This is a genomic window from Streptomyces sp. NPDC059009, assembly GCF_042740175.1.
Classification (GTDB): domain Bacteria; phylum Actinomycetota; class Actinomycetes; order Streptomycetales; family Streptomycetaceae; genus Streptomyces.
In genome coordinates this window covers 1-54,861 of the sequence record NZ_JBHYJB010000040.1, presented here as the reverse complement: position 1 = coordinate 54,861, position 54,861 = coordinate 1, and the positions used below count along the sequence as shown (strand labels likewise).

Annotated in this window: 55 protein-coding genes (1 of these 55 only partly in view); 29 read left to right on the top strand and 26 right to left on the bottom strand. The window is 70.7% G+C overall.

The features are described from left to right. Nucleotides 1–589 carry the beginning of an FG-GAP-like repeat-containing protein gene (locus tag ACFWYM_RS33255; RefSeq protein ID WP_384845823.1) on the bottom strand. Its footprint begins 839 nt before the window's first position, so the window shows 589 of its 1,428 coding nt (coding positions 1–589); the start codon lies at nt 587–589; its stop codon lies off the left edge, out of view. Nucleotides 590–763: 174 nt separating this feature from the next. On the opposite strand from ACFWYM_RS33255, the gene ACFWYM_RS33250 reads away from it, so the two are divergent. The 3 genes from ACFWYM_RS33250 to ACFWYM_RS33240 all read left to right on the top strand — a co-directional run bounded on the left by ACFWYM_RS33250 (nt 764) and on the right by ACFWYM_RS33240 (nt 3,760). Beyond that, nucleotides 764–1,573 (top strand): hypothetical protein, encoded by an 810-nt coding sequence (locus tag ACFWYM_RS33250; protein ID WP_384845821.1) that lies wholly within the window; start codon nt 764–766, stop codon nt 1,571–1,573. A 346-nt stretch (nt 1,574–1,919) separates the two neighbouring features. Beyond that, complete coding sequence (locus ACFWYM_RS33245; RefSeq protein ID WP_384845819.1) at nt 1,920–2,591, top strand: RNA polymerase sigma factor; 672 nt, start codon at nt 1,920–1,922, stop codon at nt 2,589–2,591. Next, a complete protein-coding gene (locus ACFWYM_RS33240; RefSeq protein ID WP_384845817.1) occupies nt 2,591–3,760 on the top strand; it encodes a hypothetical protein in 1,170 nt (389 codons plus the stop codon). Before ACFWYM_RS33245 ends, ACFWYM_RS33240 begins: the two co-directional genes overlap by 1 nt. Before the next feature lie 185 nt (nt 3,761–3,945). Here ACFWYM_RS33240 and ACFWYM_RS33235 read toward each other — a convergent pair whose 3' ends face one another. After that, nucleotides 3,946–4,770: a L,D-transpeptidase family protein gene (locus ACFWYM_RS33235; RefSeq protein ID WP_384845815.1), complete on the bottom strand. Its 825-nt coding sequence runs from the start codon at nt 4,768–4,770 to the stop codon at nt 3,946–3,948. Nucleotides 4,771–4,894: 124 nt separating this feature from the next. Here ACFWYM_RS33235 and ACFWYM_RS33230 point away from each other — a divergent pair, with 124 nt between their 5' ends. Continuing rightward, nucleotides 4,895–6,478, top strand: a complete 1,584-nt coding sequence (locus tag ACFWYM_RS33230) for a methylmalonyl-CoA mutase (protein WP_384845813.1) — start codon at nt 4,895–4,897, stop codon at nt 6,476–6,478. 97 nt (nt 6,479–6,575) lie between these two features. On the opposite strand, the gene ACFWYM_RS33225 is transcribed toward ACFWYM_RS33230, so the two are convergent. Together ACFWYM_RS33225 and ACFWYM_RS33220 are read right to left on the bottom strand one after the other, a co-directional pair. Next, nucleotides 6,576–7,046 (bottom strand): MarR family transcriptional regulator, encoded by a 471-nt coding sequence (locus ACFWYM_RS33225; RefSeq protein ID WP_384845811.1) that lies wholly within the window; start codon nt 7,044–7,046, stop codon nt 6,576–6,578. 33 nt (nt 7,047–7,079) lie between these two features. Further along, nucleotides 7,080–8,555, bottom strand: coding sequence for an FAD-dependent oxidoreductase (locus tag ACFWYM_RS33220; RefSeq protein ID WP_384845809.1), 1,476 nt, complete (start codon nt 8,553–8,555; stop codon nt 7,080–7,082). Nucleotides 8,556–8,592: 37 nt separating this feature from the next. Between ACFWYM_RS33220 and ACFWYM_RS33215 the strand changes: the two genes are divergently transcribed. Together ACFWYM_RS33215 and ACFWYM_RS33210 are read left to right on the top strand one after the other, a co-directional pair. Beyond that, nucleotides 8,593–9,270, top strand: coding sequence for a TetR/AcrR family transcriptional regulator C-terminal domain-containing protein (locus tag ACFWYM_RS33215; RefSeq protein WP_384845807.1), 678 nt, complete (start codon nt 8,593–8,595; stop codon nt 9,268–9,270). Continuing rightward, nucleotides 9,267–9,449, top strand: a complete 183-nt coding sequence (locus ACFWYM_RS33210; RefSeq protein WP_384845805.1) for a hypothetical protein — start codon at nt 9,267–9,269, stop codon at nt 9,447–9,449. Before ACFWYM_RS33215 ends, ACFWYM_RS33210 begins: the two co-directional genes overlap by 4 nt. Before the next feature lie 39 nt (nt 9,450–9,488). Here ACFWYM_RS33210 and ACFWYM_RS33205 read toward each other — a convergent pair whose 3' ends face one another. Genes ACFWYM_RS33205 through ACFWYM_RS33195 form a run of 3 tightly spaced genes read right to left on the bottom strand, consistent with a single transcriptional unit; the run spans nt 9,489 to nt 12,999 of the window. After that, nucleotides 9,489–10,616: an acyltransferase family protein gene (locus ACFWYM_RS33205; protein WP_384845803.1), complete on the bottom strand. Its 1,128-nt coding sequence runs from the start codon at nt 10,614–10,616 to the stop codon at nt 9,489–9,491. Further along, on the bottom strand, nt 10,613–12,010 hold the full coding sequence (locus tag ACFWYM_RS33200; RefSeq protein WP_384845801.1) for an alpha-2,8-polysialyltransferase family protein: 1,398 nt from the start codon (nt 12,008–12,010) through the stop codon (nt 10,613–10,615). The genes ACFWYM_RS33205 and ACFWYM_RS33200 overlap by 4 nt, the downstream gene beginning before the upstream one ends. Continuing rightward, complete coding sequence (locus ACFWYM_RS33195) at nt 12,010–12,999, bottom strand: glycosyltransferase family 2 protein (protein WP_384845799.1); 990 nt, start codon at nt 12,997–12,999, stop codon at nt 12,010–12,012. The genes ACFWYM_RS33200 and ACFWYM_RS33195 overlap by 1 nt, the downstream gene beginning before the upstream one ends. 198 nt (nt 13,000–13,197) lie before the next feature. On the opposite strand from ACFWYM_RS33195, the gene ACFWYM_RS33190 reads away from it, so the two are divergent. The 4 genes from ACFWYM_RS33190 (at nt 13,198) to ACFWYM_RS33175 (ending at nt 18,024) form a co-directional block, all read left to right on the top strand. Next, the gene (locus ACFWYM_RS33190; RefSeq protein WP_384845797.1) at nt 13,198–14,529 is read left to right on the top strand and encodes a DUF6716 putative glycosyltransferase; all 1,332 of its coding nucleotides are present in this window, start codon (nt 13,198–13,200) and stop codon (nt 14,527–14,529) included. Nucleotides 14,530–14,615: 86 nt separating this feature from the next. Next, nucleotides 14,616–15,926 (top strand): cytidylyltransferase domain-containing protein, encoded by a 1,311-nt coding sequence (locus ACFWYM_RS33185; RefSeq protein WP_384845795.1) that lies wholly within the window; start codon nt 14,616–14,618, stop codon nt 15,924–15,926. A 14-nt stretch (nt 15,927–15,940) separates the two neighbouring features. After that, on the top strand, nt 15,941–16,903 hold the full coding sequence (locus ACFWYM_RS33180; RefSeq protein ID WP_384845793.1) for an N-acetylneuraminate synthase family protein: 963 nt from the start codon (nt 15,941–15,943) through the stop codon (nt 16,901–16,903). A gap of 59 nt (nt 16,904–16,962) precedes the next feature. Then, nucleotides 16,963–18,024, top strand: coding sequence for a hypothetical protein (locus ACFWYM_RS33175; protein WP_384845791.1), 1,062 nt, complete (start codon nt 16,963–16,965; stop codon nt 18,022–18,024). Between the two features lie 30 nt (nt 18,025–18,054). Here the strand turns inward: ACFWYM_RS33175 and ACFWYM_RS33170 are convergent, their stop codons facing one another. Then, nucleotides 18,055–18,636, bottom strand: coding sequence for a GNAT family N-acetyltransferase (locus ACFWYM_RS33170; RefSeq protein ID WP_384845789.1), 582 nt, complete (start codon nt 18,634–18,636; stop codon nt 18,055–18,057). Between the two features lie 692 nt (nt 18,637–19,328). Here ACFWYM_RS33170 and ACFWYM_RS33165 point away from each other — a divergent pair. After that, on the top strand, nt 19,329–20,579 hold the full coding sequence (locus tag ACFWYM_RS33165) for a helix-turn-helix domain-containing protein (protein WP_384845787.1): 1,251 nt from the start codon (nt 19,329–19,331) through the stop codon (nt 20,577–20,579). A gap of 103 nt (nt 20,580–20,682) precedes the next feature. Next, complete coding sequence (locus ACFWYM_RS33160; RefSeq protein WP_384845785.1) at nt 20,683–21,117, top strand: hypothetical protein; 435 nt, start codon at nt 20,683–20,685, stop codon at nt 21,115–21,117. On the opposite strand, the gene ACFWYM_RS33155 is transcribed toward ACFWYM_RS33160, so the two are convergent. Both ACFWYM_RS33155 and ACFWYM_RS33150 read right to left on the bottom strand, forming a co-directional pair. Then, a complete protein-coding gene (locus ACFWYM_RS33155) occupies nt 21,074–21,706 on the bottom strand; it encodes an NADPH-dependent F420 reductase (protein WP_384845783.1) in 633 nt (210 codons plus the stop codon). The two genes, ACFWYM_RS33160 and ACFWYM_RS33155, sit on opposite strands and share 44 nt — an antisense overlap. 71 nt (nt 21,707–21,777) lie before the next feature. Next, a complete protein-coding gene (locus tag ACFWYM_RS33150) occupies nt 21,778–22,710 on the bottom strand; it encodes a sigma-70 family RNA polymerase sigma factor (protein ID WP_384845781.1) in 933 nt (310 codons plus the stop codon). A 73-nt stretch (nt 22,711–22,783) separates the two neighbouring features. On the opposite strand from ACFWYM_RS33150, the gene ACFWYM_RS33145 reads away from it, so the two are divergent. The 9 genes from ACFWYM_RS33145 to ACFWYM_RS33105 all read left to right on the top strand — a co-directional run bounded on the left by ACFWYM_RS33145 (nt 22,784) and on the right by ACFWYM_RS33105 (nt 33,514). Then, nucleotides 22,784–23,506: an FMN-dependent NADH-azoreductase gene (locus ACFWYM_RS33145; protein WP_384845779.1), complete on the top strand. Its 723-nt coding sequence runs from the start codon at nt 22,784–22,786 to the stop codon at nt 23,504–23,506. A gap of 129 nt (nt 23,507–23,635) precedes the next feature. Continuing rightward, nucleotides 23,636–24,910, top strand: a complete 1,275-nt coding sequence (locus tag ACFWYM_RS33140; protein WP_384845937.1) for a M20 family metallopeptidase — start codon at nt 23,636–23,638, stop codon at nt 24,908–24,910. A 162-nt stretch (nt 24,911–25,072) separates the two neighbouring features. After that, entirely contained in the window at nt 25,073–26,158 is a 1,086-nt protein-coding gene (locus tag ACFWYM_RS33135) for a BMP family protein (protein ID WP_384845777.1), read from the top strand. 241 nt (nt 26,159–26,399) lie between these two features. Beyond that, nucleotides 26,400–27,458: a BMP family protein gene (locus ACFWYM_RS33130; RefSeq protein ID WP_384845775.1), complete on the top strand. Its 1,059-nt coding sequence runs from the start codon at nt 26,400–26,402 to the stop codon at nt 27,456–27,458. Nucleotides 27,459–27,664: 206 nt separating this feature from the next. After that, nucleotides 27,665–29,287: an ABC transporter ATP-binding protein gene (locus ACFWYM_RS33125; RefSeq protein WP_384845935.1), complete on the top strand. Its 1,623-nt coding sequence runs from the start codon at nt 27,665–27,667 to the stop codon at nt 29,285–29,287. After that, nucleotides 29,284–30,435, top strand: coding sequence for an ABC transporter permease (locus tag ACFWYM_RS33120; RefSeq protein WP_384845773.1), 1,152 nt, complete (start codon nt 29,284–29,286; stop codon nt 30,433–30,435). Before ACFWYM_RS33125 ends, ACFWYM_RS33120 begins: the two co-directional genes overlap by 4 nt. Then, on the top strand, nt 30,432–31,700 hold the full coding sequence (locus ACFWYM_RS33115) for an ABC transporter permease (RefSeq protein ID WP_384845771.1): 1,269 nt from the start codon (nt 30,432–30,434) through the stop codon (nt 31,698–31,700). Before ACFWYM_RS33120 ends, ACFWYM_RS33115 begins: the two co-directional genes overlap by 4 nt. Next, nucleotides 31,697–32,125: a cytidine deaminase gene (locus ACFWYM_RS33110; protein WP_384845769.1), complete on the top strand. Its 429-nt coding sequence runs from the start codon at nt 31,697–31,699 to the stop codon at nt 32,123–32,125. The genes ACFWYM_RS33115 and ACFWYM_RS33110 overlap by 4 nt, the downstream gene beginning before the upstream one ends. A 108-nt stretch (nt 32,126–32,233) precedes the next feature. Then, nucleotides 32,234–33,514 (top strand): thymidine phosphorylase, encoded by a 1,281-nt coding sequence (locus ACFWYM_RS33105; RefSeq protein WP_384845767.1) that lies wholly within the window; start codon nt 32,234–32,236, stop codon nt 33,512–33,514. 13 nt (nt 33,515–33,527) lie between these two features. Here the strand turns inward: ACFWYM_RS33105 and ACFWYM_RS33100 are convergent, their stop codons facing one another. From ACFWYM_RS33100 to ACFWYM_RS33085, 4 genes are all read right to left on the bottom strand, one after another. Further along, nucleotides 33,528–34,316, bottom strand: coding sequence for a helix-turn-helix domain-containing protein (locus ACFWYM_RS33100; RefSeq protein WP_384845765.1), 789 nt, complete (start codon nt 34,314–34,316; stop codon nt 33,528–33,530). Between the two features lie 281 nt (nt 34,317–34,597). Then, nucleotides 34,598–35,449 carry a helix-turn-helix domain-containing protein gene (locus tag ACFWYM_RS33095; protein ID WP_384845763.1) on the bottom strand — a complete coding sequence of 284 codons (852 nt, stop codon included), beginning with the start codon at nt 35,447–35,449 and terminating at the stop codon, nt 34,598–34,600. 14 nt (nt 35,450–35,463) lie between these two features. After that, on the bottom strand, nt 35,464–35,979 hold the full coding sequence (locus tag ACFWYM_RS33090) for a DUF6879 family protein (RefSeq protein ID WP_384845761.1): 516 nt from the start codon (nt 35,977–35,979) through the stop codon (nt 35,464–35,466). After that, on the bottom strand, nt 35,951–36,205 hold the full coding sequence (locus ACFWYM_RS33085) for a hypothetical protein (RefSeq protein WP_384845759.1): 255 nt from the start codon (nt 36,203–36,205) through the stop codon (nt 35,951–35,953). Before ACFWYM_RS33085 ends, ACFWYM_RS33090 begins: the two co-directional genes overlap by 29 nt. Before the next feature lie 450 nt (nt 36,206–36,655). Between ACFWYM_RS33085 and ACFWYM_RS33080 the strand changes: the two genes are divergently transcribed. From ACFWYM_RS33080 to ACFWYM_RS33070, 3 genes are all read left to right on the top strand, one after another. Continuing rightward, nucleotides 36,656–37,144, top strand: a complete 489-nt coding sequence (locus ACFWYM_RS33080) for a glycine-rich domain-containing protein (RefSeq protein WP_384845757.1) — start codon at nt 36,656–36,658, stop codon at nt 37,142–37,144. A 357-nt stretch (nt 37,145–37,501) separates the two neighbouring features. Further along, nucleotides 37,502–38,086, top strand: a complete 585-nt coding sequence (locus tag ACFWYM_RS33075) for a Uma2 family endonuclease (protein WP_384845755.1) — start codon at nt 37,502–37,504, stop codon at nt 38,084–38,086. 95 nt (nt 38,087–38,181) lie between these two features. Next, complete coding sequence (locus ACFWYM_RS33070) at nt 38,182–38,571, top strand: STAS domain-containing protein (RefSeq protein ID WP_384845753.1); 390 nt, start codon at nt 38,182–38,184, stop codon at nt 38,569–38,571. On the opposite strand, the gene ACFWYM_RS33065 is transcribed toward ACFWYM_RS33070, so the two are convergent. Together ACFWYM_RS33065 and ACFWYM_RS33060 are read right to left on the bottom strand one after the other, a co-directional pair. Beyond that, on the bottom strand, nt 38,482–39,462 hold the full coding sequence (locus ACFWYM_RS33065) for a sigma-70 family RNA polymerase sigma factor (protein ID WP_384845751.1): 981 nt from the start codon (nt 39,460–39,462) through the stop codon (nt 38,482–38,484). The two genes, ACFWYM_RS33070 and ACFWYM_RS33065, sit on opposite strands and share 90 nt — an antisense overlap. 171 nt (nt 39,463–39,633) lie before the next feature. Then, nucleotides 39,634–40,989 (bottom strand): MFS transporter, encoded by a 1,356-nt coding sequence (locus ACFWYM_RS33060; protein ID WP_384845749.1) that lies wholly within the window; start codon nt 40,987–40,989, stop codon nt 39,634–39,636. 62 nt (nt 40,990–41,051) lie between these two features. On the opposite strand from ACFWYM_RS33060, the gene ACFWYM_RS33055 reads away from it, so the two are divergent. Then, nucleotides 41,052–42,068, top strand: a complete 1,017-nt coding sequence (locus ACFWYM_RS33055) for a LysR family transcriptional regulator (RefSeq protein WP_384845747.1) — start codon at nt 41,052–41,054, stop codon at nt 42,066–42,068. A gap of 103 nt (nt 42,069–42,171) precedes the next feature. Here the strand turns inward: ACFWYM_RS33055 and ACFWYM_RS33050 are convergent, their stop codons facing one another. Beyond that, entirely contained in the window at nt 42,172–42,933 is a 762-nt protein-coding gene (locus tag ACFWYM_RS33050) for an alpha/beta hydrolase (RefSeq protein ID WP_384845745.1), read from the bottom strand. A gap of 172 nt (nt 42,934–43,105) precedes the next feature. Here ACFWYM_RS33050 and ACFWYM_RS33045 point away from each other — a divergent pair, with 172 nt between their 5' ends. After that, entirely contained in the window at nt 43,106–44,281 is a 1,176-nt protein-coding gene (locus ACFWYM_RS33045; RefSeq protein ID WP_384845743.1) for an adenosine deaminase, read from the top strand. 136 nt (nt 44,282–44,417) lie between these two features. Beyond that, nucleotides 44,418–44,825: an ATP-binding protein gene (locus ACFWYM_RS33040; protein WP_384845741.1), complete on the top strand. Its 408-nt coding sequence runs from the start codon at nt 44,418–44,420 to the stop codon at nt 44,823–44,825. Between the two features lie 82 nt (nt 44,826–44,907). Here ACFWYM_RS33040 and ACFWYM_RS33035 read toward each other — a convergent pair whose 3' ends face one another. From ACFWYM_RS33035 to afsQ1, 5 genes are all read right to left on the bottom strand, one after another. Next, nucleotides 44,908–45,114: a PspC domain-containing protein gene (locus tag ACFWYM_RS33035; RefSeq protein WP_384845739.1), complete on the bottom strand. Its 207-nt coding sequence runs from the start codon at nt 45,112–45,114 to the stop codon at nt 44,908–44,910. A gap of 92 nt (nt 45,115–45,206) precedes the next feature. Continuing rightward, on the bottom strand, nt 45,207–45,755 hold the full coding sequence (locus ACFWYM_RS33030; protein ID WP_384845737.1) for a VanZ family protein: 549 nt from the start codon (nt 45,753–45,755) through the stop codon (nt 45,207–45,209). A 60-nt stretch (nt 45,756–45,815) separates the two neighbouring features. Next, complete coding sequence (locus ACFWYM_RS33025) at nt 45,816–46,418, bottom strand: hypothetical protein (protein WP_384845735.1); 603 nt, start codon at nt 46,416–46,418, stop codon at nt 45,816–45,818. Beyond that, nucleotides 46,415–48,001: an ATP-binding protein gene (locus ACFWYM_RS33020; RefSeq protein WP_384845733.1), complete on the bottom strand. Its 1,587-nt coding sequence runs from the start codon at nt 47,999–48,001 to the stop codon at nt 46,415–46,417. Before ACFWYM_RS33020 ends, ACFWYM_RS33025 begins: the two co-directional genes overlap by 4 nt. Then, nucleotides 47,998–48,675, bottom strand: coding sequence for a two-component system response regulator AfsQ1 (gene afsQ1, locus ACFWYM_RS33015; protein ID WP_384845731.1), 678 nt, complete (start codon nt 48,673–48,675; stop codon nt 47,998–48,000). Before afsQ1 ends, ACFWYM_RS33020 begins: the two co-directional genes overlap by 4 nt. Nucleotides 48,676–48,855: 180 nt before the next feature. On the opposite strand from afsQ1, the gene ACFWYM_RS33010 reads away from it, so the two are divergent. After that, a complete protein-coding gene (locus ACFWYM_RS33010; protein WP_384845729.1) occupies nt 48,856–49,605 on the top strand; it encodes a SigE family RNA polymerase sigma factor in 750 nt (249 codons plus the stop codon). 169 nt (nt 49,606–49,774) lie between these two features. Here ACFWYM_RS33010 and ACFWYM_RS33005 read toward each other — a convergent pair whose 3' ends face one another. Next, the gene (locus ACFWYM_RS33005; protein WP_384845727.1) at nt 49,775–50,419 is read right to left on the bottom strand and encodes a uridine kinase; all 645 of its coding nucleotides are present in this window, start codon (nt 50,417–50,419) and stop codon (nt 49,775–49,777) included. 140 nt (nt 50,420–50,559) lie between these two features. On the opposite strand from ACFWYM_RS33005, the gene ACFWYM_RS33000 reads away from it, so the two are divergent. Further along, on the top strand, nt 50,560–50,985 hold the full coding sequence (locus ACFWYM_RS33000) for a hypothetical protein (RefSeq protein ID WP_384845725.1): 426 nt from the start codon (nt 50,560–50,562) through the stop codon (nt 50,983–50,985). Nucleotides 50,986–51,087: 102 nt separating this feature from the next. Here the strand turns inward: ACFWYM_RS33000 and ACFWYM_RS32995 are convergent, their stop codons facing one another. Genes ACFWYM_RS32995 through deoC form a run of 3 tightly spaced genes read right to left on the bottom strand, consistent with a single transcriptional unit; the run spans nt 51,088 to nt 54,442 of the window. Beyond that, on the bottom strand, nt 51,088–52,020 hold the full coding sequence (locus tag ACFWYM_RS32995) for an aldehyde dehydrogenase family protein (RefSeq protein ID WP_384845723.1): 933 nt from the start codon (nt 52,018–52,020) through the stop codon (nt 51,088–51,090). After that, nucleotides 52,013–53,470, bottom strand: a complete 1,458-nt coding sequence (locus tag ACFWYM_RS32990) for an aldehyde dehydrogenase family protein (protein WP_384845721.1) — start codon at nt 53,468–53,470, stop codon at nt 52,013–52,015. The genes ACFWYM_RS32995 and ACFWYM_RS32990 overlap by 8 nt, the downstream gene beginning before the upstream one ends. A gap of 12 nt (nt 53,471–53,482) precedes the next feature. After that, entirely contained in the window at nt 53,483–54,442 is a 960-nt protein-coding gene (deoC, locus tag ACFWYM_RS32985; protein WP_384845933.1) for a deoxyribose-phosphate aldolase, read from the bottom strand. Nucleotides 54,443–54,861: the final 419 nt, after the last annotated feature.

Here is a 54,861-nt window from a genome sequence, read left to right as displayed (position 1 = left end):
TCTCCGACAGGCGGGCCGACCAGGTGCCGCCCGTGCCGGTGGACGCCGCGAAGACGTCCGCCTTCCCGTCGGCGTTGAAGTCGCCGACCGCGACCGCCGAGCCGAACCGGGCGCCCGGCATGTGGAAGTCGTCGGCCAGCTGCATGTCCGTGCCGGAGGTGAGGGCGGGGCCGTAGAGGATCGTGACCGCTCCTCTGTCCTTGTGGCCCGTCGTGTCGTCCTCGCCGGGGGCGCCGATCGCCAGGTCCGCGTAGCCGTCGCCGTTGATGTCGCCGGTGGCGGTCGCCGCGGCCCAGTTGTCGCCCGCCTCGGAGTTGCCGGGGACGCCGGGCGAGGACTGGGTGAGGGTCTTCTTCGCCCCGCTCGCCGGGCCCTGCGCGCCGCTGGGCAGGACCGTGAGGGAGCCGGTGCCACCGGAGGTCCCGGGCGTGCCCGCGACCAGGTCGGCGCCGCCGTCGCCGTCGATGTCGCCGGCGGGGACGGCCGGGCCCGGCTCGGCCGCGGACGCGGGGCCCGCGAGCGCCGTCACCCCCGAACACCCCAGTACGGCCGCCCCGATCGTCAGCAGTGCCCTGCTCCTCAGGCTCAACTCGCCCTCCTTTACGTCCAGTTGTTCCCTATGGCCCATGACCGACCGTACGACTGCCGAAGTGGCCAAAGGGTTGTACGCGGGCGGGTGAAATGTCGCGTGATGTTTTCCGCAGTGGTGGGGCGTGACGTCGGGGCGTGCGGATGCGCTGTTCCAGCTGTGAAGAGATCTTTGGTGAAGAGGGCCGGTGCGGGTGCGCTCGTGGTGGGGCTGGGCGTGGGGCTGCTCACCGCCTGCGGTTCCGACGAGCCCGTGACGCTGTCCGGCGGGACGTGGCGCACGCTGCCGCCGGAGGACCAGGTGCGCGGCGGCAAGCTCGCGGACCGGGCGATGCGGCTGCTCTCCGAGACCGACTCCGTGCGGCTCAAGGTCTCCATGACCGCACCCCAGGGCACCCGTGAGGTCTCGCTGCTCGTGGACCGGAAGGGCAACTGCTCCGGCACCTTCGACGAGGGGGAGATGAAGTCGGGCGAGATCCGGGTGCTGGCGGACGGGCTCGTCTTCTTCCGGTTCAGGGACAGCGCGCTGGACGCGATCCTCGCGCAGGCGGCGCTGCGCGGCCCCGCCGTCGAGGCCCGGGTCAAGGAGCGGACGGCGCTCGTGCGCGGCAAGTTCATGGCCGTCCCGGCCAAGGACCCGAGCACGGCCGCGCTGCACAGCCAGTGCGACCTCGACCGGCTCATGGGCCCGATGGGCAGCGGCGGCGGCCAGGACAACAAGAACACCCGCGCCAAGCCCGAGACCTACCGCGACGGCAAGCGCGTCATCCCGCTCGTCGACGCCAAGGGGGAGATGGACGCGACGCTGTACGTGGCGGCGGACGAGAAGAAGCCGTACGCGCTCGCCATGGAGATGCGGCAGGGGCGCTCACGGATGGAGATGGAGTTCTCCGACAACGGCAAGACGGTCCAGGTGAAGGCTCCGCCGCCGTCGGAGATCGCCGACATCGACCTGGGGAGCGCGGGCTCGCTGCTGGAGGCGTAGCGGCGTAGCGGCAGGTCCGGGTGAACGGCCGAGGCCGCCACCCCCCACAGGAGAGGCCCCGGCCGTCACGCGGTACGGACCGCGGGCGGCCCGTACTCTCTACAGCGCCGCCGGTGCGTTTTCTGTCACACCGCGCTCTGTCACCCGGTGGTTGCTGGTCGTACAAACATGGACGTAGGGCGTGTCAAACCCGTAGCGTGCTACATCGCGCGGGAGGCCGCGGACGTCAGGACCGCTGTCTTCGGGACCACGCACCGCACCATCAATTGAGCAACCACAACGGTGAACAACCGACTCCGCGAGAGCGGCGCCGGTTTAGGCGCAAGGGACAGGCAGGCAGCCAGCAGTGGGGGACGACGCGGAGTTGACCGCCGCGGTGCTAGCGGCTCAGGACGGGGACGAGACCGCGTTCCGGACCGTGTACCGCGCCGTGCATCCACGGCTGCTCGGATACGTCCGGACGCTTGTCGGGGACCCGGACGCGGAGGACGTCGCGTCCGAGGCGTGGCTGCAGATCGCCCGTGACCTCGACCGGTTCACCGGTGACGCGGACCGGTTCCGCGGCTGGGCGGCCCGCATCGCACGCAACCGCGCCCTCGACCACATACGGATGCGGGGGCGCCGCCCGGCGATAGGCGGCGACGAGACGGAGCTGACCGGCAAGCCCGGCGAGGCCGACACGGCGGGCGAGGCGATGGAGTCCCTCGCCACCGGTGACGCGCTCGCGCTGATAGCCCAGCTCCCGCAGGACCAGGCCGAGGCCGTCGTGCTCCGGGTCGTCGTCGGCCTCGACGCGAAGAGCGCGGCCCAGACCCTCGGCAAGCGCCCCGGAGCGGTACGCACGGCGGCGCACCGCGGCCTGAAGCGGCTCGCGGAGCTGCTCGGCGCGGACGGCACGGAAGGTGCCGAGCCCCCCGCCGCGCTCGGCGCGGTACCACCCCAGCGAGGCCGCCGCGGGCGCCCGGTGTCGTCCACCGGTGTGACGCATTCGCGTACGCGGACGCAGAAGGACATGTGATGGCCGACGAGGACTACCAGTGGCTTGACCGTGCCGTGGCGGAACGCCTGCTGCGCGGTGAGCCCCTCGACGATGTCGACCTTCACACCCGTAACCAGGCAGAACAGGAGCAGGCCGAACGGCTCGCCCAGGCCCTTGAGGCGCTGTGTGCGGACGATGCGGTGCGCGCCGCGGAGGAGACGTCGGGCGTGCGGCCGGGTGCCGCCGTCGCGAGTGGTCGTCCCGGGACGGCTGCGCACGCTTCTTCTCAGGCTGCTCTCGAGGGTGAACTCCCGGGCGAGGCGGCCGCGTTGGCCGCGTTCCGGCAGGCCAGGGCCGAGGCGTCGGGGCCGGTGCCCGCCGGCGGTGAGCCGGTGCGCCTGGGCCGTCCCGCCGAGCGTCCCCGCGCCGTCCGCTGGGGAAGACCCGTGCGGTTCGGCATGGCCGCTGCCCTCGCCGGGTGCATGCTCGGCGGCGTCGCCGTCGCGGCGGGCACCGGGGTCCTGCCGACACCGTTCACCCGCAAGGAAGCGCCCGCACAGGAGCGCACACCCTCGGCGGCGTCCTCCCCGGACAGCGTTCTGCCGACCCCCTCCGGCAGCAGCCGGCACCCGGACGAGCCGACGCCCGACGAGGGCACCACCCCGGACGACGACACCACGCACAAGCCCGGCACCGCGAAGGACCCGGACAGCAGGACGCCGGACGACGACGCGGGCAGCACGCCCGGCGGCTCCAAGAAGCCGGTCCCCGGCACGGGCCCCGGCACCGACGACGAGGCCAAGGGCTGGTACAAGCGCATCGTCGAGTCCTGCCGCGACTACCGCAACGGCGACCTCCCGGCCGACCAGCGGCGCGGCCTGGAGAAGGCCGCGAAGGGCGCCGAGCGCATCAACGCATTCTGCGGGCGGGTACTCGGCGGCACTCCCGGTGACGGCGACGACGACCGGGGCTCCTCCGGGGGCGGCAACGGCAACGGCGGCAGCTCCGGCGGCGGTCAGGGTGACGGTGACGAGGACGGCTCCGGCGGCTCCGGTTCAGGCGGTTCCGGCTCCGGGGGCAACGGCGGCGGGCACCGGCCCGGCGAGGGCAACACCGCGCGGCCCACGTCCACGCCGAGCGCGCCGCAGCACGCCATGCCCACCGCGTCGTACAGCGTGACGTCCACGCCGACGAGCAGCTTTTCCTGAAGTTCGTTCAAGGTGTGACGTTTTTTGAGGCGGCGGCGCAGTAAGTAGTGAGCCGACTGGTCATCGGCCGGAGCACGAGTCGGGGGTTCCCCCCGTACCTTCGACTCAGTGCCACATAGCGCGGGCGGGACACGTTCCCCCGGTCCCGCCCGCGCTGTTTCTCTTGCTTGTCCCTCCCGCGTCGCTCACTTGTAGATGACGACCTTGTCGCCCTTCTGCACCTCGCTGAACAGCCGCGCGATCTTCTTCTCGTCGCGCACGTTCACGCAGCCGTGCGAGGCGCCGTTGTAGCCGCGGGCCGCGAAGTCGGAGGAGTAGTGGACCGCCTGGCCGCCGCTGAAGAACATCGCGTACGGCATGGGCGTGTGGAACAGCGTCGAGACGTGGTGCCGGGACTTCCAGTACACGGGGAACTCGCCGTCGCGCGTGGGCGTGTACTGCGAGCCGAAGCGGACGTCCGTGGTGAGGCGGGCCGTGCCGTCCACCATCCAGGTCAGGGTCCGGGTGCTCTTGCTGATGCACAGGACCCGGCCGGTCAGACAGCGCTTGTCGGGCTTGGCGGGCGGTATGCCGCCGCCCGAGTACCGCTCGAAGCGGCTCGGCTCATGGGTCATGGAGAGCAGCCGCTGCCAGGTGACCGTGTCCACGCTGCCGGTGCGGGGCAGGCCGCGCTTGCCCTGGAAGCCGCTGACGGCCTTCGCCGTCGACGAGCCGTATGTGCCCGTCGGGTCCTGGAAGAACCAGGCGAGCTGACGGAGCCTGGCCTGCAGCCCGCGCACCTTCTCGCCGCGGGCGCCCTGGGCCATGAGGACCTTGGGGGGTGCGGGCGGAGTGGGTTTCGCGGTGTGTCCGGGCGTGGGCGACGCGGAGCGCTTCGGCTCCTTGCCCGCCGGTGGTGACGCCTTGCCGTCCGTCTCCACGGCGGCCGCCTTGCAGCCGCCGACGAGCGCGGCCAGGGCGAGGGCGGCCCCCACCGCCGTACGCCGTCTGGATATGAGTCCTCTGGTCATGCCGGTCCCCCCGCTGTAGTGGACGCCGCCCCTGGGTCATGGACACCGACCCGGGTAGTGGACACCGTCCCCCAAACTGTTTCCCCCGAGTGACCGCTCTCGAACGTTGGCGCATCCTGGACCCATGGCGCGTGAAACCGAGTCAGGACTGCCCGTCGAGCCGGTGTACGGCCCCGAGTCGCTCGCGGGCTGGGATCCGGGCGCGCAGCTCGGCGGCCCCGGCGCGTACCCGTACACGCGGGGTGTGTACCCGACGATGTACACCGGCCGCCCCTGGACGATGCGGCAGTACGCGGGCTTCGGCACCGCCACCGAGTCCAACGCCCGCTACCAGCAGCTCATCGCCGACGGCACCACCGGCCTGTCCGTCGCCTTCGACCTGCCCACGCAGATGGGCCACGACTCGGACGCGCCTCTCGCGCACGGCGAGGTCGGCAAGGTGGGTGTGGCCATCGACTCCGTCGACGACATGCGGGTGCTGTTCGAGGGGATCCCGCTCGACCGGGTCTCCACGTCGATGACGATCAACGCCCCGGCCGCGCTGCTGCTGCTCATGTACCAACTGGTCGCCGAGGAACAGGGCGTCGACGCACGGCAGTTGACGGGCACGGTCCAGAACGACGTCCTCAAGGAGTACATCGCGCGGGGCACCTACATCTTCCCGCCGAAGCCGTCGCTGCGCCTGACCGCCGACATCTTCCGCTACTGCGGTGCCGAGATGCCGAAGTGGAACACCATCTCGATCTCCGGGTACCACATGGCGGAGGCGGGGGCCTCGCCCGCGCAGGAGGTAGCGTTCACGCTCGCCGACGGCGTCGAGTACGTGCGCACGGCGGTCGCGGCGGGCATGGACGTCGACGACTTCGCGCCGCGCCTCTCCTTCTTCTTCGTGGCCCGCACGACGCTCCTGGAGGAGGTCGCCAAGTTCCGTGCGGCGCGCAGGATCTGGGCCCGCGTGATGCGCGACGAGTTCGGTGCGCGGAACCCCAAATCCCTGATGCTGCGCTTCCACACCCAGACGGCGGGGGTCCAACTCACCGCGCAGCAGCCCGAGGTGAACCTCGTCCGGGTCGCCGTCCAGGGCCTCGCGGCCGTGCTCGGCGGCACCCAGTCGCTGCACACCAACTCCTTCGACGAGGCGATCGCGCTCCCCACCGACAAGAGCGCCCGGCTCGCCCTGCGCACCCAGCAGGTCCTCGCCCACGAGACGGACGTCACCGCCACCGTCGATCCCTTCGCGGGCTCGTACGCGGTCGAGCGGATGACGGACGACCTGGACGCGGCGATCAGCGAACTCATGGGCAGGGTCGAGGACTTGGGCGGTGCCGTCGCCGCGATCGAGCACGGCCTCCAGAAGGGCGAGATCGAGCGGAGCGCGTACCGCGTGGCGCGCGAGACGGAGAGCGGCGAGCGGGTGGTGGTCGGCGTCAACCGCTACGCCCTCGACGCGGAGGAGCCGTACGAGCCGCTGCGCGTGGACCCCGCGATCGAGGCACAGCAGGTCGCCCGCCTCGCCGCGCTGCGCGCGGGCCGCGACCAGAAGGCGGTCGACGTGGCCCTGGGCGCGCTGCGGACGGCGGCGGAGAGCGACGACCTCAACGTCCTCCACCCGATGAAGGACGCGCTGCGGGCTCGGGCCACCGTGGGGGAGGTGTGTGGGGCGTTGCGGGAGGTGTGGGGGGCGTATGAGCCGAGGGACGCCTTCTGATGTCCTCCGCGCCTCTGATGTCCCTCCGCGCCTCTGATGTCCCTCCGCGCGTCTGATGCCCGGCCGCGCTCCGCCCGGCAGTCGTCACGAGGCGGGCCTAATGGTGCCAGGCGCTCCCGCCCACGTTGTGGATCATCCGCTGGAGCACCTTCAGGGCCGCCACGTACTCCTCGTCCGTGATGCCCGCGTGGATCTGGTCCCGGTTCGCCTTCTGGCGTACGGCGATCCTGGCCTGCAGCTCGCGGCCCGCGTCCGTGGGCCGCAGCCGCCCGGCCCCGTCCTCGCTGAGCAGTTCGCGCCCGAGCAGCGCGTCGATGTCGTGTTCCAGGGCGCCGTCGCCGATGTCGAGGTAGCCGCGCAGGGTCGCCACGACGTCGGCCCGGTCCTTGCCGTCGTCCGTGCCCGTGATCGTCTGGTTCAGGATCCACCACTGCGGCTGGGTGACCCCGAACTCGGCGAGGGTGGTGCGGATGTGGTGGACCACGGCGGCTCCCGTGGCCGAACTCCAGTAGCCGATGGGCTGGTTGTTGAGTCCGGCGTCGTCGTGTGAGTACGTGAAAGTCGTCATGAGGAGAACGTAGAACCTCAAGTCAACTTGAGGTCAAACGTTCGCGGTGAAGTGCTTCAGGTAGTCGGGCAGGGTGGCCGCGTCCGTCCCCGTCCAGCCCACGTATCCGTCCGGCCGGACGAGGAACAGGCCCCGGCCGTACGGCTCGTAGGGCTGTAGATGATGTACGTGGATCAAGTCGGTGTTCAGGGGCGGGAGTTCGGACCCGGGGGTGTCCATGTCCACTGCCAGGAGCGTCCAGTGCGGGCCGCGGAAGAGGTCGAAGAGGTGTCCGCCGTCCGTCGTGGGGCCGTCAGGGGCCCGGTCGCCCGCCTGGAGCGTGCTCTCGCCGAGGTGGTCGCGCTCCTCCGCCGAGAGGGGCGACTCCCGGTAGTTCAGGCCCAGTTGCTGGGTCGCGCGACCCCGTGACTCCTGCTGCCTGTGGACGCGCGTCGAGAGGTCCAGGACGCTTGCGGCGACCGGCAGGCGCTCCTCCTCGTACGTGTCGAGGAGCGCGGCGGGAGCTCCGTCGCGCAGGACCGCGCCGAGCTTCCAGCCGAGGTTGTAGGCGTCCTGGACGCCGGTGTTGAGGCCCTGGCCGCCCGCGGGCGAGTGGACGTGGGCGGCGTCCCCGGCGAGGAACACCCGGCCCACCCGGAAGCGGTCCGCCATCGCCGCGCGCGGACGGAAGTCGGAGGCCCAGCGGATCTCGGTCACGTCCTCGGCGGCCAGGTGGGTGCGGGCGGCGATCAGTGTGCGTACGGCGCCGGGGGAGAGGTCGGGGGTGGCGTCCTCGGGGAGGCGGGCGGCCAGTTGGAAGTCCTCGGTCCCGGCGAGGGGGCAGAGCGCGGTGAAGGTGTGCGCGAGGGTGTCGTCGTCCGCGGCCGGCGGGAACATGTGCCAGTGGTCGCGGTCCAGGGCGCCGGTCCGGATGCGGACGTCGGCGACGATCGTCGGGTACGGGTCCACGGCCTCGCCGGTCATCGTGACGCCGAGCGCGCGGCGCACCGTGGAGCGGCCGCCGTCCGCCGCGACCAGGTGACGGGCGCGCACGGTGCGGGTGCCGTGGTCCGTCGAGAGCTCGGCGGTGACCCCGTCCTCGTCCTGCGCGAGAGCGGTCAGCGCCGTGCCGAACTCGACGTCCGCGCCGCCCAGTTCGCGCAGTCGCGCGTGCAGGATCTCCTGGGTGCGCCACTGCGGCAGCATGAGGGGGACGGTGTGAGGCTCGGTGGGGGTCGGCGCCACCTCCTCGAACATGGGCTGCTCGCCCTGCCGTTCGCCGTCGCGCCAGATCATCCCCGTCGGGTACGTCCCGCCGAGTGCCAGGGCCTCGTCGAGGACCCCCAGGTCGTCGAAGACCTCCTGCGTGCGCGGCTGGATGCCCTTGCCGCGCGAGCCGGGGAACAGGGTCCCGGCCCGCTCGACCAGGAGGGCGCGCACGCCGCGCCGGGCCAGGTCGCAGGCGAGGGTCAGGCCGGTGGGGCCCGCGCCCACGATGAGTACGTCCTTAACGCTGTTAAGTTCCGTCATGCCCCGAGGGTGCGCTTAACGGTGTTAAGTTGTCAAGGTGGCTGGCGAACGAACGACGCGACTCGACCGGACCCTGGTGGCCCGCACCGCCCTCGGCCTCCTGAACGAGACGGGGCTCGAAGGGCTGACGCTGCGCGCCATCGCCAAGGAGCTGGACGTCAAGGCGCCCGCTCTGTACTGGCACTTCAAGGACAAGCAGGCGCTGCTCGACGAGATGGCCACCGAGATGCTGCGGCGCATGGTGGACGACATGGTCGCGCCGGACGGCGCCGACTGGCGGACGGTCATCGCCGCCGCGATGCGCGGGCTCCGCGCCCATCTGCTGCGCTACCGGGACGGCGCCAGGGTCTACAGCGGCACGCGCTTCACGGATCTGTCGTACGTGGCGCCCATGGAGGCGAACCTGCGGCGGCTCACCGGCGCCGGTTTCACGCCCGCCGGGGCCGCCCGCGCCTGGCAGACCGCGTACAGCTACACGATCGGCTACGTCATCGAGGAGCAGGCCATGGGCCCCGACCCGGCCAAGGGCGAGGAGGGGTACGACCTGGATGCGCGGGCCGAGCGGCTCGCGGAGTTCCCGCTCGCCGCGGCCGCGGGATACGAGATGTTCCGGGACTACGACGCGGGCTTCGGGCAGGGCCTCGCGGCGGTCGTCGAGGGGATCGGGGCGACGCTCGTCCGGCCCGGGGGACCGGACCGTAAGGTGGGCGCATGAGCGAAGCCGAAGCCGAAGCCGGGGACGCAGCGGGCACGGAGAGCGTGGACGAGACGCTGGAGCGCCTGGTCCAGGAGCTCGCCGACGCGATCGGCGAGGCCCAGGGCGTGATGAGCGAGGTCATCGACGAGCTGGTGGCGGACCTCACCGGGGAGCCCGGGGAGTCCGGCGAGCGCTGAGGTCCGGTCCCACCTACCCGCCAGGCCGCTCCCGCACCTTCACCGGGGAGCGCTCAGCACCCGCCGTATGCGCGGCGTCGCCCACGCCTCCACGTACCGGTTCAGGAGCCACGCCAGGAACAGCATCGCCGCGACCGTGAGCCCGAGCGTCGCGTACGAGGGCAGCCCCAGGCGCTGGTGCAGGAAGCCCACCGTCACCCAGCCCAGGTGCTCGTGCACCAGGTAGAAGGGGTACGTGAGGGCGCCCGCCACCGTCAGCCAGCCCCAGTTGGCGCGGGCGAGGAAGCCGAGCGCGATCAGGAGCACCGCCGCGAAGCCCGCCGTGACGATCGCGACGATCACGAACGTCGAGCGGTACGAGAACGCGTTCGGCATGTTCGCCGGGTGCCAGAGCCGGTCCACCGCGTAGTGCTGGCCGATCAGCCAGCTCACGCCGACGATGCCCCAGGCCGTGGCGTCCCTGCGGTTGCGGTGCAGCAGGTAGATGCCGACGCCGCCGATGAAGAACGGCGCGTACTCCGGCATCAGGACCAGGTCCAGGAGCGGTTCGTTCGCCGCCTCCGCGATCGCCGCCGCGAGGGTCCAGCCCGCGCAGAACAGCACGACCCGGGCGCGCGTCGCCCCCGGAAGGACCACGCACACCGCGAACAGCGCGTAGAAGCGCAGCTCCGCCCAGAGTGTCCAGCAGACCCCAAGGACCCGGTGCGCGCCCAGCGGCTGCTGGAGCATGGTCAGGTTCAGCAGGGTGTCGCTCGGCGAGACCGCCTTGAACGCCACCGCCGGGAGCGCGAAGACCAGCGTCACCAGGGCGATCGCCGCCCAGTACGCCGGGTAGAGGCGGGAGACGCGCGAGGCGAAGAACGAGCGCAGCGGGCGCCCCCAGCCACTCATGCAGATCACGAAGCCGCTGATGACGAAGAAGATCTGCACCCCGAGGCAGCCGTACGCGAACCAGCCGTGCAGCGTGGGGAATTGGTGGCTCGGTGAGCTGCCCCACGCCTTGGCGATCTCGCCGTCCCGGCCGCCGTAGTGGTACGCGGCGACCATGAGGGCGGCGATGAGGCGCAGGCCGTCCAGGGCGCGCAGGCGGGGTGCGGCCTTCGCGCGGACCGGTGCGGCCACCGCCTCCGGGGCGGGCGCGGGAACGGTCGTACCCGTCGCGGTCATCCGAGTGCGGTCCGCTTGAAGGAGCGCTTCACCGAGCGGGCGCGGCGCGCGACCTTGCGCACCGTCGCGTTGCGCGGGATGAACGACAGCTGCGAGGGCAGCGCGCCGGGCAGCGCGAGGGCGGTCAGGCGGCGGCGCTTGAAGTACCGCCAGGTGCGGTCGGTGAGGTGCCGGGAGAGGTAGTCCTCGGTGGCGGTGCGCAGGCCCGGGTAGATCTGCGGCTGCATCGCGAAGCCCACGGCGCCGAGCAGCCCCTTCAACTCCGTTGTGGAGAGCGGCTTTTGCTGCTTGGTCGCGTCCAGGTCCGGCAGCAGCGCGTCGACGATCGTCACCGGTACGCGGTTGCTGTTCTGGTACGGCGCCAGGCGCTCCAGGAGCAGCTCGGTGCCCGTGCGCGCCACCGGCAGGCCGTAGAACGCGGACGCGGTGAGCAGCGCCGTGGAGAAGCAGCCGACGACGAGCGCGGGCCGCATCCGCTGGTAGAGGACCTCCGCGAGCACCGGCGAGTCGAGCACCGTCAGGTGCACGCCGATCCGCTCCGCCTCCTTCTCCAGGGTGCGGTTCCAGGCGGCCGGGGCGGTGGGGTGCGGCTTGAACACCACGTGGGAGTGGCCGCGTTCATGGGCGCCGCGCACCATGGTCAGATGCAGCTCCTCCTCTTCCTCGGGGGTGAGGATGGAGAGCGCGGAGAGGTACTGGCCGAGGATCAGGGCGGGCTCGGTCTCGGGGCCGGGCAGACCGCCGGGCAACTCCCCTTCGGACTCGCCGAGTTGGCCGAGCACCTTGAGGAACACGTCCGTGGGCACCAGCTCCGGCTCGACACCGAACTCGGTGAGGAGCAGCGGCTTCAGGTCCGGCACCAGATCGAGGTGGAGCAGCCGGCGCACGCGCGTGCCGACCAGCGGGTCGATCTTGTTGCGGGTGGGGCCGTAGCTCATCAGGCCGTCGGCGTAGACGTCGACGGGCGCGCCCGTGAAGATCCGTGCGATCGCCAGGGCCGGGTCGACCTGGATCGACTCCAGCGCCAGCTCCACGCGGTCGTCGCCGAGCCCCCAGGTGAGCCGCAGATACCGCTCCCACAGGGGGACGTCGTCGCCGCGCGGCGACCAACCGCCCGGGTGGAAGGGCGAGATGGCCTCGTTCCAGGACAGCACCTCGTCGAAGCGGGAGCGCAGCCGCTCGAAGCCGGGGGCCGTGTCGGGGCCCGCCGTCGTCTCCGGGGTCGCCGCGTTGTTGGAGACGAGGAGGATGCTGCGGTCCACCGGGGTGAAGCGGTCCGCGTCGATGGCGGCGGCCAGCGTCGCCACGCCGTAGAGGGTGGAGGCGACATAGATACGGGTGGTGCGCGGCGGGCTGGTGAGCCAGGAGGTGGGGGCCGGGGTGGGGGCGGTCATCACGCGGCGACCTCCGCCGCGACCGGACGCCGCCGCAGCCTGCGCAGCCGGGTGGCGCGCTGGACGTCCATGGAGTCGAGCGCCTCGTCGAGCACGCCCTGCGGCATCCGCTTCAGGGCGGCGGCGCTCATCGACTTCAATTTGCGGGCCACAGCCGGTTCGAACCTTTCGATGGATCCCAAGTGGTGGGAAATGATGGCGCAATACGTCCGTACGGCCTTCGGGAGCAGGCTCGCCGCGTCCCGGTCCTGCGCCGTTTCCCGAACGACTTGATCAAATGCGCGAATGAAATCGAGCTGCCGCACATCGCCGATCTGCGTGAGCGAGGACGCGACACCGCGCCGGTAGAACACACCCAACAGGCCCGAAACCGCGAACGATTCCGCTTCTCTGTGCAGCCGCCAGATCCACGGCCGGTCCTCCGCCGTGCGCAGCCCGTCCGTGAAGTGCAGGAGGCCCGCGTCCGCGAGCCGCCGGTGGTAGATGCCCGCCCAGGCGTACGCGTAGTCGACGGAGGTCGAGCGGTCGGCGGGCAGTATGGCGTCGCGCGGATTCAGGGCCTCGTCGCGGCGGCCGTAGGGGACGCGGTGCACCGAGCGGGCCCGCGCGGTGCACTGGACGTGGTCGGTGCGGACGAAGTCGACGTCCAACCGCTCGATCCGGTCGAGGAGTTGCCCGTAATAGCCGGGAGCGAGCCAGTCGTCGCCGTCCAGGAAGGTGAGGTACTCCCCGCGCGCGGCGTCCAGGCCCGTGTTGCGGGCGGTCGCCAGGCCGCCGTTCTGCTCATGACGGATGAGTCTGACCTGGCAGCCCGCGTCCGGCAGTTCCCGCGCGGCGCGTTCCAGGATGTCCGGCGTCTCATCCTTGGAACAGTCGTCTACGAGAATGAATTCGAAGTCGTCCCGCGCGTTGGCACGCAGACTCTTCAAGGTGTCGGGCGCGTATTGCTGCACGTTGAAAAACGGCACGATGACGGAGAGCTTAACCACGTGGGTGACGTTAGGTGTCGGCCCGGCATTCGTCTTGACCCTTGGTGGGATGTCAGGTGAACGACGCATGGCGGGATGGTTAACCGGCTTGTGAGAGACGATTCCGACGTGCCGATTCGCCATTCGTCGGCTCTCTGTTAACCGTTTGTTGCACCTGAGTTGGGCCGCGAATCGACGGGCCTTCCTAGCGTCTTGGCTGTGCCAGTAAGCGACAACGAGACCACCAGGGATCAGCAGCAGACACGCATCGCCGTGCTCGCCGATTCCGACACCCGGTGGAAATGGGGCGCACTCACCGCGAACCGCCTCATCCAGGGTGCCAGACTCGACGGATATCTGCTCCGTGGCCGGGCCACGCCCACCCCCCGGCAGCTCCAGGAAGTCGGCGTGCGCGCCGATTCCCTCCGCGAAGTCACCGCGGTGGAGTTCCTGCAGGAGATGGGGCGGGAGCGCACCGGGGAAGAGGCGTACGACATCGTCGTGCTCGCCCTCGTCGGCGGTGCCGTCCAGGCGGTCCTGCACGGTCTCGCCCACGCCTGGCAGGGGCGCGCCCGGCGTCCCGTCGTCGTCACCGGCTACGTCGGCGTCGTCTACGAGAAGCTCGCCGACGGGCTCCTCCTGCGGCACGGCGCGGACGTCGTCCTCGCCAACTCCCGCCAGGACGCGGAGCGTTTCCGCGCCGTGTACGAGGGAGTGGGCGCCGACGCGTCGAGCGTCACCGAGTGCGCGCTGCCCTTCCTCGGCGGCGCGCCCTACGAGGCCAAGGACCCCTACACGGTGGTCTTCGCGGCCCAGCCCTCCGTACCGGAGAACAAGGCCGACCGCACCTACCTGCTGCGCCGCCTCGTCCGGCACGCGCGGCAGCGCCCCGAGCGCGAGGTGCTGCTCAAGCTGCGCAGCAAGCCCGGCGAGCACACCACGCACATCGAGGAACTCCCGTACCAGAAGCTCGTCAAGGCCGAGGACGCGCCGCCCAACTTCCGGCTCGTGTACGGGCATATGGGCGACGTCCTCGACCACGCCGACCTGCTGGTCACCATCAGCTCCACCGCCGCGCTCGAAGCCCTGCACCGGCGCATCCCCACCGCGGTCCTCACCGACCTCGGGGTGCGCGAGGCGCTCGGCAACCACCACTTCATCGGCTCCGGCTGCCTGGCCTCCTTCGACCAGCTGGACGCCGGGCACCGCCCCGAGGCCGACCCGGAGTGGACGGCGCGCCAGGGAGTCGCCGCGGACGGGACGTACGCGACGGCCTTCGACGCGGCCCGCTCGCGCGTCGAAGAGCTGCTCGCCGCCCCTCAACTCCCGCCGCTCACCCCCTACTACAGCCCCGTCACCGCCTCCGGCTACCTGCCCCGGATCCTCGCCCGCCACCACCTCGGCCCCGACGGCGCCCCGCTCCCCGGAGCGCCCGCCGCCGACCGCGAGCCGGGCCCGGTGCGCCAGGCCGTGCGCAGCGCGGCCCGCGGCGCCTACCGCCACGGAGTGCAGCGCGTGGCGCCCGTCATCCGCCGGATGGGCGAGCTGTGACCGCGCCGACGCCGGACGAGCGAGCCACGACCGCGCCGAACGTGCCGAACCCCCACCCCCACCTCCCCCGCCAAGGAGCCGCCCCCATGTCCCACCCCGACCGCCCCGCCCCAGCGAGCACGCCGGCCCGCCGGGTCCTCGCCGTGATCCCCGCGCGCGGTGGCTCCAAGGGCGTGCCCGCCAAGAACCTCGCCCCGGTCGGCGGCGTCCCCCTGGTGGCGCGCGCCGTCCGGGAGGCACGGGCCGCCCGGCTCGTCACCGACGTCGTCGTCTCCACCGACGACCATGTGATCGCCGAGGCCGCGCGCTCGGCGGGCGCCGAAGTGGTGCTGCGGCCCGCGGCGATCGCCGGGGACACGGCGACCAGCGAGGCGGCCGTGCTGCACGCCATGGACGCCCACGAGGCACTGCACGGCGAGCCCGTCGACGTGGTCCTCCTCGTCCAGTGCACCAGCCCCTTCATCGTCCGCGAGGACGTCGACGCCGTGGTCGACGCGGTGGTGCGCGGCGGCGCCGACACCGCCCTGACCGTGGCGCCCTTCCACGGCTTCGTGTGGCGGGACGCCGACGACGACCCGGCGGTGCTCGGCGCCCAGCGCACCGGCGAGGTGGGCGGGAACGGCTCGGTGAAGGTCGCCAACTCCACGGCCACGGACGGCGGTTACGGCGTCAACCACGACAAGTCCTTCCGGCCGCGCCGCCAGGACCGCCCCCAGGACCTCCTGGAGACCGGCGCCGTCTACGGCATGGCCGCGCCCGGCTTCCGCGAGCACAAGCACCGCTTCTTCGGCCGCACCGAGCTCGTGCGCACCGACCCCGCGCGGGTCCTGGAGATCGACGACCCGCACGACCTGGCGCGCGCCCGTGCGCTCGCGCCCCTCTTCGACGCGGACCAGCCCGGTTCGCTCCCGACCGCCGACGACATCGACGCGGTCGTCCTCGACTTCGACGGCACCCAGACCGACGACAGGGTGCTGATCGACTCCGACGGACGGGAGTTCGTCTCCGTGCACAGGGGAGACGGACTCGGCATCGCGGCCCTCCGCAAGAGCGGCCTGGCGATGCTGATCCTGTCCACGGAACAGAACCCGGTCGTCGCCGCCCGGGCCCGGAAACTCAAGATCCCGGTCCTGCACGGCATCGACCGCAAGGACCTCGCACTCAAGCAGTGGTGCGAGGAGCAGGGCATCGCTCCCGAGCGCGTGCTCTACGTCGGAAACGACGTCAATGACCTCCCGTGCTTCGGCCTCGTCGGCTGGCCCGTGGCGGTCGCGAGCGCCCACGACGTCGTACGCGGCGCCGCACGTGCGGTCACCACCGTTCCCGGCGGCGACGGCGCGATCCGAGAGATCGCCAGCTGGATCCTCGGCCCTTCTCTCGACTCCCTCAACAAGTAAGGAACGCAATCCTCATGTCTGCCACCCCCGCCACCTCCGCGGCTGCCTCCCTCAACTCCCGCCTCCGCAGCTTCGGTTCGCGCACCGCAGGTCCCGGCCAGCCCGTCTACGTCACCGGCGAGATCGGCATCAACCACAACGGTGACCTGGAGAACGCCCTCGCGCTGATCGACGTGGCCGCCGACGCCGGCTGCGACGCCGTGAAGTTCCAGAAGCGCACCCCGGAGATCTGCACCCCGCGCGACCAGTGGGACATCGAGCGGGACACCCCCTGGGGCCGCATGACGTACATCGACTACCGCCACCGCGTGGAGTTCGGCGAGTCCGAGTACCAGGCGATCTCGGACCACTGCGCCAAGCGCGGCATCGACTGGTTCGCGTCCCCGTGGGACACCGAGGCCGTCGCCTTCCTGGAGAAGTTCGACGTCCCCGCGCACAAGGTGGCGTCGGCGTCGCTGACGGACGACGAGCTTCTGCGGGCGCTGCGCGCGACGGGCCGGACGGTGATTCTGTCGACGGGCATGTCGACGCCGAAGCAGATCCGTCACGCGGTCGAGGTCCTCGGCTCGGACAACATCCTGCTCTGCCACGCCACGTCGACGTACCCGGCGAAGGCCGAGGAGCTGAACCTCCGCGTCATCAACACCCTCCAGGCCGAGTACCCGAACGTCCCGATCGGCTACTCCGGCCACGAGACGGGCCTCCAGACGACCCTGGCCGCCGTCGCCCTCGGCGCCACCTTCGTCGAGCGCCACATCACCCTCGACCGCGCCATGTGGGGCTCGGACCAGGCCGCTTCGGTCGAGCCGCAGGGCCTGACCCGCCTCGTCCGCGACATCCGCACCATCGAGGCGTCCCTCGGTGACGGCGTCAAGAAGGTCTACGAGTCGGAGCTCGGCCCGATGAAGAAGCTGCGCCGCGTCGCGGGTGTCGTCGCCGAGACCGAGGCGGCGGAGCGCGAGCCGGTCGCGGTCTGAGGCCCACGGACCTCCTGACGGATACGGGACACGGGATACGGGATACGGGACATACGACGATGAGCACCCTGGCGTTCGTGGAGAGCCCCGTGCAGCTCCTCAACGTGTTGGAGTGGGCACACATGGCGGGCGCGACCGGTTCGGCCGGGGAGCTCACCGTCGTGGTCCTGTCTCCCAACGACCCGATGACGCGGGGCCAGTTGCGCCGCATGGCACAGCTGGCCCGCGACGAGGGCGTGCAGGTCCGCTGGGAGGAGGCGCGCGGCGGCCCCACGGCCCCCTTCCACACGGTCGGCGGTCTCGCGGGCGCGCTGCGCCGCGCGGACCGGGTCGTGATCGGCGACCCCTTCTCCCGCTATGTACAGCTGCTCCTGACGATCACGCGGGCGCGCTCCCTCGTCGTGGTCGACGACGGCACGGCCACGATGGAGTTCGTCTCCCAACTGGCGCGTGGCGAACGCCTGGTGCGCTGGCACCGCCGTGGCGGCCGGCCCGGCCCCCGCGACCTGGTCTTCGCCCCGGTCTCGGGGGCGGCCCGCCGCCGCCTGACACCGAGCTCCCGCCGTACGGTGGAGGTCTTCTCGTCCATGCCGATCGAGTCGGCGCCGGACGGGGTGACGGTGACGGCGAACGACTTCGCCTGGACGCGGGCCCGCTTCGGCCCGCCGCGCGTCTCGCGGGGCGCGGACCTGGTCGGAACGTCCCTGGTGGAAACGGGAGTCGTGGACCCCGACCGCTATGTGGATGCGGTACGCGGCCTGGCGGTGGCGCACGGCGCGACGCGCTACTTCGCGCACCGCCGCGAGAGCGCGGAGAAACTCCATCGCCTCGCGGTCGAGACGGGCCTCCAAGTGGTCCGCCCCGACCTGCCGTTGGAGCTGATCGCGCGCCGGGGCCCGATCGGACGGGTCATTCTGAGCTTCCCCTCAACGGTCGTCCACACACTGCCACTTGCCCTCGCGGGCACGGAGGTCAAGGTGGCGGTCATGGACATCGACCCGTCCTGGCTCACGGAGACGGCGTCGCCGCGGGCGCAGGGGTTCCTGTCGGGGGTTACGGGGACGGCGCGGGATGTGCAGAGGCTGGCTTCGGTGGCGGCGACGGCGACGGCGACGGCTTGAGGGGGCGTGGCTCTCTCGGCCGCCGTCCGGCTACGGCTTGAGGTGCTCCCAGCTGATGAGCTGGTACGTCCGCCCGGCCTTCCCCTTCACCCACTCCGGCTCGTCGGTGCTGCTGAGCCGGTAACCGGTGGCCCGGGCGACGGCGATGCTGCCCGCGTTGTCGGGCTCGATCTGCAGGACGACGCGGGCGAGGCCGAGAGTGTCGTGGGCGTACGCGGTGAGCAGGTCCACGGCACGGCGGGCCAGCCCCTGCCCGCGGTGGGCGGCGCCGATGGCGTAGCCCATGGTGCCCCGCTGCAGATTGAGCAGCACTTCACCGACGGGCACGTCTCCGTGTCCAGCTCCAGCTCCAGCCCCGTCTCCGTCGACGGCAACAGCAAGATGCAGCCGCTCACCCGTGGCCCGCGCCCGCCGGATCATCTCCAGGTACCCCCGCGCGGCCTCCAGGTCGAAGGGCGAGGCGAGCGGGGTGCGATGGGCGACCTCCTCCTCGTCGAAGAGCTCGACCATGGCGGGGAGGTCGTCGTCGGTCCACTCGCGGAGGGTGAGGGCGTCGCCTTCGAGGCGGACGGGGATGGGACCGGTGGGACCGGTGGGACCGACTGGGCACATGCGGGCCATGCTGACACGGACGCGGCACACGCACCGGCCGGGACGCACGAACCCAACGGGAACGTACGGGGCTCAGACGCACCCCGGTCGTACGTACCCGACGCGTACGCAGGCCGCGCACGTACGCAGCTCGCACACATGCGACAGGCACGCACTCGACGCGCAGGCCGGGATCCCACGCACCCGGCCCGCACGCCCCGGCCCGCACGCACCCGGCCCGCACACACGCGACACACGACAGAGCTGGCCGTGACCCGTGGTGACCCAAGCCGTCGTGCCGCCCGTCGCCGCCCCGGTCCGGCCCCGGCCCACCCACCACCCCCTCCACCCGGTGCGTGGCGTCGACCGACGAGTGGCCGCCGAACTGGCGCGACTCGTGCTGCCCCTCTCGCCCCCCGCACCGTCTTGGCCCACCCGCCATCCCCCTCCACCGGGGGTGCGTCGCGGCTAGAGGTGGGCCGGAGACCGGGCTGGCCGAGCCGAGTCGTGCCGCCCCTCTCGGCCCCCGCACCGTCCTGGCCCACCCGCCACCCCCGCCACCATGTCCGGGCCGGGGCGGGCTCCATCGGCCTGGTCCAACTCCTGTCGCCGTGTGCTCGAAGGGCATGGCAGGGAGTTCCGTAAGGGATCAACAAGCCCGGTCTTGCCCCCGTACTCTGACAGGGACGAGCTGTGCAGAGAGGGGCAAGGCCGTGTCTTCAGATGCTTCCCCGGACCCGTTCGCAGAGCCGATTGCCTTCGGCCAGCGCATGCAGATTCTGCGAACCCGCCGCGGTATGAGCCGTGGAGTGCTGGCCGGGCTCTTGGGGAGGTCACCGAGCTGGGTCAAGCAAGTTGAGGGCGGGCGCCTTCAGATGCCCAAGCTCCCCATGGTGCTGCGTATCGCCGAGGCTCTTCGAGCCAGGGATCTCTCAGAGCTCACCGGCGATCAGTCAAGGGCCATCCACCTGTTCACGGGTCCTGGACACGCGCGCCTGCCACACGTACGGAATGCCATCAACGAGTTTCCGTTGACCACGCGTCGCGAGGCACCGTCCCCCGTGCATCTGCGGGAACGGCTGGTCCGGGCATGGAGCGCCCGGCATTCCGCGCCGAACCACCGGGATGTCATCGGGGCGCTCCTGCCGGACCTCATCCGGGACGCGCAGCTCGCGGTGCTTCAGGCCGACACGGCATGGGAACGCCGCGCAGCCCAAGGGCTCTTGGCGGAGGCGTACAGCCTGAGCCAGTTCTTCATTGCTTACCAGCCGGACACGTCGCTGTTGTGGCGGGTCGTGGAGCGCGGCATGGTCGCCGCCCAGGAGTCGGAGGATCCGCACACCATCGGTGTCTCCGCCTGGCTGGCCACGCAAGCGCATCGCGACAGCGGACACGCGCACTTCGACGCAGCGGACGCGGTGAATCTGGAGACCATCCGCTATCTGGAACCGCTCCTGTCCGACGCGGGCAACGATGTGCTCGCCATCTCCGGGGCGTTGCAATTCGAAGCCGGATACACCGCCGCGCGACGCGGCGACACCGGAACGGCCTGGCGGTACTGGGACACGGCACGGGCCCTGGCCAAGCGGCTGCCGGCCGACTACTACCACCCAGTGACGTCCTTCTCCCGCGCCGTGATGGGCGCGCACGCGGTCACCATCGCGGTCGAGCTGCACGCGGGTGCAGAGAGCGTCCGGCAAGCGGCAGCGGCGGACACGGCGACTATTCCCTCTCGTCCCCGGCGTGCCCGTCACCGCATCGAGGAAGCACGCGGCTACCAGCTCGACGGTCAGCCGGAGGCGGCACTCGCGACGCTCGACAAGGCGTATGAAGCGGCACCGGAAACCATCCGTTACAACGGCTACGCCCGCCGCATCGTGTTGGAGGAGGCGGATTCGAAGAGTCCGTCACAGCGGCGTCGGGCAAGTCAACTAGCGGTCAAGATCGGCGTATTGGCGGCGTGAGAGTAGGGGCACAAACTGTGCCCCTACTCCCTTCTCAGGGGCCCTACGGTCAGTCATCGCATGACCAACCAGCCCCCTGAGACCGTGCGATCGGTCCGGGGGCGTGGCCAACCTGAGAAAGCAGGCCGACATGCCGCACCGCATGACGAACCGCTCGGATGCCGTCCGGCTTCTTCCGTGGGTGAGCCCGGACGGCAAACCCTGTTTCCTGGCGGGTGATGGAAGGGGCTACCTCTCCCGCGTCGCGGACAACGTCGAGGCCATCCAGCTCGGCATGGGAGCGGATCTGCTCGGCCGAGCGACCGACATACTCGGCGACCCGAAGATCTCATTCGGCGAACTCCGTTATCTCGCCGCACGCTTGGTCGAGTCACTGTCCGATGCACTGCGCGTCGCGGAGAGCCGGGGCGCCCGTCTGCCCGTACTCGACGAGGATCTTGACTCCATCGAGGTGGAGGACCTGGACGGGGCTGACGGACCCGGCGTGCCTCCTGTCAGGCCGCCGCCCCCGCCCGCGGCGGCACCACCCGAATGTTGAACCCATACGTCCCCAGGCCCCCCGCCACCCCCATGAACAGCAGCGCGAAGTGTTCCTGGCCGCGGGCCGTCGCGATGCCGCCCAGGTCGAGTTGGGAGTCGGGGGACCAGCCCAGGTCGGTCAGGAGGTGGGACACGACGCGCTTGGCGGGCTCGTCCTCGCCCGAGAGGAACACCGTGCTGGGGCCCGTCAGGGAGTCCGGCGCCGTCATGACCGCGGAGTCCATCGTGCAGAGCGTCTTGACGACCGCCACGTCCGGGAACGTGCGCTGGATCTCCTCTCCCAGCGACTCCTCCAGGTGCGTCAGGCCCAGTTCGGGCGTGAGGCCGACGCCCACGTCGAGGAGGACCCGTCCGTCCAGGACCTTCGCCCCGATGCTCTGGAGCAGCCCCACCGAGTCGCCGCCCGGCGTCGCGTTCACCAGTACCTCCGCGTGCTCCGCCGCCTCCCGCACGCCCGCCACGGGGAGCGCGAGGTCCGACCGCTTCTGCGGGGTGCGCGAGCCCAGCAGTACGTCATGTCCCTTGGCCGCCCACGCGGTTGCCAGCGCGCGGGCGACATTGCCTGTTCCGAGGAGTCCGATTCGCATGCCCAGACGCTAGGCCGGGCGTTGGCGGGCGCGGATCGGTCCGCGGGACCAGGGGGCGTAGGTGGTGTGGCCTAGGCCGATCGGTCCAGGACTGATCGGTCCAGGACCGCCAACTCCAGCCCCGCCAGCCGTACTTGATCTGCGATCACCTCGTACTCCGCCACCCGCCCCTCCGCCACCGTCACCCGCAACGCGATCAGCAGCCGCCCGTACGGGGCCACGACGATGCCGGGGCGGCCGTCGACCAGGGCCGCCGCCGCGAACCGGGCGTTGCGGCGCAGCAGCACCGTCTCGCGAGCCACCTCGTCCGCGCCCCGTACCACCGGCGCCGCGCCCGCGGGAAGTGTCGTCGGGTCCGCCCTGCGGATGACATCGGGGGCCAGGATCGTGAGGAGCGCGGTCAGGTCGCCGCCGCGTGCCGCCGCCAGGAACGCCTCGACCACCTCGCGGTGCGCCTCCAGGTCGGCCGGCGGGACCGCCGGAGTGCCCTGCACCCTTCCCCGCGCCCGGCTCGCGAGCTTCTTCGTCGTGACGGGGGAGCGGTCCACGATCGGCGCGATCTCCGCGAACGGGACCGCGAACAGGTCGTGCAGGACGAACGCCACGCGCTCGGGGGGAGTGAGGGTGTCGAGGACCACGAGCAGTGCCCGGCCCACGGATTCGGCCGTCAGCGCCTCCTCCTCGGGGGTCCCCCCTGACCCCGGTGCCCCCGGCGGCATCGGCTCGTCCGGCACCTGCTGCCCCACCAGGTCCACACGCTGCGAGCGCGGTGAGCGCAGCACGTCCAGGCAGATGCGGGAGACCACCGTGCGCAGCCAGCCGCCCAGGTTCTCGATCGGGGCATCACCTGAACCCGCTGCCCGGGCCAGCCGCAGCCACGCCTCCTGCACCGCGTCGTCCGCCTCCGCCAGCGAGCCCAGCATCCGGTACGCCACCGCCCGCAGGTGCCCCCGGTGCTCCTCGAACCGCTCGGCGAGTCGCTCCTGACCGTGCCTGGAACCCATGGGTCACCTTTCCGAGACGTCCCTCGTCACCTAGAAGACGCACGCAACCACGCGGAAGTGACCAGGGAGAGACATGACCACGCTGCTCCACCTCGACTCCAGCGCCAGCCCCGCCGCCGACTCCGTCACCCGCCAGCTGACCGAGCGCTTCGTGGCCGCCTGGCGCGCCGCCCACCACGAGCCCGGGGACCGGGGCCGGGACAGGTCCCGGTACCTCTACCGGGACCTGTCCGCCGACCCCGTCCCGCTGATCTCCGGCGCGTACGCGTCCCTGGGGCAGCGCGTGGAGCGGCTCGGCGGCGTGGCGCTCGGCAAGGTCGCCGCGGTCGCCGAGGGCGCGGCGGAGGAGCGGGAGTGGGCGCTGACCCTGCCGCTCGTCGAGCAGCTGCGGTCGGCGGACACCGTGCTCCTCGGGGTCCCGATGTACAACTTCACCGTGTCCGCCGCCCTGAAGGCGTGGATCGACCGCATCAGCTTCCCCGGTGCCTACGGTGATGTGGCCCGAGGCGCGAGTGTGCTGCGGGACACTCGTTTCGTTCTGCTCATGGCCCGTGGGGGCGCCTACGGGCCCGGCACCCCGCGCGAGGGGTGCGACTTCCAAACCCCGTATCTGCGCGCCTACTTCACCCAGATGCTCGGCGTCCCCGCCGAGAACCTGCACTTCGTCGCCGCCGAGATGACCCGGGCCTGGGACATCCCCGCTCTCGCCCGGTTCCAGGACCTCGCGGTGAGCTCCCGGCGCCGTGCCGATGACTTGTCAAGCGACCTTGCCGCCATCTGTCAGAAAAGGCCGTGAGTTTACCCACCCCTACGACGCGCCATGCGCACCACGGCCACTTTTTCTTCCCCTATCGGGCTGAACTTTTGTTGATCGTGGGCCAGTTGACCCCTCGGCCGCCCTACCCTTCAGAGGGTGAACCAAGTGATGTCCCGCGAGTCCGAAGCAGGAGCCGAAGCAGAGGGCGGAGCAGGAGCCGACGCCCCGGCAGGGGGTGAGGCCGCTCCGGCGGCCCTGCTGCCCGGCGCGCTGCCCGAGGGGCTGCGCGCCGAACTCGTCGCCTTCCGGCGCGACTTGCACATGCACCCCGAGCTCGGCAACCAGGAGTTCCGTACGACCGCCGCCCTCAAGGCACGGTTGGAGAAGGCGGGGCTCGAGCCCAAGATTCTCGCCATCGGGACCGGGCTCATCTGCGATATCGGAACGGACGGCTGGGACGGCACGCGGCCGTTGCTCGCGCTGCGGGCCGACATCGACGCGCTGCCCATCCCCGACACCAAGGACGTCGCCTACCGGTCGACGGTGCCGCACCGCGCCCACGCCTGCGGGCACGACGTGCACACCACCGTCGTCCTGGGCGCCGGACTCGTCCTCGCCGAGCTGGCGCAGCGCGGTGAACTCCCGTATCCGGTACGGCTGATCTTCCAGCCCGCCGAGGAAGTGCTGCCGGGCGGTGCCCCGGACGCCATCGAGTCGGGGGTGCTCGACGGGGTGGGGCGGATCATCGGGGTGCACTGCGATCCGCGCGTGGACGCCGGGCGCATCGGGCTGCGGCACGGGCCCATCACCTCGGCCTGCGACCGGCTGGAGGTCTCGCTCGACGGGGCGGGCGGGCACACCGCGCGGCCGCATCTCACCACGGACCTGGTGACCGCCGCCGCGAAGGTCGTCACCGAAGTGCCGCCGCTGGTCGCGCGGCGCGTCGACGCCCGGTCGGGGCTCGCCGTGACCTGGGGGCGCCTGGAGGCGGGGCACGCCTGCAACGTCATCCCGCAGCACGCCGAGCTGTCCGGCACGGTGCGCTGCCTGGACCTGGAGACCTGGCGGCAGGCGCCCGACCTGGTGCACGGGGCGATCCAGGAGATCGCGGACCTGTACCGCGCCAAGCCGGTGATCAACTACATCCGTGGTGTGCCGCCGGTCGTCAACGACCCGGAGATCACCGACCTGTTGCGCGGTGCCATGACCGCGCGGCGGGGTGTGCAGTCCATCGAGGACACCGAGCAGAGCCTCGGCGGCGAGGACTTCTCCTGGTACCTGGAGCGGGTGCCCGGCGCGATGGCCCGGCTCGGCGTGCGCACCCCCGGCGAGCGCACCGTCCGCGACCTCCACCAGGGAGACTTCGACGCCGACGAGTCAGCGATCACGGTCGGCGTGGAGCTGTTCACGGCGGCCGCCCTGCTGGACACCCGGGTGGTCTGACGCGCCCTGTGCCGGGGCCTGGGCGCCCCGGCACACGACGCCCCCGCCACGAATCGATAACAGCCGTGCGAAACCCCGTTCCGCTGCCTTTCTACGCGCGTTACGGTTCGCCCCAAATCAGCGCCGTCAACGGTGCGTTGGGGAACGTAAGGGGTGCGTCCTGTGCGTCGTGTATCGAGACTTTCCCAAGTGGCCGTGGCGGTGGCGGCTCTCGCCCTCGCGGCCTCCGCGTGCGGCAAGACCAGCTCCGAGTCCGCCGGTGACGACGAGGGCGGCACGTCCGGCTCGGGCGTCTCCAAGAACTACAAGGGCAAGGGCATCGGCCTCGCGTACGACATCGGCGGCAAGGGCGACCAGTCCTTCAACGACGCCGCGTACGCCGGATTCGCCAAGGCCCGCAAGGACTTCAAGATCGGTGGCCGGGACATGGAGCCGTCCGACGGCGAGTCCGCCGCCGACAAGGTGCAGCGCCTGGAGCAGCTGGCCGCCAAGGGCTACAACCCGGTCATCGGCATCGGCTACATCTACGCCCCCGCCGTGCAGGCCGCCGCGAAGAAGTTCCCGAAGACGACGTTCGGGATCGTCGACGACGCCTCGGTGAAGGCGGACAACGTCGCCGACCTGGTCTTCCACGAGGAGCAGAGTTCCTATCTGGCGGGCGTCGCCGCGGCGAAAGTCACGAAGGTGAAGCATGTCGGATTCATCGGCGGTGTCGACAACAACCTGATTCACAAATTCGAGGCCGGATTCGTGCAGGGCGTGCACTCCGTCGACCCGAAGATCAAAATCGAGAAGCGGTATTTGACGGAAAAGGCCGAAGACGGCGGATTCAGCAGCCCGGACAAGGGTGAGAGCGCCGCGAGCGGCCAGATCGAGGACGGGGCCGACGTCATCTACCACGCGGCGGGCCTCTCCGGGCAGGGCGTGATCCAGGAGGCCGGGTCCAAGAAGGTGTGGGCGATCGGCGTCGACTCCGACCAGTACCAGCAGAAGCCCCTCGCCAAGTACAAGGACTACATCCTCGGTTCGGCCCTGAAGGACGTCGGCGGCGCCGTCTACGACCTCACGAAGTCGGTCGTCGAGGGCAAGCCGATGGCGGGCGAGCAGCGCTACGACCTGAAGTCGGGCCGCGTCGGCTTCGCCGACACCAACCCCAAGTACCAGGCCATGAAGGACGCCGTGGCCGCCGTCGAGAAGGCCAAGAAGGACATCGTCAGCGGCAAGGTCACGGTCAAGACCGTGCCGTAGCCGCCCGGCGGTCGTCCGGCGGTCGCCCGGCGGTGGCTTTGTAGGAAACGTGGGCGCTCCCCGGCCTCGGGGGGCGCCCACCCTTCGTACACGTGTAAGCAATGTTGCGGCCACAGCTCGATAACGGACGGGACAGAAGGGTTCTTCTGGTTGGTCTACGCGCGTTACGCTGCGGCGAAATCAGCGCCGGGTGAGGCGCTCGTACGTGCTTTGTGCATGTGTACAAAAGGAGTTCGTCTCTATGCGCCGGGTGTCTCGAATAGCAGTCGCGGGCTGTGCGACCGCTGCTCTCGCTGTTTCTGTCTCTGCCTGTGGCGGCACGTCGAGCGACGCCGCCGGTTCCTCCGACGGCGGCAAGGGCAAGGGCATCGCCATCGCGTACGACGTCGGCGGCGAGGGCGACCAGTCCTTCAACGACGCCGCCACGCGCGGCATGGACAAGGCCGCCAAGGAGCTCAAGATCGGCAAGGAGGCCGTCGAGCCCACCGACGGTGAGTCCGACGCCGACAAGGTGCAGCGCCTCACTCAGCTCGCCAAGAAGGGCTACAACCCCGTGGTCGGCATCGGCTACGCCTATGCCCCCGCGGTCAAGGAGGTCGCCAAGCAGTTCCCGAAGACCTCCTTCGGCATCGTCGACGACGCCACGATCCAGGAGAAGAACGTCTCGGACCTGGTCTTCAACGAGGAGCAGTCCTCCTACCTCGCGGGTGTCGCCGCGGCCAAGGCCACCAAGACCAAGACGGTCGGCTTCGTCGGCGGCGTCAACAACAACCTGATCCGCAAGTTCGAGGCGGGCTACGTCCAGGGCGTCGCCTCCGTGGACAAGTCGATCAAGGTCAAGCGCAAGATGATCACCGAGAAGGCCGAGGACGGCGGCTTCTCCAGCCCCGACAAGGGCAAGGAGGCCGCGAGCGGCCAGATCGACGACGACAACGCCGACGTGGTGTACCACGCCGCGGGCCTGTCGGGTCAGGGCGTCATCGAGGCCGCCGCCGCGAAGAAGGTCTGGGCGATCGGTGTCGACTCCGACCAGTACCTGCAGAAGCCCCTCGCGGCGTACAAGAAGTACATCCTGACCTCGGCCACGAAGGACGTCGAGGGGGCGGTGTACAACCTGGCCAAGCAGGTCCAGGATGGGAGCGCCAAGGGCGGTGTGGTCCGCGCGGACCTCGCCTCCGGCGGCGTCGGACTCGCGGACTCGAACCCCGAGTTCAAGAAGATGACCGACCTGCAGGCGGCCCTCAAGAAGGCCGAGGACGGCATCAAGAGCGGCAAGATCAAGGTCAAGACCACGCTGTAATGGCGGCGTTACGGCAGTGGAGCGGGGTGTGGAGAGGACCGTCGGCCCAGGGGGCCGCCCGGTCCGGCCACGCCCCGCTCCGCGCGCCGACCCCCTCAACAGCCGTGCGGCGCGCGGCGGTTGAGGCTCCCAGCTAGGGGCAGCACTGCGCGCTCAGCGATCAGGTGGTGGCCCCTTTCCTTAAGGATTCCCGAGGAGAGTGCGCCATCGACGCGTCCACCAGCCCAGACACGGGCAAGACCACCGTCCGGGCCACCGCAGTTGAACTCAGCGGCATCACCAAGCGCTTCCCGGGCGTCGTGGCCAACCACGACATCCACCTGAGCGTCCGCAAGGGCACCGTGCACGCCCTCGTCGGCGAGAACGGGGCCGGCAAGTCGACCCTGATGAAGATCCTCTACGGCATGCAGAAGCCGGACGAGGGCACCATCGCCGTCGACGGACAGCAGGTGAGCTTCGCCAGCCCCGCCGACGCCATCGCGCGCGGCATCGGCATGGTGCACCAGCACTTCATGCTGGCCGACCAGCTGACGGTCCTGGAGAACATCGTCCTCGGCAGCGAGCAGCTGCACGGCATCGGCGCCGGGGCCCGCAAGAAGATCGCCGAGATATCCGAGCGGTACGGGCTCGGGGTGCGCCCCGACGCGTACGTGGAGGACCTCGGCGTCGCCGACCGCCAGCGCGTGGAGATCCTCAAGGTCCTCTACCGCGGCGCCACCACGCTGATCCTGGACGAGCCCACCGCCGTCCTGGTGCCGCAGGAGGTCGACGCGCTCTTCGACAACCTCCGCGAGCTCAAGGCGGAGGGCCTGTCCGTCATCTTCATCTCGCACAAGCTGGGCGAGGTGCTCTCGGTCGCCGACGACATCACGGTCATCCGGCGGGGCACGACGGTCGGCACGGCGGTCCCGTCCGAGACGACGCCGCGCCAGCTCGCCGAGCTGATGGTGGGCAGCGAGCTGCCGACCCCGGAGACCGCCGAGTCGACGGTCACGGAACGGCCCATGATCGAGGTCCGCGGCCTCAGGCTCCTCGCGGAGGGCGGCCGTCCGCTCCTGGACGACATCAGCTTCACCATCCACGAGGGCGAGGTCCTCGGCCTCGCGGGCGTCGAGGGCAACGGCCAGACCGAGCTGATCGACGCGCTCATCGGCCTCAAGGGCGCCGACTCCGGCGAGATCCACCTCGCGGGCGAGGACATCACCTCCTGGGCCACCCGCAAGCGCCGCGAACAAGGCGTCGGCTACATCCCCGAGGACCGCCACCGCCACGGCCTCCTCCTGGAGTCCCCTCTCTGGGAGAACCGCATCCTCGGCCACGTCACCGAGAAGCCGAACGCGAAGGGCTTCTGGCTCGACCCGAAGGGCGCGCAGGCCGACACCCGCCGCATCGTCGAGGAGTACGACGTCCGTACGCCCGGCATCGACGTGACGGCGGCCTCCCTCTCCGGCGGCAACCAGCAGAAGCTGATCGTCGGCCGCGAGATGAGCCACCGGCCGCGCTTCCTGATCGCCGCCCACCCCACGCGCGGCGTGGACGTCGGCGCGCAGGCCCAGATCTGGGACCAGATCCGCGAGGCCCGCCGCGAGGGCCTCGCCGTCCTCCTCATCTCCGCGGACCTGGACGAGCTGATCGGCCTCTCCGACACCCTGCGGGTCATCTACCGCGGCCAGTTGGTCGCGGACGCCGACCCGGCCACCATCACGCCGGAGGAGCTGGGCTCGGCGATGACGGGCGCGGCGTCGGGCCACCTGGAACACGTAGAAGAAGAGGCCGCCGAAGACCGCGCGGACGAGGCCGCCGAAGCCCCGGAGGACGAGGCCCGATGAAGAAGTTCGACAAGGAGCGGGTGCTCCTCGCGGTGGCCGGACCGGTCATCGCCCTCGTCGTGGCCGTGGTGCTCACCTCGGTCGTGCTCCTCGCGTCGGGCAAGAACCCGATCGAGCCGTACCAGCTGATGTTCAAGCAGGTCGCCTACTCCGACATCCAGGTCCTGACGATCAACCAGGCCGGGATGTACTACCTGGCGGCGCTCGCGGTCGCCATCGGCTTCCGCATGAACCTCTTCAACATCGGTGTGGACGGCCAGTACCGCCTCGCCGCCCTGGTCACCGCGGTGGTCGGCGCGCACGTGGCGCTGCCGTCCTTCCTCCAGATCCCGCTGCTCATCCTGGTCGCGATGCTGACCGGCGCCTTCTGGGCGGGCATCGCGGGCATCCTGAAGACGACGCGCGGAGTCAGCGAGGTCGTCTCCTCGATCATGCTGAACTCCATCGCGACCAGCGTCATCGGCTACCTCACGCTCGCCGAGAACTTCGGCGTCCCGGTCGAGAACAACATGACGACCGGCGTCATGCACAAGTCCGGCTGGTTCCCCGGCATCGACATGGGCGCCGCCGGCGAGATCTACGGCTTCGTGGTCATCGCCGTCCTCGCGGGCATCGTCTACTGGCTGGTCCTCAACCGCACCCGCTTCGGCTTCGACCTCCGCGCCACCGGCGCCTCCGAGTCGGCGGCCGCCGCCAGCGGCGTGAACGCCAAGCGCATGGTGCTCACCGCGATCGTGCTCTCCGGCGCGATCGCCGGCCTCTCGGGCCTGCCGATCCTCCTCGGCGACGCCCACACCTACAGCCAGACCTTCCCCGCGGGCCTCGGCTTCACCGCCATCGGCATCGCCCTGCTCGGCCGCAACAACCCGGTCGGCATCGCCTTCGCCTCGCTCCTGTGGGCCTTCCTCGACAAGGCGTCCCCGGCCCTCGACTACGCGGAACCCGTCGCGTACGACAAGGAGATCGCGGTGATCATGCAGGGCCTCATCGTGATCGCGGTCGTCGTCTCGTACGAGGCGGTGCGCCGCTGGGGCCTCAAGCGCCAGCAGCAGCGCGTCGGTGAGGAACTGGCCGCCGCCGCGCGCACCGCGGACACCGACGGCAACGGCAACAACAACGACTCCGTGAAGGAGGTGGCTGCCCGATGAGTACGGCAACCGTCGCCAAGTCCCCGGCCCAGCAGCCCGCTTCGGGCAAGCGCGGCCGCCGCCTCTCGCTGCCGGTCGTCCTTCTGATCGTCGCGGGCGTACTGGTCCTGACCTCCGTCGTGCGCCTCATCACCGGCGCGGACGGCATCACCTCCACCGGCCAGATGTCCACCGCCCTGCGCCTGGCCGTGCCGATCGGCCTCGCGGGCCTCGGCGGCCTGTGGGCCGAGCGCGCGGGCGTCGTCAACATCGGCCTCGAGGGCATGCTCATCCTCGGCACCTGGTTCGGCGCCTGGGCGGGCTACCAGTGGGGCCCGTGGGTCGGCATCCTCTTCGGTGTCCTCGGCGGCGCGATCGGCGGACTGCTGCACGCGATCGTCACGGTCACCTTCAACGTGAACCACATCGTCTCCGGTGTGGCCATCAACATCCTCGCCCTGGGCGCGACCCGCTACCTCTCCACCTTCGCCTTCGAGGGCAAGGAGGGCGGCACGTCCAAGCAGTCCCCGCCGATCGACTCGCTCGGCAAGTTCTCCGTCCCCGGCCTCTCGGACTGGCTCGCGGACCTCAACCACAAGGGCTGGTTCCTGATCTCGGACGTGGCGGGCCTGGTCGGCGGCCTGGTCACCGACCTGTCGCCGCTCACCGTGATCGCCGTCGCGATGATCCCGCTGACCTGGTGGGTGCTGTGGCGCTCCGCGTTCGGCCTCCGCCTGCGCTCCTGCGGCGAGAACCCGGTGGCGGCCGAGTCCCTCGGCGTGAACGTCTACAAGTACAAGTACCTGGCGGTCGTCATCTCCGGCGGCCTCGCGGGCCTCGGCGGCGCGTTCCTCTCCCTGGTGGCGTCCAACATCTACCTGGAGGGCCAGACGGGCGGCCGCGGCTACATCGGCCTCGCCGCGATGATCTTCGGCAACTGGATGCCGGGCGGACTCGCCCTCGGCGCCGGCCTGTTCGGCTACACCGACAGCCTGCGGCTGCGCGGCGGCGGCGACAACGTCCACGCGCTGCTGCTCCTCCTCGCGATCCTGATCCTGATCGGCGCGGCCTATCTGGTGTGGCGCAAGCGCTACGTCCCCGCCGTCATCACGGCGGCGGTGTCGGTGCTGATGTTCGCGTGGTACGCCTTGACGGACGAGGTGCCCAACCAGGTCGTCACCGCGACCCCGTACGTCGTGACGCTCCTGGTCCTGTCCCTCTCAGCCCAGCGCCTGCGGATGCCGAAGGCGGACGGAATGCCGTACCGAAAGGGCCAAGGAAAGTGACGCCAGCCGCCGCGGACTCCGACTTCGACTCCGACTCCGAACGGTTCGACTGGAGTGCCCTGCGGGAGGCCGCGCGGGATGCCATGTCCCGCGCGTACGCCCCGTATTCGGGCTTCCCGGTCGGCGCCGCGGCACGGGCCGACGACGGCAGGACCGTCACCGGCTGCAATGTGGAGAACGCCAGTTACGGCCTCGGCCTGTGCGCCGAGTGCGGCCTGGTCTCCCAGCTCCAGCTGACCGGCGGCGGCCGCCTCACGCACTTCACGTGCGTGGACGGCAAGGGCGAACTGCTCATGCCGTGCGGCCGCTGCCGCCAGCTCCTGTACGAGTTCGGGGGCGCCGAACTCCTCCTGGAGACGGGCTCGGGCATCCGGACGCTGGCGGAGTTGCTGCCGGACGCGTTCGGCCCGGAGAACCTCAACTGATGTACGGCCCCTGCCTGTTGCTGAGCAACGGGCGGGGGCCGTCGCCATCATGTCGCTCTATGCGCGTAGAGTCGCTGTGCCGGTTCAGGCACGAGGAAGGGATTTGCCATGGACGTCATTTCCGTCATCCGTACGAAGCGGGACAAGGGCGCGCTCAGCGACGCCCAGATCGACTGGGTCATCGACGCGTACACGCGCGGCGAGGTGGCCGACGAACAGATGTCGTCCCTCGCGATGGCGATCCTCCTGAACGGTATGACCCGCCCCGAGATCGCCCGCTGGACGGCGGCGATGATCGCGTCGGGCGACCGCATGGACTTCTCCTCTTCCCTCTCCCGCCCCACGGCGGACAAGCACTCCACGGGCGGGGTGGGCGACAAGATCACGCTCCCGCTGGCCCCCCTGGTCGCGGCGTGCGGAGCCGCCGTCCCCCAACTCTCGGGCCGCGGCCTCGGCCACACGGGCGGCACGCTCGACAAGCTGGAGTCGATCCCGGGCTGGCGGGCGCTCCTCTCGAACGAGGAAATGCTGGACGTCCTGAACGGCACGGGCGCGGTGATCTGCGCGGCGGGCGACGGCCTGGCCCCCGCCGACAAGAAGCTCTACGCGCTCCGCGACGTGACGGGCACGGTGGAGGCGATCCCCCTGATCGCGTCCTCGATCATGTCGAAGAAGATCGCGGAGGGCACGGACTCCCTGGTCCTGGACGTGAAGGTGGGCTCGGGCGCCTTCATGAAGAACATCGAGGACGCCCGCGAACTGGCCTCCACGATGGTCGAGTTGGGCACGGACAGCGGGGTGCGCACGGTGGCCCTGCTGACGGACATGTCGACCCCGCTGGGCCTCACGGCCGGTAACGCGCTCGAAGTCCGGGAATCGGTGGAGGTCCTGGCGGGCGGCGGCCCCTCCGACGTGGTGGAGCTGACGCTGGCCCTGGCGAGGGAGATGCTGGACGCGGCGGGCCTGAAGGACGCCGACCCGGCGAAGGCTCTGGCCGACGGCTCGGCGATGGACGTGTGGCGCCGCATGATCGCGGCGCAGGGCGGTGACCCGGACGCGACCCTGCCGACGGCGCGCGAGACGCACGTGGTGACGGCGCCGTCCTCGGGCGTCCTGACCCGCCTCGACGCCTACGACATCGGCGTCGCGGCCTGGCGCCTGGGCGCGGGCCGGGCCCGCAAGGAGGACCCGGTGCAGGCGGCGGCGGGCGTGGAACTGCATGCGAAGCCGGGGGATTCGGTGGTCGCGGGCGCCCCGCTCCTGACGTTGCACACGGACACCCCGGAGCGCTTCGAGTACGCGCTGGAGTCGGTGGCGGGCTCGTACGACATCGGGGCGGCGGGGACGCAGTTCGAGCGGACGCCGATCGTGCGGGACCGGATCGCCTGATTCCCGACCCGCCTTACGCGACGGGTCCGCACTCGCGGCAGAGCCCGGGTTCGGCGGAACGAAAGGCCCGATCGCAGCCGTCGCATTCCTGGAGGGGGATGACGACGGCTGCGCCCGTTGTGGGGGACGTGGGCAGGGCCGGTGGCAGCCACTGTTCGAGCCGATGGGCGAGGAGTCTCGCGGGCCGGTGGATGGGGACGCCGGGCAGGCCGGTGCTGAGGGTTCGGGCGACCTGCTCGGGCGGCACTTCGCGCTCCAACCATGCTTCTACGGCGGGTGCCAGAGCGGCGACGTCCCGCACGGAGAGAGTGAGGCGGGGGTCGCGGGCGCGGAGCCCGGCGAGGAGGTCGGCGGCCGGCCCTTCGGGGCGGCGGGGTGTGGGCCGCTCGCGCCGGGGTTTGACCAGGCAGACGACGGGTCGCGGAGGTGAGCTCGCCCGCGCGGGTGTCTGTGCGCCAGGGCAGTCGAAGTACGTCGTACGGGTCACGATCCGCTGCCCGTCGGTCCGCACCTTGGTCCGCCGCAGATACCCGGCGGCTTCAAGTTCCCGCAGTGCAGCGGCAATTCGGTACTCGCTCTCCGGGAAGTGGGCTGCGAGAACCTTGATGCCGACGTGAGCCCCGTCGGGCAGCGACTGGATGTACACGCCGATCCCGATGGCGGTGGCGGAGAGGCCGCGATGCTGGGCGAGATGGTTGCCGACGACCGTGAAGTGGGTGGCGTGTCGGTGGCGGATGTGGGTGACGCCGCCGGAGTTGGGGGCGTGGCCGACAGCGGGCGCGTTAGACTGCGCTGAGCTCATGGGGAAGGTGTTGCTTCCTCGTAGTGAGGCCCTCGGACCGGGATTGCCGTCCCGCCGGGGGCCGTCTTTGTGTGCGGTTGTCGTCGCGAACGTAGCGCCTTCGCTCCTGCATATTCCACTCCGTCACCCGATGTGATGACAAAGGGAGTTGGGGAAGTCCCCTGCTTCCAGGCGGAGTTGGAGGGGAAGGTTGGGAGGTTCCTTGCCCAGGTCCTTTGGATGCATCGAGGGTGGGTGCGTCGCGGCCCACCGGGTCGCGGAATGCACGACCCGGAGAGCCGTCAGCCGCCCAGGGTTGCCACCGCGTTCGCGATGAGGGCACGTGCTGCCGCTCCCCGTACGGCCTGCTGTGAGAGACGTTCAAAGGCGCGGACGTACAGCTCGATCTGGCTGGGCTGTGTGAGGGTGGAGGCGGCGTCCAGGGTGTCAGCGTGCACCCTTCGGTCATCGAAGATCGTGAATGTCGGCATGGGCCACATGGTCCGTTGCCCCGAGAACGGGACGATGCCCACGGCGACGTTCTGAAGGTCCATGGCTCCGAGAAGGTGACCGAGCTGCGCCGCCATGGATTCGGCACTGCACAGCTGGTGCCGCAACACCGACTCCTCCAACACGAAGGAGAACCGGTGCCGGCCCATGCGCAACACCTCGTTACGCCGCATCCGGGCTGTCACGGCCTCGCTCACGTCATCCGGTGTTCCACGGAAGTCCGCGATGGAGGACAACAGCGCGGAGGTGTACCCCGGAGTCTGGAGAAAGCCGGGGATCACGTCGGATACGTAGACGCGGAAGGTCTTGGTCTGCTGGTAGAGGTCGCCGATGCTTTCCTGCAGGCGCCGGAGGCCAGTCCGCTGAAGTTGCTTCCACTCCACATGGGCTTCGGCGGACTGCCGGTTGGCCGCGATCAGATCGGGGGCCTGGTCGTCGGCGGAACAGGATCGGCACCACGCTCGGATGTCGGCATCGGAGGGCGGGGTCCTGGCGTTCTCGATCCGGGACGACTTCGACTCCGACCAACCGCACCTGATGGCCAGCTCCCGCCCGCTGATCCCCGCGTCTTTCCGGATCTCCCGCAGACGGCCCGCAAGCTTCTCTCGTGCCTTCTGAACGCGTGAAGAGGGGTGCGGGGGCATGGAGTTGGCTCTCGTCAGACCTTGTACTGGTGGTGTGGTATCGCCCGCTCCCAGACCGCGTCGAAGGCGGCGGAGCACAGTTTCACCGCTTCCGGATCCGCTGTGATCTCGTCCTCTACCACCGCACCGTCGCCCGAGAAGTGGTGCACCCGGAGCAGCGCGTCATCGAACAGCCAGAAGTCGTTCCCCGGCAAGGGAATGGCCGTGGCTCGCCGTCGCGGCAGCCAGCGGACTTCCTCCCCTGCAGTGACATTGGCATGGGTGACGTAATGCTCCCAGCGGATGTACTCCGACACCGGCTCGGAGATCACCCGCGCTCTGCGGATCACCACGCCCCTGGCCACGGTGTCAGCGATCAACTGGTCATAGGGGTGCCACCAGGACGCGCGATTCTCCCAGTCGATCCGCTCTCCCCGCTGCCACGCCTCGAACCGATCCGTGGTGGCGTACGAGTCGCGCAACTCCAGGTGGACGGCGGACCGCTCGCACCGGCCAAGCAGCTCAGCGAAGCTGGGCACGCTCGACGGCATCGCACGCCTCCCTGATCGCCGGAATCATCCGGGCCGGAATCCTGACGATGGCCTCGCTGCCGGGCACAGGGCCGTTCGCAGGGCTGGTTCCCTCGCACTCCGCCTGAGTCTCGGCTGTCGCCTTCCACCCTTGCAAAAGGATCTCCTGTGCTTCCGCGTCCGCCCACACAGTGGGGCAGTGGTCCCGGTCGGTGTCGGGGTCGATCCCCACGAACTCTACGGCCATAAGAGGCTCCCTGGGTCCGGTACTTGCTTGGGCTTGCACCAGCTTGTTTGAACTGGAGTCATGGAGTCAACACCGCTATGGGCCCAGCCAATTGACGTGCAAGCTCGTGCAAGTTTGTGGAGCCCTGCGTTCCCCGATTTCTACGGTCACGACATCGACGCGGAACAGACCGGGAGGCGGACATGGCGGGCGGAGACGACACGCACGACATCGGACCGACTGACCACATGAGCGGCGGGGAAAGCAGACGGTTCCTGGCTCGGCTCACGGGCGCCTTCGGCGCCGGTGGGGCCGTACTCGTGGCCAAGGCGGACGCAGGCGGTCCCGAAGGCGGGGACCTTGCTCCGGGTGACGGCTTGAAGTGGCCGAGATGCCAATGCGGCTGCCCGAGCTGCCCCGACCACCAGGCATCGGATGAGCTGTGAAGCGCCACAACAGGGAGGAACGCACATGCACGATGTACGCGCATTACTCACCCCGGTCGCGTTCGGGGGTGTCGTCGCAACCGTCATCGACAACAACCCCGGCATGGAGGAGGCCACGGCCGAGCGGATCGTGGTGGAAGCGCTCAAGTTCATGGATGCCGCCGCGCAATTCCCCACCGCCAAGGTCACGCCTTCCAACGTGGTGGACGAGGGATGGCACGCGCTGATCCTTCACACGAACCTGTACGAGAAGCTGTGCGACCGCCTGGGGCGGTTCGTGCACCACTGGCCCGAACGTCCCGACGCCGATCGGTACGACGACCACGCGCTCACGCGAACGGTGGCGATCATCGAGCAGGGCGGGCACACCGTGGACAGCGAGCTGTGGACGGGCCCGGGTAAGACCCTGGTCTCGGTCGCGGCGAGTTGCTCTCACACCCCCAAGCCAGGTGGCTGCGGACCGATCAATCCGGGCAACTGCGCTTCTCATTGCTCGGGCGGTGGTAGTAGCTAGGCTGACCGCGAGCAGACGGAAGGCGAAAGCTTGGACGCCGAGCAGGCACGACAAGTGGAGGCCGTACTCAGACAGTTGGGAATCTCTGGTGTGGTGGCGCCGGAAGACCCGGAGAACAAGGAGGGGAACTGGCGTGTGTATGACTCGGCCCATCCCGCCAGGCGCCGGGATGTGACCGCTGACGCGCTGGCATCCCTTGCCGCCACATTCCCTCAGGGGGAACCGAGTTCGGGCCCGAAGAGGGGATTCGTCATCCCGCCGAAGGGCGAATGACTGCCTGCTGGCGTACCAACGAAACAACGCCCCTGCCCCACTGCGGCGGGGGTGTTTATCGATACACCGAGTGAAGAGATCGCCATGAGCGCACGCGTCACTGACCATTGGCCAGGTCAGACCTGGGACGACCTCGTCCGCCTCTGGGAGGAGATGGACTGGCCCGAGGGCAGCAAGGTGGAGATCATCGACGGGGTCATCACCGTGTCGCCCAGTCCCGCGAACCAGCACCACGCCATTGCGGAGAAGGTGCAGCGCAGTCTGTACTTCGGGCTCCCCGAAGATCGGGGCATCTACCCGACGCTGCCTGTTGCCCTCCCGTTGGGCGTCGCCATGCCCATTCCCGATCTTGTCGTGGCGCCGGTTGCAGACGTTGCGACCCCAGGTACCTGCATTCCCGCCCGCGCCGCCGAGCTCGTCGTCGAGGTGACGTCGCCGGGCAACGCTCACTACGACCGCATCACCAAGGCCGCCTGCTACGCGCGATCAGCCATCCCCCTCTACCTCCTCATCGACCGCTGGGCCCCCGGCGGCCCCACGATCACTCTCTACGGGGAGCCTACGGGCGACGTCTACCGCACCCTGAGCGCCTGTAAGTTCGGCGAGACCATCAAGCTCCCCGCCCCCTTCGACCTGGACCTCGACACGTCCCGGTTCCCCACGGACTGACCCGGACCGACCCGGACCGACCCGCCCCCCGGCGGGGCACCGCAAAGCCCCGCGCCCCACCGATGAGTTCCGGTCACCCGGACAGTCCACCCACCATGGACACCGACACCTCGCCCCCCTCCGACGCCCCGCCCCACCTGACCCTGACCGGCCCCCTCGACCAGGACGCGGTGCCCCGCCTCTGCGCGGACCTCCAGGGCCACGTCCGGGCCAGTCCCACCGGCACCGTCGTCGTCGACGTCGCGGGCCTCGGGCCACCCGATCTCGCCACCCTCGACGCCCTCGCCAGAGCGCAGCTGGCCGCCCGGAGAGCGGGAGGCGGGGTACGGCTGCGCAACCCCACCCCGGCCCTCCGCGCCCTGCTGGACCTCGCGGGTTTCTCCGAACTCCTCGGCCTAGTCGTCGAGATGGAGCGGCACCCCGAACAGCGGGAACCACCTCTCCGTGTCGAGGAAGCAGTGGAATCCGGCGATGCGGCCCGCTGAGATCTCGATGACCTGGATCGACCACGGCATGAAGCCGCCGTTGTCCGGGTCGGGCTTGTACTGGGCGAAGCCAGGCGATCCGTTCACACTCACCGGCAGCAGGCGGCCGTTGGCGCAGGCCGCGCCCATCGTCGACATGAAGCCCGTGATGTCGGAGGTGCCCTGGAGCCAGAGGTCGAACGGCGGCATCGTCATGACGGCGTCCTCGGCGAGCAGCTCCGTGAGCGCCTTCATGTCGTAGCCCTCGAAGGCCGCCACGTAGCGGTCGAGGAGCTTCTGCTGCTCCTCGTCCAGCGGGTCGGACGTCGCGGTGTCGTCCTTCGGGGTCTCCGCCAGCGTCGCGCGGGCCCGCTGCAGCGCGCTGTTGACCGAGGCGACCGAGGTGTCGATCAGCTCGGCGACCTCGCTCGCCTTCCACGCCAGGACCTCACGCAGGATCAGCACCGCCCGCTGCTTCGGCGGCAGTTGCTGCAGGGCCGCCATGAAGGCGAGGCGCACCGACTCCTTCGCCACCGCGGCCTCCGCCGGGTCAGAGACGGACGGGAGCACGCGGGCGTCCGGCATCGGCTCCAGCCAGACGTTGTCCGCGCGGGGAGTCAGGGCCGCCTGGGCCAAGGGCGCGGCCGCCGTCAGGTCCATGGGGCGGGCCCGCTTGTTGCCCGCGTTGAGCATGTCCAGGCAGACGTTCGTCGCGATGCGGTACAGCCAGGAGCGGAGCGAGGAACGCCCCTCGAACTTGTCGATGTTGCGCCACGCCCGCACGAGCGTGTCCTGCACCGCGTCCTCCGCCTCGAAGGCCGAGCCGAGCATCCGGTAGCAGTAGCCGGTCAGCTCGGTCCGGTGGCCCTCGAGGCGGGAGTCCAGGTCTGCCGTCGTCGCCAGATCACTCATGGTCCCCACCCCTGATCACCGCGAGATCGCCTTGATCGTCGCTGGTCGTCGCTGGTCGTCCCCAGGGCCTGTCCCGTGGATCAGGTCCCGTCCGGCACGCACTCGCGCCGACACCCAAGGAAGCTACCGGAGCCCACTGACAATCGCCCGGCGAGCAGGGGAAGTTGCAGGTCAGCGGCGTATGTGCGCCATCCGGGCCACGGGCCCCACCGCAGCCACCCCCTGCCCGTGCCGCACCCGCTCCACCCGCGCCGCCCTGCTCCCGTACAGCGTCACCGACACCACACCGAGCACCGCAAGAAGACCGAGCCCCACTGCCCCGCCCCAGCCGCCCGCCCGGTACGCCGTCGCGCCGAGCGCCGCGCCCGCGCTGGACCCCAGGTAGTACGCGGACTGGTACAGCGCCGACGCCTGCGCGCGCCCCGTCTCGGCGGTCCGGCTCACGGACGACGAGGCCACCGCGTGCCCCGCGAAGAACCCGGCGGTGATCAGGACGAGCCCGAGCAGCACCGCCGCCAGCGCGTCCGAGAGGGAGAGGAGCAGGCCCGCCGCCGTCGTGCCCACCGCCAGATACAGCGCCCCGCGCCGCCCGAGCCGCGCCACGAGCTTCCCGGCCGCCGCCGAGGAGACCGTGCCCACCAGGTACACGAGGAAGATCGAGCCGATCACACCCTGGGGGAGAGAGAACGGCGCCTCCGTCAGGCGGTACCCGATCACGGTGTACACCGCCCCGAACACCGTCATGAAGAGCGCCCCGATCGCGTACAGGCGGCACAGCAGCGGGTTCGAGAGGTGTGAACGGACCGTGCGGGCAAGGGACTTCGGGCTGACCGAGCCCTGCGTGAAGTGCCGGGGCGCGGGCAGCAGCGCCCGGAACGCGAGCGCGCACAGCACGGCGATGACGCCGACCACGCCGACGGCCACGCGCCAGCCCCAGACCTGCGCGACCCAGCCGGTGATGATGCGACCGCTCATGCCGCCGATGGAGTTGCCCGCCACGAACATGCCGATCGCGCCGACCAGCGCCTTCGGCCGCACCTCCTCCGCCAGATACGCCATCGCGGAGGCCGGCAGACCGGCGAGCGCCGCGCCCTGTACGGCGCGCAGCGCGATCAGCGCGCCGATCGACGGCGCGAAGGGGACGAGCAGCCCCACCGCGACCGCGACCGTCAGCGACACCGTCATCAGCGTCCGCCGCCCGAACCGCTCGGACAGCGCGCTCAGCGGCAGCACGAACAGCGCGAGCGCGCCCGTCGCCCCCGACACGGTCCAGCTCGCGGTCGAGGCGCTCACCCCGAAGTCGCCGGAGACGAGGGGGAGCAGGGCCTGGGTGGAGTACAGCAGCGCGAACGTCGCGACCCCGGCGAGGAAGAGGGCGAAGCTCATCCGCCGGAATCCCGGCCCACCGGGCGCCATACGGAGATCGGAGGAGGCGGACGCGGAGTCGGAGGCGGCGGCAGGGAACGACTGATCGAGGGCGACCGCACGACTGTCGTCGGCGGCCGCCCCGCTACTGGCGGAAGGCATGCACCGAACGTACGACCGCTCCACTGATGCGTCCAATGCATGAAAGAGCCATAATCGATCCCGTGCCGCATCAACCGAGCTCACAGCCGCGCCTGTCACGGAACAGTGACACAGAGGACATCGTCACACTGCTCGCCCCGCGGCTCGCCTACTTCGCGGGCGTCGCCCGCACCGAGCACGTGACGCGGGCCGCCCAGGAGCTCCAGGTCCCCCAGTCGACCCTGTCCCGCGCCCTCGTCCGCCTCGAACAGGACCTCGGCGTCGACCTGTTCGCGCGCCACGGCCGCACGGTCTCCCTCACGCCCGCCGGCCGCACGTTCCTGACGTCGGTGGAGCGGGCGCTCGCGGAGGTGGGGAAGGCGGCCGAATCGGTCCGCGCCGACGCCGACCCGGACTCGGGCAAGGTCGCGTTCGGCTTCCTGCACACGATGGGCTCCGAGACGGTGCCCGGCCTGATCCGCGCCTTCCGCGCGGACCACCCGCGCATCCGCTTCAGCCTCGTCCAGAACTACGGGGAGGCCATGATCGAGCGCCTGCGGGCGGGCGACCTCGACCTCTGCCTGACGTCCCCCGTGCCCGACGCCCCCGACCTCGTCGCCCGCCGCCTCGACGAACAGCGGCTGCGCCTGGTCGTCCCCGACGACCACCGCCTGGCCACCCGCAAGCGCGTCCGCCTCGCCGAGACCGCCGACGAATCCTTCGTCACCCTCGAACCGGGCTACGGCCTGCGCCGCATCACCGACGACCTCTGCCAGGAGGCGGGCTTCAAGCCCCGCATCGCCTTCGAGGGCGAGGAGGCGGAGACCCTGCGCGGCCTGGTGGCGGCGGGCCTCGGCGTGGCCCTCCTGCCCCCACCGGCCGTACCGCGCCCGGGAGTTGTCGAACTGACGGTGACGGGCCAGCGGGCGGTCCGCGAGATCGGCGTGGCCTGGCTGGACGGGCACCCGGACACTCCGCCGGTGGCGGCGTTCAAGAGGTTCTTGCTCAGCCGCAAGGGCAACTTGCTCCAACAGTCGGGAGCTCCCGGCCAGTCCGGCGGACCCAGCAGCCCGTCAGGGGGGTCCCCCCTGCTCCTTTAGAGCTTGGGGGAGTTTGAGGACGAGGCCGTTCAGGCCGATACGGGGGTCCGGGGCGAAGCCCCCGAGAGGGCGCCCACGCCGAAGCCGCACCCGACCCGAAGGGTCACCCGATACCCCGCCCGAAGCCGGAGGCCAACGGCATCCGAAGCCCCAGCGGCGGCGGCGCCGCCAACGCGTCCTCCAGGGGCCGCGCGAAGTCCCGCCCGAACAGCACCCCCATCACGAAGTCCACGGCGAGCGCGTGCACTTCGGCATGGTGCTGGCGCAACCCGTGCCCGTCCGAGTGCACTTCGAACCGGCACACCTCCCGGTTCGTCTTCTTGGCCCGCTCCGCGAGCCGGAAGGACAGCTCGGGGTCGGTCCGCAGGTCGTTCGTGCCATGCACGATCAGCACCCGCCGCCCCATCAGCTGCTTCACCGGCTCGGGCGGCGCCGCCACGTCCTCCTCCGGCAGCCAAGGGGCCAGCGCGAGCACGGAGTTGACCGCCGGGTGCCCGGCCGCCCGCAGCGCCGCCCGCCCGCCCATGTCCACGCCGACGAGGCAGACGGGCACGTCCCCGTACCGCCGTACGATCTCGTCGGCCGCCCAGGTCGCGTCGCGCGCCAGCTGCGCCTCGGCCCCGTTCCAGCCGCGGTAGCGGTAGTGCACGACGTGGGTGGCGAGCCCCGCTTCCCGGCCGTCGTGGGCCAGCCGCCGGCCGAGCGCGCGCACCGAGGCGGTGGCGAGCGGGGAGGGTCTGCGGGTGGATGTCTCGTGGCCGGAGGGCAGTAAGAGCACCGCCCCGCTCACCGCCCCGGCGCCGGTACCGATCGCGCGCCCCAGCCTGGCCGAGCGCGCAGGCTCCGCCGTCCCTTGCTGTGCCATGACAGAACAGTGTCAGAAGCCATGGTGTACGCGACCCGTCCGCCGGGTCACTGTTGCGTATCGCTGCGGATCTCCACCGGAATCACCGGCCCGAGGTGTTACGTATAACTGTTCCGTATCGACCGTGCGCGAACCCCCGACGATCTACGCGCGTAGGCGTTAGAGTGCGGAAATGACGAGCCAGCCGAGCCAGAGCAGCGCAACTGGTCCCAGCGACCGCGAGATCCCGAGCCCCGAGCAGATCCGCCGGGCCCCCAAGGTGCTTCTGCACGACCACCTCGACGGCGGCCTGCGGCCGGGCACGATCGTCGAACTCGCCCAGGAGCAGGGCTACACGGGCCTCCCCGAGACCGACCCCGACAAGCTCGGGATCTGGTTCCGCGAGGCCGCCGACTCCGGTTCGCTCCCGCGCTACCTGGAGACCTTCGCCCACACCTGCGCCGTCATGCAGACGAAGGACGCCCTGAAGCGCGTCGCCGCCGAGTGCGCCGAGGACCTCGCCGAGGACGGCGTCGTCTACGCCGAGATCCGGTACGCGCCGGAGCAGCACCTGGAGCAGGGCCTCACCCTCGAAGAGGTCGTCGAGGCGGTCAACGAGGGCTTCCGCGAGGGCGAGCGCCGCGCGAAGGAGAACGGCCACCGCATCCGCGTCGGCGCCCTGCTGACCGCCATGCGGCACGCCGCCCGCGCCCTGGAGATCGCCGAACTCGCCAACCGCTACCGCGACTTGGGCGTCGTCGGCTTCGACATCGCGGGCGCCGAGGCCGGCTTCCCGCCCACCCGCCACCTCGACGCCTTCGAGTACCTGAAGCGCGAGAACAACCACTTCACCATCCACGCCGGTGAGGCGTTCGGCCTCCCCTCCATCTGGCAGGCCCTCCAGTGGTGCGGCGCCGACCGGCTCGGCCACGGCGTGCGCATCATCGACGACATCCAGGTCGCCGACGACGGCACCGTGAAGCTCGGCCGCCTCGCCTCGTACGTGCGCGACAAGCGCATCCCCCTGGAGATGTGCCCCAGCTCCAACCTCCAGACGGGCGCGGCCAGTTCCTACGCCGAGCACCCCATCGGCCTGCTCCGCAAGCTGCACTTCCGCGCGACCGTGAACACCGACAACCGCCTGATGTCGGGCACCAGCATGAGCCGCGAGTTCGAGCACCTGGTCGGTACATTCGGCTACACGCTCGACGACATGCAGTGGTTCACTGTCAATGCGATGAAATCAGCATTCATTCCTTTCGATGAACGACTCGCCATGATCAACGACGTCATCAAGCCCGGATACGCCGAGCTGAAGTCCGAATGGCTGTTCCGTCAGACCGCTTCGACCAGCGGTTCTGTGGAGTAACGGCGAGAATTCGTGCGAACCGTCAGCGGCCGGGAGCCTCAATTCCCGGCCGCATTTCGGTGTTTGCGGGCGTCCCGGCGGCATGTTTACGGTCGGTGCACCGCTCAAAGACCCCGTCATCAAGGACGCATTGAAGATGAAGCAGTCTGCTGCCAAGACCCTCGGTGTCGCCGCGCTCGGTGCCGCCTTCGCCGCCGCCGGTGCGGGTGCCGCCAACGCCGCACCCGCGGTGCCGGACGCGGCCCAGGCCGTCGGCACCGTCACCTCGATGCTGCCGGTCGAGGACGCCGCCAAGACGCTGCCCGCCGGCGCCCCGGAGTCCCTGGCCGCCGGGCAGAACGCCCTCGCGAGCGGCCTCAGCACCGCCAAGCCCACCATCGAGCAGACCGCCCCCTCGGTCCTGCCGAGCGACGACAAGGCCGACACCAAGGCCGCTGAGAAGGGCGGCGACCCGCTCTCCGGCCTGCTCGGCGGCCTGCCCGTGAGCAGCAGCAGCCTGCCGGTCGGCGGCCCCGGCGGCGGCCTGCCCGTCAGCATGGGCTGACCGCACGCGCCGAAGCTCCGCGCATACGAGGATGGGGCGCCCCCTGCACAGGGGGCGCCCCATCCTCGTACTCATGTGGTCGTCACCAGGCTTCGCGGGCGCCGGCCTTGCCCTCCGAGGGCAGCAGGATCCACAGCGCGATGTAGAGCAGGAACTGCGGGCCGGGGAGCAGGCAGGAGAGCACGAAGATCACGCGCATCGTCGTCGCCGACGTACCGAAGCGGCGGGCGAGGGCCGCGCACACTCCGCCGATCATCCGGCCGTGGGTGGGGCGGGCAAGGGCGGTCATGGCGGGCTCCTTCAGAACCGTAGGGACGAGGCTCCTGTGTGGGCCTCTCGATGTCCTCAAAGCTACGGTCGTGAAGGGGGCAAAGCGTCGGACTACGGGGCGATCCCGACCCTGGGAATCGTCGGGGTCGACCCCTGAGGGATGTCCTCCCGCGGACCTGCGACGGCTCGTCCCGTGGAGCGACAGCGGCGCAGCCTGGCCCGGGCGGCGGGCACCACCGCGAGATGCGCGAGGGCCACCCCGACGGTGTTCAGGAGCAGCGAGTCGACGTCCACGACCTGCCCCGGCACCCCGGTCTGCAACAGCTCGATGCCGAGGGAGAGCAGCGCGCCCGCCGCGACGGTGCGCGTCAGCGACGCCACCGGCGACACGTCGAGCCGCCCCCCGGCCAGCGGAAGCAGCACCCCGAGCGGCGCGAGCAGCAGCATGCCGCTGCCGAGGTGCCGGGCGGCCTCCCCGGGGCCGAGTGCCAGGTCCGCCTTGATCCCGGCGAAGGGCTGGAGGTTCGCCGCGCTCACATACGGCACGTCCAGCGGACGCAGCGTGAGCCAGCCGACGAACAGAAGATGCGCGACGAGGAGGAATCCTCCTGCCACACGGATGCGGATGGCGGCACCGTGGCCGCCCGAGCCTTGACGCACGCCCCCCAAGACGCCCGCACCGGGAGGATCGGTTCCGCCTCCCCCGCTTCTCCGGTCGCGCTACTTCACCGTCTCCGACGGCGGCGCCTCCGTGCCGGGCCGTGCGCGCACCTCAGGCGTGCACTCGTAGCGCTCCAGGGGGTCGTCGCCCGGGCCGCCGAGCACCACCGAGCGGTCGCCGTCCGCCGCCGCGCTGCTGGCGTACGTGCAGACGATCTGGGCGAGCGCGAACGACGACAGGTCCTCGGGCCGCGTACTGAAGCGGAGCGCGTCGTCGGGGTCGCCCGCGCGCGGGCCGGAGACCACCGTGCCGCCGCGCACGTCGGTGGAGAAGCCCGCCTGCTCCTCGGCCTCCGACGGCGACGTGGCGAGCTGGTCCAGGAGCGCCTGCGCGATGCGGACGCGGTCCGTGGTGGGCTTGTCCGTGGCGATCCGCACCGACCGGTCCACGGTCACCAGCTGCGCCCCGCACACCAGATAGACCTGCACCGGCACCGCGCTGCTCGACTTCGAGGTGAGCCCGTCGCCCGACAGGAGACAGGCCGAACGGGAGGGCGCGGGACCGAAGTCGGTGGGCACCTCCGTCGACCGGATCCCGCACCCGGCGAGCACCGTGGCGAGCGCCCCGACGAGCACTCCGGCGCGCAGCGCCCGCCCCCTCATCGGGCACCCCCTTCGGAGCTCTCGCCGTTCCCGTCGCCGTTCTTGCTCTCTGTCTGGTCCGTCGCCGTCAGGGGCGAGGCGTCCCGGGGCAGGCGCAGCGTGAAGACGGCGCCGCCCTTGGGGTGGTTGGCCGCGGTGATCTCGCCTCCGTGGATGTGCGCGTTCTCCAGGGCGATGGACAGGCCGAGCCCGCTGCCCTCCGAGCGCGGCCGCGAGGCACTGGCCTTGTAGAACCGGTCGAAGACGTGCGGCAGCACGTCCTGGGGGATGCCGGGCCCGTGGTCGCGCACGCCGATCACCAGCTTCTCGCCCTCCAGGCGCACCGAGACCGCCACCGGCGAGCCGCCGTGCTTGAGGGCGTTGCCGATCAGGTTGGCCAGGATGACGTCGAGGCGCCGCGGGTCGAGCCGGACGATGCTGCCCCGCTCGGCGTCGAGCTCGACGGCGTCGAGCCAGGCCCGCGCGTCGATGCACGCGGTGATCTGGTCGGCGATGTCGACGTCGTCCAGGACGAGACGGGCCGTGCCCGCGTCGAAGCGGGTGACCTCCATCAGGTTCTCCACCAGGTCGTTCAGGCGCCGGGTCTCGCTGACCACGAGACGTACGGCGGGTTCGATCATCGGGTCCACGGAGCCGGTCTCGGCGTCGAGCTCCTCCTCCAGGACCTCCGTCACGGCGGTGATGGCGGTCAGCGGGGTGCGCAGCTCGTGGGACATGTCGGCGACGAAGCGCCGCGACGCCTCGTCCCGCGCGCTCATGTCCTCGACCTTCTTCTCCAGGTTCGCCGCGGTCCGGTTGAACGTCCGTGACAGATCGGCGAGTTCATCGGTCCCCGACACCCGCAGCCGCGTATCGAGCTTCCCCTCACCGAGCCGCCGCGCCGCGACACCGAGCCGGTGCACCGGCTTCAGCACAGTGGTCGCCGCGGCCTGGGCGAGCAGCGCCGCCCCGATGAGCGCGAGCCCGGTCGCGATGGCCAGCGACCACCCCAGCGAACTCAGGTCCTTGGCCTCCGGCTCCAGGGACTTGAGCATGTACGCGGTCGGCCCGCCCCCGATCACCTTGGCGCCGCCCACCAGATACGGGGTGCCGTGATCGACGGTGCGCTGCCAGTACAGGTGGTAGGGGCTCTTGTTGCTGGAGGTGAGCGGCTGCTCCTTGTCGACCGCCTGCCGCAGCGACTTGGGCACCTTGGCCAGCGTGAACTGCCCCAGGTCCGAGTAGCCGGTGACGGTGTCGCCCTGGGCGTCCGTCGCGATCAGCAGCACGCTGTAGCCCTGGCTGCTGCTCGCCATCAGGCCCACGGCCTGCTGGAGTTGGTCCCGCGTCGGGTGCGGCGGCAGCGCGGCTGCGCGCGTCTGCAGCTGCTGCTGGAAGTCCTTCAGCGCCGCGTCCTGCGCGCGCGTGAGCACCGCTTCGCGGTTGAGCCAGTACGCGATGCCCGAGGCGCTGACCGCCGCGGTGAGCGCCACGAGGGCGAACACCACGACGAGCCGCAGCCGCAGACTCGTGAAGCGCAGTCCCGCCAGTATCGCCTTGCGCGCCGCGGCCCAGCCGCGGAGCTTGTCCTGCGGTTTGGTCACTGAGGCGTGTCCAGCCGATAGCCGACGCCGCGCACCGTACGGATCAGGGTCGGCGAGGACGGCACGTCCTCCACCTTCGCGCGCAGCCGCTGTACGCACGCGTCCACGAGCCGCGAGTCACCGAGGTAGTCGTGCTCCCACACCAGCCGCAGCAACTGCTGCCGCGACAGGGCCTGTCCGGGCCGGCGGCTCAGCTCAAGCAGCAACCGCAGCTCGGTCGGGGTCAGTTGCAGGTCCTCGCCGTTCTTGGTGACGGTCATCGCGGCCCGGTCGATCACCAGAGAGCCGAAGGAGGCCGCGTCGTTGGCCTCCCGCTCACCGCGCCGCAGCACCGCGCGGATCCGCGCGTCAAGGACCCGCCCCTGCACGGGTTTCACCACATAGTCGTCGGCGCCCGACTCCAGGCCCACGACCACGTCGATGTCGTCGTTGCGCGCGGTGAGCAGGATGATCGGCAACTGGTCGGTGCGCCGGATGCGACGGCACACCTCGAAGCCGTCGATGCCCGGCAGCATCACATCCAGCACGATCAGGTCCGGCCGCTGCTCGCTGAGCAGCTTCAGGCCGTCCTCGCCGGTGGCAGCAGTGGCCACCCGGTGCCCCTGGCGCGTCAGTGAAAGCTCCAGGGCCGTCCGGATGGCGTCGTCGTCCTCGATCAGCAACAGGGAAGGCACGGACGTCATTCTGTCCCATGGCACGGCCCCAGTTCGACCGTCGGAGCGCTCCCACACTCGACCCACACGACCCGGAGCCCTGTGACAGGCCTGTGACAGTCGGCGGACACCGTCATGAAGTGGCTCGGGCAGAGTTTTGGTCACACGGAAAAGCCGGACTCCACCGACGGGGGGCGCAAGATGAACACGCTGCACAGCACCAGCTCAAGCGCAGTTGTCACGCGTCTGCACGATGTCGCGAGGAGCCAGGAGAAGTCCGGTGCCGTGAGCGGGCGGGGGTGCGCTCGCGGCACCGGGCGTCAGCACACCGCGTACATGACGGTGGTTGACGCACACCACGGGGGAAACGACGGGGGAGCTCACGGGGGAGCCGCGTACGGGGAGGACACGGGGGAGCGGACGTCCCTGTCGGAGGCGGAGTTCACCGCCTACGTCCAGGAGCGCCGCGCCTCCCTGTACGCCACCGCCTACCACCTGACCGGTGACCGCTTCGAGGCCGAGGACCTGCTGCAGAGCGCCCTCTTCTCGACGTACCGGGCGTGGGACCGCATCAGCGACAAGGCGGCCGTCGGCGGCTATCTCCGTCGCACCATGACCAACCTGCACATCAGCGCGTGGCGCCGCCGCAAGCTGAACGAATACCCGACCGAGGAGCTGCCGGAGACGGTGGGCGACACGGACGCGATGCGCGGCACCGAGCTGCGCGCCGTCCTGTGGCAGGCCCTGGCCCGGCTGCCCGAACTCCAGCGCACCATGCTGGTCCTGCGCTACTACGAGGGCCGCACGGACCCGGAGATCGCGGACATCCTCGACATCAGCGTGGGCACGGTGAAGTCCAGCATCTGGCGCTCCCTGCGCCGGCTGCGCGAGGACGAGGTCCTCAGCTTCGGCCGTGACCAGGAGGAGTCCTTCGGCGAGCTCGTGGCCTGAGGGATCTGGGGGGAACACGGGGGAATACGGGGAAACGGGGGCCGCCGCTCCGGGGGGACGCGGCGGAGCAGAGAGCGGGACCGGAAGGCCGGGGGGTCTTTCCGGTCCCGTTTTTTGCGCCTGAACCGGCACCGCTCTCGCGGACCGCATGGCTCGCCGCGGGGGCTGCTCACGTGATGGTTGCGGTGTTCTTCGCCTTGACGCATCTGCCCGCCGCGGCGGCGGCCACGCGGCCGAACGCCTCGTCCTTGCCGCAGGGGTGGGCCCCAAGTGCCGCCTGGCGGGCGACGATTGCGCGCTCGGCGCGCATCAGGCGCCAGCCGCGGCGCAGCAGGAACGGCACGGACTTGCGGCCCTCGCGCAGATCACGCAGCAGGCGGCGGCGGAACGTGGTGGCGGGGCGGCCGCGCAGACAGATCGCGTCGGCGAGGACGCCGAGTTCCCGGCAGCGCGCCACGATGTCCGCCGCGAAGATGCCCTCCGCGACGAACAGCGGGGTGCGCTCGATGTCCATCGGCTCCTCGCCGGTGCGCGAACTGGTCGCGATGTCGTACACGGGTACGCGCGTACGACCCTTCTGGCACAGCTCCACGATGGCGGCGACCGCCACGTCCTCGTCCCACGACAGCGGGGAGTCCCAGTCGATGTCCGCGCTGCCCGGGACCTGCGGGAGCGTCGGGTCGCCGGCTTCCTTGTAGAAGTCGTCGAGGCAGAGGACCGGGAGGCCGGAGCGGGCGGCGAACGAGGACTTGCCGGAGCCGGAGGGGCCGGCGAGCAGCACGACCCGGGTGGGTATCGGGGGATGGGAACTCACGAGAGACCAGTGTGCGGCATTGGGCCGCGCAGGCGACCTCGCGGGTAGCCCTTTTGTCTCCGTATCACGGCTCAACTACTCTACGTGCGCGCTCGATTACTGTTCTGTGCGCATCGTCGAGGACAGGTGGAACAGCAGCCATGGCAGGACGACACGCAAGTCCCCAACCCCCCTCCCGCGCCCTCCTGCGCGCGGGGCTGACCCTCGGTGTCGCGGGTGCGGCGCTCGGTGTCGGCGGCGCCGCGACGGCGAGCGCGGCGCCGGTGTCGACGTCGCAGGCCGTGGGTCTGGCCACGCCGGTCGGCCACTTCGACGCCGCGACGCCGGGGCAGGCCGTGACCGAGGCGGTGCACCGCTCGACGGCGGGCGGCCTCGCCCCGGCCAAGCACCTGCGGCTCGACCCGCTCGCCGGTACGGGCGTCGACCCGCTGGACAACTCCCTTGGCACCCAGGTCGCGGACTTCAAGCCGGTGAGCTCGGCGGCCCTGACCGGCCCGCTCGCGCAGGGCGGCTCCCTGGACGACGTGCCTGTGGTGGGGCAGGCGACCGGACTGCTGCCCGGCTAGTACCTGTAGCTGTGGGCACGCCGGAAGCCCCGGCCTCCTGGACGGCGGAGGCCGGGGCTTCTGGTGTGCTCAGGGGTCTGAGGCACGCGGGCGCGTGTCGGCTCAGTAGGCGGAGCCTGAGGCGCCGAGGGAGCCCGTGGGGTGCCAGACCGTCTTGGTCTCCAGGAAGGACGTCAGGCGGTCCGTGCCGGGGTCGGCCGACCAGTCGTCCACAGGCTGTGGACGGCGGACCCGCTTCAGGTTGTCGGCGGCCGCGATCTCCAGCTCCTTGGCGAGGACGTCGTCGGCGCCCGCGAGGTCGATCCCGTTCACGTCCTGGTGCGCGGCGAGCGACGGGGCGATCTCCGCGGCCCTGCCCGACAGGACGTTCACGACGCCGCCCGGCAGGTCCGAGGTGGCCAGGACCTCGCCCAGGGAGAGGGCGGGCAGCGGGGACTTCTCGCTCGCGACGACGACCGCGGTGTTGCCGGTCGCGATCACGGGTGCGACGACGGAGACCAGGCCCAGGAAGGACGACTCCTGGGGGGCGACCACGGCCACCACACCCGTCGGCTCCGGGGTCGAGAGGTTGAAGAACGGGCCCGCGACCGGGTTCGCCCCGCCCACGACCTGGGCGATCTTGTCGGTCCAGCCCGCGTACCAGACCCACCGGTCGATGGCGGCGTCCACGACGGCGGCGGCCTTCGTCTTCGACAGCCCCTCGGCGTCGGCGACTTCGCGGACGAACTGGTCCTTGCGCCCCTCCAGCATCTCGGCGATGCGGTAGAGGATCTGGCCGCGGTTGTACGCCGTAGCGCCCGCCCAGCCGCCGAACGCCTTGCGTGCCGCGACCACGGCGTCCCGGGCGTCCTTGCGGGACGAAAGCGGCGCGTTCGCCAGCCAGTTGCCCTTTGAGTCGGTCACCTCGTACACCCGGCCGCTCTCGGAACGCGGGAACTTCCCGCCCACGTACAGCTTGTAGGTCTTGAAGACGGACAGCCGCTGCTGCTCGGACTTCTTCTCCGACCTCTCAGACTTCTCCGACTTCTCAGACATCGAGGTAAGCCTCCAGACCGTGGCGGCCGCCCTCGCGGCCGAAGCCCGACTCCTTGTAGCCGCCGAAGGGCGAGGTCGGGTCGAACTTGTTGAACGTGTTGGCCCAGACGACGCCCGCGCGCAGCTTGTTCGCCACGGCGAGAATCCTCGACCCCTTCTCGGTCCAGATGCCCGCCGACAGGCCGTACTGGGTGTTGTTGGCCTTGGCGACGGCCTCGTCCGGCGTACGGAAGGTGAGCACCGAGAGGACCGGGCCGAAGATCTCGTCGCGGGCGACGGTGTGGGCCTGAGTGACGTTCGTGAAGAGCGTCGGGGCGAACCAGTAGCCGGAGCCGGGCAGTTCACAGGGCGCGGACCAGCGCTCGGCGCCCTCGGCCTCGCCGGTCTCCGCGAGCGCGGTGATGCGGGCGAGCTGCTCGGCGGAGTTGATGGCGCCGATGTCGGTGTTCTTGTCGAGCGGGTCGCCGAGGCGCAGGGTCGAGAGCCGCGCCTTGAGCCGCTCAAGGACCTCGTCCTGCACCGACTCCTGTACGAGGAGGCGGGAGCCGGCGCAGCAGACCTGCCCCTGGTTGAAGAAGATCCCGGTGACGATCCCTTCCACCGCCTGGTCGACGGGGGCGTCGTCGAAGACGATGTTGGCGCCCTTGCCGCCGAGTTCGAGCGTGAGCTTCTTGTCCGTACCGGCGACGGTGCGGGCGATCTGCTTGCCGACGGCGGTGGAGCCGGTGAAGGCGACCTTGTTCACGTCCGGGTGGGCGGTCAGGGCCGCACCCGCGTCCCCGTATCCGGGAAGGATGTTGACGACGCCCTTGGGGAGACCGGCCTGCCGGCAGATGTCCGCGAAGAACAGGGCGCTCAGAGGCGTGGTCTCGGCGGGCTTCAGGACGACGGTGTTGCCGGTGGCGAGCGCCGGGGCGATCTTCCACGCCAGCATGAGCAGCGGGAAGTTCCAGGGGATGACCTGGCCCGCGACGCCGAGGGCCTTCGGGTTCGGCCCGAAGCCCGCGTGGTCCAGCTTGTCGGCCCAGCCCGCGTAGTAGAAGAAGTGCGCGGCGACGAGGGGCAGATCGGCGTCCCTCGTCTCCTTGATGGGCTTTCCGTTGTCGAGCGTCTCCAGGACGGCGAGCTCGCGGCTGCGCTCCTGGATGATGCGGGCGATCCGGAACAGGTACTTGGCGCGCTCGGCGCCGGGCAGCGCGGACCAGCCGCCGAACGCCTTGCGGGCGGCCTTGACGGCCCGGTCGACGTCTTCGGAGGAGGCTTGCGCGACCTCGGAGAGGACCTCTTCCGTGGACGGCGAGACCGTCTTGAAGACCTTGCCGTCGGCGGCCTCGGTGAACTCGCCGTCGATGAACAGGCCGTAGCTGGGCGCGATGTCGACGACGGAGCGGGACTCGGGCGCCGGTGCGTAGGCGAAGGGGTTCGGAGCAGGGGAAGTCTGCGTTTCCATGGTCATGAGGTCTCAGTCCACCGTCACGTAGTCGGGACCGGAGTAGCGTCCGGTGGCCAGCTTCTGGCGCTGCATCAGCAGATCGTTGAGCAGGCTCGACGCACCGAAGCGGAACCAGTGGTTGTCCAGCCAGTCGGCGCCCACCGTCTCGTTCACGAGGACGAGGAACTTGATGGCGTCCTTGCTGGTGCGGATGCCGCCGGCGGGCTTCACTCCCACCTGGACCCCGGTCTGGGCGCGGAAGTCGCGGACGGCCTCCAGCATGAGGAGCGTGTTGGCGGGGGTGGCGTTGACGCCGACCTTGCCGGTGGAGGTCTTGATGAAGTCGGCCCCGGCCAGCATCCCGATCCAGCTGGCACGCCGGATGTTGTCGTACGTCGACAGCTCCCCGGTCTCGAAGATGACCTTGAGGCGGGCCGCGCCGGACGCCTCCTTCACGGCGCGGATCTCCTCGTAGACCTTCATGTAGTCGCCCGAGAGGAAGGCGCCGCGGTCGATGACCATGTCGATCTCGTCGGCTCCCGCGGCGACGGCCTCGCGCACGTCACCGAGCTTCACGTCGAGGGCGGCGCGGCCGGCGGGGAAGGCGGTGGCCACGGAGGCGACCTTGACGTCGCTGCCGGCGAGGGCGGCCTTGGCGGTGGCCACCATGTCCGGGTAGACGCAGACGGCCGCGGTGCGCGGGGCGGAGCGGTCGGTCGGGTCCGGGTTGAGCGCCTTGGTGCTCAGGGACCGGACCTTGCCCGGGGTGTCTGCGCCTTCCAGGGTCGTCAGGTCGATCATCGAGATGGCCAGGTCGATGGCGTACGCCTTCGCCGTGGTCTTGATCGAGCGGGTGCCGAGGGCTGCGGCGCGAGTCTCCAGGCCGACCGGGTCCACGCCGGGGAGGCCGTGCAGGAAACGGCGGAGGGTGTGGTCTGACGTGGTCGCTTCTGCGAGGGGGCCTTGGCCTTGGGCGGGTGCAGTGGGCATGGTCACGAGCTGAGCATATCTACGCGCGTAGCGGCTGTACAGGGGTCGGTCCCCTCTTGGGCAGGGGGCCCTTGGGGGTGGGGCGCCCCACCCGTGGGCCGGGGTGGTCTTTCCGGGGTGGGCGGGTGGCCCCTGCCGGGGGCTTCTTCCCCAACCCCGCCCCTTCCCGAATCCGGCGACTCCGTCGCCCCTGGGGCGCTCTTCCTGGGGCTTCGCCCCTAGACCCCCGATCGGCCTGAACGGCCTCGTCCTCAAACGCCGGACGGGCTGAATGGCGCCCCCGACCCGCAGACGGAGAACCGGCGGGAGGGGTGGGGACGCGGCGGTATGTCCGCCCGCAGTACAGCAACCCGCCCACTCCAGTACTCATGTACCCCTACGGCGCCCCCGGCTTTTCGAGGACGGACATACCGCCGCGT

What these genes read in the sequence shown, in the direction of transcription:
- ACFWYM_RS33225 (WP_384845811.1), bottom strand. Translation starts at nt 7,046, where the DNA reads ATGACGACTTTCACGTACTCACACGACGACGCCGGACTCAACAACCAG.
- ACFWYM_RS33025 (WP_384845735.1), bottom strand. Translation starts at nt 46,418, where the DNA reads ATGAGGGGGCGGGCGCTGCGCGCCGGAGTGCTCGTCGGGGCGCTCGCC.
- ACFWYM_RS33235 (WP_384845815.1), bottom strand. Translation starts at nt 4,770, where the DNA reads ATGACCAGAGGACTCATATCCAGACGGCGTACGGCGGTGGGGGCCGCC.
- ACFWYM_RS32995 (WP_384845723.1), bottom strand. Translation starts at nt 52,020, where the DNA reads ATGTCTGAGAAGTCGGAGAAGTCTGAGAGGTCGGAGAAGAAGTCCGAG.
- ACFWYM_RS33065 (WP_384845751.1), bottom strand. Translation starts at nt 39,462, where the DNA reads ATGAGTGATCTGGCGACGACGGCAGACCTGGACTCCCGCCTCGAGGGC.
- deoC (WP_384845933.1), bottom strand. Translation starts at nt 54,442, where the DNA reads ATGCCCACTGCACCCGCCCAAGGCCAAGGCCCCCTCGCAGAAGCGACC.
- ACFWYM_RS33000 (WP_384845725.1), top strand. Translation starts at nt 50,560, where the DNA reads ATGGCAGGACGACACGCAAGTCCCCAACCCCCCTCCCGCGCCCTCCTG.
- ACFWYM_RS32990 (WP_384845721.1), bottom strand. Translation starts at nt 53,470, where the DNA reads ATGGAAACGCAGACTTCCCCTGCTCCGAACCCCTTCGCCTACGCACCG.
- ACFWYM_RS33170 (WP_384845789.1), bottom strand. Translation starts at nt 18,636, where the DNA reads ATGTGCCCAGTCGGTCCCACCGGTCCCACCGGTCCCATCCCCGTCCGC.
- ACFWYM_RS33035 (WP_384845739.1), bottom strand. Translation starts at nt 45,114, where the DNA reads ATGACCGCCCTTGCCCGCCCCACCCACGGCCGGATGATCGGCGGAGTG.
- ACFWYM_RS33155 (WP_384845783.1), bottom strand. Translation starts at nt 21,706, where the DNA reads ATGCGAATCGGACTCCTCGGAACAGGCAATGTCGCCCGCGCGCTGGCA.
- ACFWYM_RS33230 (WP_384845813.1), top strand. Translation starts at nt 4,895, where the DNA reads ATGGCGCGTGAAACCGAGTCAGGACTGCCCGTCGAGCCGGTGTACGGC.
- ACFWYM_RS33050 (WP_384845745.1), bottom strand. Translation starts at nt 42,933, where the DNA reads ATGGCACAGCAAGGGACGGCGGAGCCTGCGCGCTCGGCCAGGCTGGGG.
- ACFWYM_RS33045 (WP_384845743.1), top strand. Translation starts at nt 43,106, where the DNA reads ATGACGAGCCAGCCGAGCCAGAGCAGCGCAACTGGTCCCAGCGACCGC.
- ACFWYM_RS33180 (WP_384845793.1), top strand. Translation starts at nt 15,941, where the DNA reads ATGTCTGCCACCCCCGCCACCTCCGCGGCTGCCTCCCTCAACTCCCGC.
- ACFWYM_RS33070 (WP_384845753.1), top strand. Translation starts at nt 38,182, where the DNA reads ATGGACACCGACACCTCGCCCCCCTCCGACGCCCCGCCCCACCTGACC.
- ACFWYM_RS33220 (WP_384845809.1), bottom strand. Translation starts at nt 8,555, where the DNA reads ATGACGGAACTTAACAGCGTTAAGGACGTACTCATCGTGGGCGCGGGC.
- ACFWYM_RS33200 (WP_384845801.1), bottom strand. Translation starts at nt 12,010, where the DNA reads ATGACCGCCCCCACCCCGGCCCCCACCTCCTGGCTCACCAGCCCGCCG.
- ACFWYM_RS33240 (WP_384845817.1), top strand. Translation starts at nt 2,591, where the DNA reads ATGGCCGACGAGGACTACCAGTGGCTTGACCGTGCCGTGGCGGAACGC.
- ACFWYM_RS33210 (WP_384845805.1), top strand. Translation starts at nt 9,267, where the DNA reads ATGAGCGAAGCCGAAGCCGAAGCCGGGGACGCAGCGGGCACGGAGAGC.
- ACFWYM_RS33115 (WP_384845771.1), top strand. Translation starts at nt 30,432, where the DNA reads ATGAGTACGGCAACCGTCGCCAAGTCCCCGGCCCAGCAGCCCGCTTCG.
- ACFWYM_RS33040 (WP_384845741.1), top strand. Translation starts at nt 44,418, where the DNA reads ATGAAGCAGTCTGCTGCCAAGACCCTCGGTGTCGCCGCGCTCGGTGCC.
- ACFWYM_RS33140 (WP_384845937.1), top strand. Translation starts at nt 23,636, where the DNA reads ATGTCCCGCGAGTCCGAAGCAGGAGCCGAAGCAGAGGGCGGAGCAGGA.
- ACFWYM_RS33100 (WP_384845765.1), bottom strand. Translation starts at nt 34,316, where the DNA reads ATGAGCTCAGCGCAGTCTAACGCGCCCGCTGTCGGCCACGCCCCCAAC.
- ACFWYM_RS33175 (WP_384845791.1), top strand. Translation starts at nt 16,963, where the DNA reads ATGAGCACCCTGGCGTTCGTGGAGAGCCCCGTGCAGCTCCTCAACGTG.
- ACFWYM_RS33080 (WP_384845757.1), top strand. Translation starts at nt 36,656, where the DNA reads ATGCACGATGTACGCGCATTACTCACCCCGGTCGCGTTCGGGGGTGTC.
- ACFWYM_RS33120 (WP_384845773.1), top strand. Translation starts at nt 29,284, where the DNA reads ATGAAGAAGTTCGACAAGGAGCGGGTGCTCCTCGCGGTGGCCGGACCG.
- ACFWYM_RS33130 (WP_384845775.1), top strand. Translation starts at nt 26,400, where the DNA reads ATGCGCCGGGTGTCTCGAATAGCAGTCGCGGGCTGTGCGACCGCTGCT.
- ACFWYM_RS33090 (WP_384845761.1), bottom strand. Translation starts at nt 35,979, where the DNA reads ATGCCGTCGAGCGTGCCCAGCTTCGCTGAGCTGCTTGGCCGGTGCGAG.
- ACFWYM_RS33060 (WP_384845749.1), bottom strand. Translation starts at nt 40,989, where the DNA reads ATGCCTTCCGCCAGTAGCGGGGCGGCCGCCGACGACAGTCGTGCGGTC.
- ACFWYM_RS33010 (WP_384845729.1), top strand. Translation starts at nt 48,856, where the DNA reads ATGAACACGCTGCACAGCACCAGCTCAAGCGCAGTTGTCACGCGTCTG.
- ACFWYM_RS33205 (WP_384845803.1), bottom strand. Translation starts at nt 10,616, where the DNA reads ATGACCGCGACGGGTACGACCGTTCCCGCGCCCGCCCCGGAGGCGGTG.
- ACFWYM_RS33145 (WP_384845779.1), top strand. Translation starts at nt 22,784, where the DNA reads ATGACCACGCTGCTCCACCTCGACTCCAGCGCCAGCCCCGCCGCCGAC.
- ACFWYM_RS33075 (WP_384845755.1), top strand. Translation starts at nt 37,502, where the DNA reads ATGAGCGCACGCGTCACTGACCATTGGCCAGGTCAGACCTGGGACGAC.
- ACFWYM_RS33150 (WP_384845781.1), bottom strand. Translation starts at nt 22,710, where the DNA reads ATGGGTTCCAGGCACGGTCAGGAGCGACTCGCCGAGCGGTTCGAGGAG.
- ACFWYM_RS33105 (WP_384845767.1), top strand. Translation starts at nt 32,234, where the DNA reads ATGGACGTCATTTCCGTCATCCGTACGAAGCGGGACAAGGGCGCGCTC.
- ACFWYM_RS33185 (WP_384845795.1), top strand. Translation starts at nt 14,616, where the DNA reads ATGTCCCACCCCGACCGCCCCGCCCCAGCGAGCACGCCGGCCCGCCGG.
- ACFWYM_RS33085 (WP_384845759.1), bottom strand. Translation starts at nt 36,205, where the DNA reads ATGGCCGTAGAGTTCGTGGGGATCGACCCCGACACCGACCGGGACCAC.
- ACFWYM_RS33095 (WP_384845763.1), bottom strand. Translation starts at nt 35,449, where the DNA reads ATGCCCCCGCACCCCTCTTCACGCGTTCAGAAGGCACGAGAGAAGCTT.